Here is a 57,671-nt window from a genome sequence, read left to right as displayed (position 1 = left end):
GAAGTTTTGGGTGAAATATCACTTTAAAACCGACCAGGGCATCGAGTTCCTGGCTCAGGAAGATGCAGATACGCTGGCCGGGCAGGATGGCGATTATCATACTCGCGATCTGTTTGAAGCGATTAAAGCAGGAAATTCACCGAGCTGGACGCTTCACATGCAGATCATGCCGTTTGCTGATGCTGAAACCTATCGTTATAACCCGTTTGATCTCACTAAAGTCTGGCCGCACGGTGATTATCCGCTGATCAAAGTGGGTAAACTGGTGCTGGACCGCAATCCAACCGACAACTTCGCGCAAATTGAGCAGGTGGCTTTCGAGCCAAATAACCTGGTGCCTGGCATTGGTTTAAGCCCGGATAAGATGTTGATGGGGCGCATCTTCGCCTATGCGGATGCTCACCGCGCGCGACTGGGTGTTAACTATAAGCAAATCCCGGTGAATGCGCCCAAGTCCCCGGTTAACAGCTATAGCAAAGACGGAGCGATGCGTATTGATCTTGCCTCTGATCCAGTCTATGCGCCTAACTCCAAAGGCGGGCCTGCAGCGGATGGAGAACGTTATCCAACCGATTCTACCTGGGGATCTCAGGGAAATCTGGTACGTTCGGCTTACACCCTGCGCGCAGATGATGATGACTACAGTCAGGCTAATGACCTGGTGAATAAAGTCATGGATGATGCCGCGCGCGACCGGCTGGTGAACAACGTCACCGGCCATCTGTTGAAGGGGGTGGAAGAGCCGGTTCTTTCACGTGCATTCGAATACTGGCGCAATATCGACAGGGCGACAGGCGATCGTATCGCTGCCAGGGTGTTGCAGGAAAGAGCAAAGCGGGGTCAATAACCTCAGAATAAAGCGCCTGCAAGGCGCTTTTTTTTGAGCATGCGGCACCCGGGCTAAAACGGCCTTTGTTGAGTGCTGAATGTGCGCTATTTAGTCTCTTTCCAGGCTTCTGTGTCATATGCCGACCAGGCGCCATAGGCAGAATTTGGCAGTACGAACCAGTCATCACCAAAATGTGCCGCGCTTTCACTGACCAGCTGGCGTTGCGAATAGGCACTTTTCTTCGGCTTAAACTGGGCGGCAAAGTCTGGCAGGCTGTCGCCGAACAGCATGATTATCTGATAATCCTGCATTATCTTCGCGCGGCGTTTTTCTTTGGATTCTGTATCCAGCAAGATATTCTGTTCTGAAACCTGAGGCAGCCCCAATTTCCTTAAGGTTGCCATGGTTTGCGCTTTATTTTTTTCAGTACGATCTGAAACGTAGAAAATACGGACTTTCTTATTGTTCACGTTGTCGAGAAAGGCTTTCGCGCCAGGGATTAACCTGGGGTTGCCGTGTTGTTCCCAGCTGTCCCAGGTATCCCATTGAGTGTAGTCATGGCATTGGTTGGCGTCCCGTACCAGCAATGCGCTGTTGTTGATGACGGTTTCGTCAAGGTCCAGCACAATTGCGGCTTTTTCTGCCGCTCTCAACTGGCCGAATTTTTGGTTAAAACGCTCCTGAGCGAAACGGTAAGTCTGTAACTGTAAAGCCATGACTTCAGCGGATTTTTGCTGATAGCGCAGTGCCAATTCATTATTCTGAGCCGGGCAACTTGATGACGTCGCTGCTGCTAAAACTGAAGCGCTGGTGAATGACAATGTCAGCAGTACCGCTTTTTTTAATAGGTGCATACGATCCCTTTCTAATAAGAAAAATCAAAAACCAACAGGTGCTACCTTGCCATTACGCCCTGGCGAGGTGATCATGTCTACCCTTAGCACCACGTTGAGTCAGCATTTCGGCTTTAATCCCGCTTATGCACCCTTCTCGCCCAACCGTTTACGCATGTGAAAATTGATAAAATGCTGGCCACGCACCGCCACGCTCTGCTGCTTCACCAGCTGATAGCCTCGTTGCGCAAAGAAGGGCCTGGCCGTTATGCTGGCTTGAGTATCAACCTGACTGAATCCTTTCGCAATGGCTGCCTGCTCGAGCGTATTCAACAGCAATGTCGCCACGCCGCAGCGCGGGTAGTCTGCATCGGTGAATAACAGGTCAAGATGGCCATGCGCCTGCAGATGAGTGAAACCAACCACCTTATTGTTGTGGCAGGCTACCCACACGTCACCGTTGTCCAAACGCCGCTTCCAGTCGGTGCGTTCAACCTGGCTCCAGGCGTCGGTTTGTTGCTGGCTGTAATCCCGTGCCGCAATCAGCCGGACTGCCCGTTGGAAAACGGCAATAACGGCTGCCAGGTCGCCGGGTTGGTATCTTCTGATGATGATTTCCATATGAAAGCCCGATCGCTGTAAAAAAGGGGGCAGCAGGATGGTATGTCAATCGCAGTGGTAAGTGAAGATGGGTGCCGTAGAGCAGATCAACTGTCTGCGGCACCGCCAGAATTAGCGGCTAACCTGGTGACCGACAACGCCGCCAATCGCCGCACCACCGAGGGTTCCCCAAGTGCTACCGCCCGTCAGTACGGCCCCACCCACTGCGCCAACACCAGCGCCGATAGCCGTGTTTCTCCCGCGATGAGACATGCCACAAGCCGACACGGCGAAGGTGATCAGCAGAACAATTGCAATAGTACCACTGCGTTTTAACAACATTTTTATCTCACCACACATTAGTTATGGAATGTCAGAGTCAGCATCTGACTCTTAGCCTTTTGTGCACAGCTAAACATCTGCCGTTACTAAGGCAGAATATAATGCTTGCGGAGTGAGATTCACAGGTAAAAACTCTGATATTGCACGCGACTGTTGCGCCCTGAATGTTAACGATGCTGAAGACCTTCGGCAGCTGCATGAGGTTCAACAGCAGAGGCTGTTGCAGACATCAGCATCTGCCTTGTGATGAAATCACTCCATCCGTACAGCATTAACAAAGACGGTATTTGCCATTTCGAACGCTGATTTTTATATTTCCGTTGATAGTGTAGTGTAAATCCGATTGACCCGGAACAATCTCAATATAGCTGTTTTTAAACTTAAGGAATTTTCGGCCATCGTTACTATATTGTATGCCCATCTTATCCGGCGTGGATAACTGGCTTGATTTTAAATCAGAGTACAGATCAGCAGTCAGTTTTTCTGCCAGGCCGGCTGAAATGAGATCGGATGTGGGACGCTCAAATATCCAGCGTTTTCCATCCCAGATTAACGGCCATGAAATACCTGAAACTGCATTATGAACATCATACTTCACGCCATGACCTTTAATGACCTCGAATTTCACCGGAACCAAAAGGCCATGCAATTCAACTACGCTAAACAGACTGTTTGAGTAAGGAGAAGCCCCCACTGCCCTCACTTCAACTATTTTTCCATCACCATAATATTCCGCATTGAGGTTATTAACTTCAGAAAACTTATAGCGGGTATGATCACAGGAAATAGCAAGCTCTTTAATGAATTCATTCATTGGATCAGGGAATAGCGGCGCGCCTCCGTCCACTGCCGGGTGCCAGCGATAACTTAACTTTTCCATATATACCGGCAAGCGTTGATAAATCGCTTTTTCATTAAACCAATCGACTTCAAACCGTTTCAGGTTGCTGTTATAAAATAACTCATGAGAGCGGCCTTCAATATCGATTATTTTCTTACCGAAACACACTTGATAAGGCAATTTATTGACAGGTTCCGCATTGAGATATGCTGAGCAACTCGCTTTGACCGGAAGCCGGTTAAGCAGAAAAGCAGCCAGTTCTTTATCTGCCAGGCGTGTGATATGGCGATAAAGTTTCAGGCGAGTATCGCTGCCTTTTGCCATCAGCCTGTTGTTGCCCTTGTCCGCTATGCCTGAATCATCTGATATCAATGCCATCACACAGAGTGCTTCCTTAAAATGCGCTGCGATCCCGTCAACGCGTTCGCCTGCCTTTTCCGCTATGCTGCTGTCTGCCATCTCTGACGGTAAAAGCCGGTTATTCAGCAAAGACAGTGCTTCACCAATGCTGCCGGGTACTGTTAATGCCTTGGCAATCGATCCCGACCCCTGACTGGCCGGGTTTAAAAAGGTTCTTGCAGCCTGACACCATTTTTCGTTGCGCTGTGCCTCATCAATAAAAAACAGGCTGTTGATATCAGAGTTGATCCGCTTAATATGATGGTCAAACAACCTGTCACCCAGAGCATTAATGCCGCTGCTTTGCGTGAATGAGAAGTCACTTTCGCTGACGGTTACCGGTTGCATCCTGCCGTTTAAAATAACCGTACGTCTGTTAGTGATGTGAAAGGCGATATCCCCGGCGTATTTTATTGCCGCATAGAACGGCATTTTTGCCCGGACAAAATCGCGAAATGCTTTAGTGTCCGGCGTGATGGGAACTCTTTGTCTGGTGGCCGTGCCGAGATCCAGGATAAAAGTTTCTGGCTTGTCCACGCTGAACAATATGGTTCTGGCACCGTCACAACAAGGTATGGCGAAAACGCCATTGAGATTTACGCCATGAAAAGTTAGCCCGTCAGCCAGGCGTTGTCCGGCAAGAAACGCCTCAACTGCTTTAGTCGCATCGGGCAGTTCAGGATGCCGTTGCAGAAATTGCACAGCGCGCAAGATAACCATTTTTTGATAGTATATTTTCAGTTTTGCAATACGGGATATGTCATTTTTATAATCAGATAACGCCTGGCTCATTTTATCAGCCAGCCTGTTACCATCAATTAAGCGGAATAACTCACCATATTCTCCGAGGTCAATTTCATACCCCATGCCGGATAAGTGGCGCGTCTCATAATGATATAAGCCGGTAACGATTTCAGCGATGGTAAACAGTTTTATTTCATTAGAGAAAACAGGGGTTGATATATTTCTATTTACCACATCCCTAAGACGAAATATTACCCTGACTTTGCTTTTTGGTGTTAAACCACTTAACGCGCCGATATTTTCTTCGTACTGCCGGATGGCAATAAGAATAATGCTGTTAATATATTCAAGCGGATCCAATACGGGGTGATAGGTTTTTTCAAGATGGCTGATGGTATTATCAGCGATGCGCTTAAACTCACCGGCAGAGTTTAGCCGGTGAACAGGATCCGCGATAACGTCGTCAGAAGGCTGTACGTTTACCCGCGTGGTTACGCCGGGGGCTGAAGTTGTGGCGCTGGCCATGCCCGCCATAGCGACCAGCGTAGTGGCTACACCTCCTTTAGCATGCAGCTGGCTGGTTAACAGTGTAGCCGCCGCCAGGGTAGCCATTCCCTGTAACCTGTTCACTTTCTTCTCGCCAGCTGTTAACTGAAAATCTGGTTTAGCTGAAATCCCTACGGGCCGCGGAGTGTGCACATTTGCAGCCCGGTTTGCCACGGCATCACATTGCATACGGAGATAGTTTCTGGTGATACGACGATCGTCCCATGCCTGGTGGGTTTCAGCTTTGGCATTAACGCAATTTATTAACGCGGTTAGCTTATTCTCACGCATCAGGTTTAGCGCTGCCAGCGCGATGGCTCTTTCAGCAAGGCTTTCATCCGGCCAGCTGCTCTGCAACGGACGTGATTTCTCTGCGGTCGCTGTGGTCAACGATGCGGGGAACAGCGTTGAATTGGCTGAAAAATGACTGATTACAGCACAGGCTGCAGGGCATAACCTCGCATCATGGCCGATATCCACACAGCCTTTCCACTTCGTTTCGACGTAACTGTCCATCACGAAAGCAGATTGTTGCTGTACGGCTTGTTGGGCGTTGAAGCCGCTACGGGCGATATTGCCGAGCGCCGCCCAGTAATAACTGATACGTACGAAGAAACCAGCCATAAAAGCCGGCACCCGCAGGAGACCGCGCTGCGGCGCACTGTCTCCCGCTATCCAGTAACGGGCTGCAACAGCCATCAGCGCCAGTGCGGTACACAGATCCCCCTGCAGGCCACCTTCTTCTTCACCCGGTAGCAGCCACAACAAAGAGGCATCCGTATTTCTGATGATGATTTCGCGCACATATGCTGCCAGCCCGGGAAGCAGATTGATCTTATCGGGAAGACAAACGGACGCCAGCCCCAGTGCATTTAATACGCCAATGTCGGTGTGCCTTCTCTCAACAATCGCGATATACAAACTATCGGCCGCTATCAGCAGACCGACGGGAAGCCCGGGAAGCAGCTTTGCGAGTAAGGCTGACAGCAGTTCCCTTTGTTTGAAATCCGCTGTTATCGCAATCAGCTGGCTGATACAGCGGCGAAAGTCTTCCCTGAGCGGCACAACTGGGGCATTTTCCAGCTCGATGTCTTGATACTCAAGGGCATCGAACCAGATATCCGCCTGGTGAGCGGCTGAAGCGTCAGGAGGGCTTGGGTTAGCGAAGTGGTAAGAATGATTCGCTGGTAAGATGTTTCCAGGCATAGTTTATTTCCTTAGTGACGGATAAACGGCTTCCCGTTTTACTAAACCCTGGCTACTGTTTCTTTCAATAAACACCAAAACACTGACATCTGGTTCAGTATTCTGCTCGTTGCCGCCGCTGATCCTGAGACCTTAATCAATCGGTTTTGCTCTGTTCTTTTTCTCTTCATCTCACTTACCCCAGCAGAGTTACAATCTGTAAAAGAGCTATCAATCATTCCGCGAGGAGCCGTCTTATAAACTTGATAAGTTAGAAGAAACTTGTCGGATGTTTCGTCGCTTATACAACAGGTTCGAATTGCATTTTATTATCATGACCCGCTTAGTTTTTATATAAGCGATAAATATAACGGGATTGAAAAATAAAACCCCCTAACGGTTAATTATTCATTGACCGGCAATAAATTAAATTTATAAACTCAATTCTCACTTGCACTATCTAATAAAAAGAGGCGTTACAATGTATAATAAAGGAACCTTCACGAATCCGAAAAGATGGGCGGATTCAGGCGTAAAAGGTGATATCTACTATAATCCCGCCAATTCTCTCTTCTATGTTTTCAAAAAAGAAGGTAACCCATATAAAAACAAATGGCATTATCCACCAGGAGCCGAAGATAATAAAAACTTCCTTTTTGGCGGTAAGCAAACCGGAACGCGTGAACAGCCAAAGACGTGGTCGGAATATGGAACATCAGGCTGCATCTATCACGGCACTGAATATGGGTATATGCGGCTAAAAATGAATGGGGATCCATCCAGAAACAAGTGGTATTTTCCATTTAATGGTGAATCGAATAGCTACTGGGACTTTATGGGCTGGAAAGCCGGAACTTTCATGGATGCTAAATCATATGGTGATGATGGCGTAGAAGGAGATATTTATTATATTCCTGAAAGGAACTATTTCTACTCTTTAAAACACCGAGCGAATCCATCAGTTGATAAGTTGCCTTTGCCTGCTCATCGTGAAGAGACCAGACACTGGAAGTTTAGAGGATATTTGTCCACAAAAAACTGGCTTAGTTTTATCAACGACAGCCATCCAATCAACCAACTGTCTGTACCGGGAACACATAACGCTGCTACCTACACCATCGGAAAAAATGCAGTGATCGGTGCCTGGGCTAAAACCCAGTATGAATCGGTTGGGGAACAGCTTCTTGATGGCGTCAGGTTCATTGACGCGCGCTGCCGCCATATTTCAAATTCGTTTACCATGCATCATGATAAGTTCTACTTACATGTTAATTTTGGCACAATCCTCAGTGACTGCTACAAATTCCTAGAGGAAAACCCCAGTGAGTTTATATTTATGTCCATAAAAAGTGAACATACAGAAGAGCGCTGTTCACGTAGCTTTGCTGAAACCTTTGAAGAAAAGTATTATAATCCAGAAAAATGGTTTGTAGAAAGTCGCTTCCCTAAACTGGCAGAAGTCAGAGGAAAGATAGTTTTGTTAAAACGGTTTAAGGGCGGCGCAGTTGGACAAAGTATTTATTGGGTCAACAATTCAACATTCAATACCGTAACGGGATCGATTAAGTTACATGTACAGGACAAATACAATGAGCGCAATGAATCAGCAAAATGGTGTGCTATCAAAGATGCATGGGATTTTTCAGAATATAAATCCAGAGAAGGTTGGATGACAATCAATTTTACCAGTATTGCTGCAGATGATTTTACATCGACGAAATCATATGCGCGTGATAAAAATCCTGAGCTGGCAAATTACATCAGGAAACGGAAGAGTTTTGGGGGGGTGGTTGCTTCGGACTTTTATCAGATTGGAGATCTGGCAAAGCGCGTCATTGAGACTAATTTCAAAAGCGCCACTGACATGTAAAAGAGGTGTTCTTAACTGCTCAGGATAATGTCAGTATCAGGCGGCTTTAGTCCGCCTGTATTCCGGCGTCGGAAGGAGGTTATTTCATTTCAGACAATAACTCATCGGCACCCTTATCAATGCCTGCCTTGGCGGCGCCGATCGAACCTATGCTGGCGCTAACGTTCATTGCATTGGGATATTGTTTGGTGATATAGGCTTTTAACAATCGATTATTATCAGCCTGATATATTTCCACCGCATAGCTGACCCAGCCATTCATTAATCCTTCCCGTCCGCGCACCGCCTGCACGATGTTATATGGACCCCCGCCAGGTCAAATTTGGTAAAAGTACCAATGACGGGGGTGGTCGTTTCAGCTCCCGTCAACGTAAGCTTTATGCGTAACCCATTCGCGGACGGTGGCTGTGCGAAGTCGAAGCGCGTTTTCAGCACCTCTGCGTTGCGCTGGTACAGGTAGTCGGCCAGTTCATTTCGTTCTGACTGACTGAGATCGCCGAACTGATTATCTGCTCCGCTGTAAATAATCACCGGGTCTAAAGTAACCTCGCGGTACTTATTCCATTCAATCGGGCTGCTGGTGCGCCATGGTTGGCGATAAGCATCATCGCCAAGATTTGGCTGCAGCTGTTCAGCGGAAGATAATCCTGCATAGCGAGGTAGTTGCGTTCCTGCACATCCGGCTAAAGCCAGCGACAGCAGAATAATGCTTACGCGAAAAGGTCCGATCTGGTTCAACATAGTAAAATCCCATAAATGTACCGTACTGTACGGTTTATTTATGCCCTGGCGGGATTTTTCTGTCAATAGAATGTACACTCAGTTTTATTTTTCTTGAGAAAGCCGATGAAAGTTCGCACTGAAGAGCGCCGTGAGGCGATTATCGAAGCTGCCGCACAGCTGTTTCAGGAGATGGGTTACGAACGTGCCTCAATGAACGAGCTGGCAAAACGCCTTGGCGGTTCCAAGGGCACGTTATATAACTATTTTCCTTCGAAGGAGGAGCTGTTCAGCGCGGTGATCCGTACCTACGCTACCCGGCATCTGACCGACGCCGCCAGCGCGCTGGATATACCGTTAAGCAAAAATGTGAATCTTGCGGAGAAGCTGCAACACTTTGGTGAGCAAATGCTCAATGTTATGACCACCGATAATACCGCTCTGGCGGTCTACCGTATGGTGGTTGCCGAAGCCGGACATTCTGAAATGGGCATGCTGTTTTATGAATCTGGTCCGCGCGAGAGCGTGGAAAAGCTGGCGCGACTGTTTTCGTCTGCAATGGATAACGGCGTACTGCGTTTCGGCGATTCGCGCATCCGCGCACTGCAATTTCTGGCTTTATTGACGGCAGAAATCGAAGAACGCATTTATCAGCGAATGGCACCGCCGCTGAGCGTGAAACGCGTACAGGAAATGACCGCCTGTGCGGTAAGAATGTTTATGGCTGGCGCAGCTAACCCGTCTCTCCCTGTGAGGTAATGCATTAATGTCTTTCTGGCCCCCACTCAGGCATCTCTACCAGGCGCGCCCTCGCCTGCTGGTTGCCTTTTTGCTGTCTGTGGTCAGTTTTTTCCTTATTCCTGCCAGCCAGTCGTTGGCCCAGCGGCTGTTAATAGGCTGGAATGTGCTGGCCTGGCTATATCTGCTGTCACTTTGGTGGCTGATGCTCCGTACGCCGGCAAAAGATATTGCCCGTATTGCTCGTGTACAGGATGAAAGCGCCGGAACAGTGCTGGCTTTAGTCTGTGTTGCCTGTCTGGTCAGTATTCTGGCAATCCTGTTTGAACTTGGCGAAGTGAAACATCTTAAAGATGCGGCCCAGGTACGGCATATTGTACTCACCGTTACAACGTTGGTGGTATCCTGGTCGTTACTCCCCACGGCATTTGCCATGCATTATGCGCATATGTTTTATCTGAGCAAGACTGAGTCACATAAGGCCTTACTGTTCCCCGATAAACTGCACGATCCAGGCTATTGGGACTTTATTTATTACTCATTTACCCTTGCGGTAGCGTCACAGACAGCCGATGTGGCTACCGGAAATACCACCATCAGGCGAGTTACTACCCTGCAGGCGGTGCTGTCGTTTATTTTTAATCTGGCCATTCTCGGCCTGTCGATTAACGTTGGTGCTGGCTTGTTAAACTGACAGGCGTAAGACGCTGCCGGGTGTTGCAAACAGTTATTTTCCCCTGTGAGGTTAACATATTGACTACTCTGCCATTAGTTACCATACATTATTGCTCCCAGTGTAACTGGATGCTGCGCGCCAGCTGGTTGGCCCAGGAGTTACTGCACACATTCAGCACTGACCTCGGCGCGGTTACGCTCATTCCCACTACGGGTGGGGTTTACAAAATCAGCGTCAACCAGCAGGTCATCTGGGACCGTAAAAATGATAATGGCTTCCCGGATGCTGCCGAGATCAAGCGCCGCGTGCGCGCCGTCTGTTTCCCGCAGCGCGACCTGGGGCACATCGATCGTCACGCGGATTGATCGGCATAAAAAAAGCCGCGCATTGCGCGGCCTGGTAAAAAGGCGATTTCAGGCGTCAGAATTCAACATTCACGCCCAGCTGGAAGTTACGCCCCGGCATAACGGCTAAGGCGCGGTCATTCATATTGCGCGCTGTCTGCCCGCTAAGAGTGCGGCTGCTCAGGTAATCCCAGTATTTGCGATCGGTCAGGTTATAGATCCCGCCATTCAACTTAACCTGCTTGCTGACTTTCATCCAGGCACTGAGATCCACCACCCCGTAGCCCGGCACGCGCGTATATTCGCTGACGGAATCGGTCAGTTCGCTGCCGTTATTCAGCCAGGCTTCACGGTTGGTGGTTTCTGCCTGTTTACCTTTGACAAAGGTCGCGGTTAGCGCAGCCCCGTAACGCTGTGCCGGGTCATCCCAACCCATTGCGAGAATGGCTTTCATCGGCGCAACACTGTCAAGGCCCACATATTTGTCGCCACTGTAACTGGACTTAGATTTACCCTGACTGTAGCCAAGTGCAAAGGTGCTGTTCAGACCACTCAACTCATCTGACCAGATACCGTAGTGAATTTTAGTGCTGATTTCCCCGCCCCGGATATACGCATTATCTCGATTTTCCGCCTGATAAATCGTCGCAATATTTGAAGGGACATTGACAAACTTGTCCGGATGGCTGACCCGGCCATAACGGGTGTAAGCAATAAAGTTTTTGTAGGTGTTGTAAAACAGTGAGGCGTTGATAGTTACCGCTTCATTTACCTGTCCTTTTATCCCCCACTCCATGTTATTGCTGGTTTCAGTACTCAGGCCGGTATTACCGATTAACGCATATTGCGCTCCCGGAATATAGTTACTGCCCAGGTTCCAGGAACCATAAAGTTGGCTGGCATTGGGGAACTGCGCCCCACGCCTGTATTGCAGGTATGTCATCAATCCGGGAGTTAGATCGTAATTGAAACTGAGGGATGGCAGCAGCTGGCTGTCACTGCTGGCTTTTCCGTACAGCTTTTGCGCATCATCGGGCGTCAGGACGTCGGTACCGGTAGCCATATTCGCCAGGTTTTGCGGCTTTGTTTCCTGATGCGCCACGCGTATTCCCGGCACCACGGCCAAACCGTGGCCAGCAACGTCATACTGTATACTGTCCTGTAAAAAAGCCCCCAGCGTCAGGGTACGGCTGTCGGCCTGCGGTTTCGTTACCGTCTGCATGGGCGACTGGCTGAACGGCCGTTCACTGTCCGAAAGCTGGGCGTTGACTCCCGCCAAAATCGCATGGCGGCCCTCTGTTTTCACCAGCTGAGCTTTATAGCCCCAGGTTTTGACGTTGTAGTCGGAATAGGTGCGCGAATAGCCCGTTGACGGCAATTCCTGCGGAGTTAACGTATTATCATGCGCTTCGGTTTGCTGGAAATAGATTTTGTTGTTCAGACTGTCGATCCAGTCATTGTCTGGCATCCATTCATCCTTCAGGCTTATTCCCCAGCGCCGCGTATTGCTTTGCTGGTGAGCTTCACCCAGCGGCTCTTTGAATCGGTCAGTCCAGCTTGCATAGCGGCTATGATTCACTTTGCTGTAGACATCGACGGTAGCGGCCAGCTTATGCTGTTCATCAGGCTGCCAGATCGCTGAAGTGAGCACGGCATCCGAATGCCAGTTAGCGGGATAGGCATCCAGCACGGCGCTGTTATTACGCGTTTGTTGCCCATCGCGGCGGCTGTATGCAATCAGGCCGCGCACATCCCCGTCCCCGGCGGCTGCGGTGATGCCATTATGCCAACTACGGTTAGCAGAGTCGTAGTCGCTCTGATAGCCAAAGTAGCTTTGTTTATCCTGCAGCAGATAATCGTCTGCCGATTTTGGCAGGAAGGAGACCGAACCGCCCATCGCGGTATTAGCGCGTGATGTCGCCGTCGCTCCGGCTTCAATATCTACCCGGCCATAAAGATACGGGTCGATATAATCGCGCCCGATGCCAACGGTATTCACTCCTGAACGGCTGCCATAGCCCCGGCCAGTGGCATCCGGCTGTGGGATGCCATCAACGCTAAGTGCCACACGGTTACTTTCCAGGCCACGGATGTTGTAACCGGCGTAGCCCGCGCGGTCAAAACCGCTTTTTCCGCTACCTGAACCACTGCTGCTGCCCACCGCACCGATCAGCGGCTGATAGCGCATGATGGAACCAAAGTCATTAGCACCGCGTTGCTGCATATCCGCGGCGTTAATACTGACCTTGCTTCCGGCCCCTTTTTAACCGGGGGGGAAAGCACGGTCATTAGCGCATCATCCTCTGGCGTGGCTGACAATTTCTGTTGCTGGCCGGAGCGGTTTTCCGCCAGCATATCGCTCTGTGGTGCAGCGGTGCTGGTGGTGGTAATGGCGGCGCTAAACAGCGCCCCCATCATCAGTGTGCTGTGAAAAATACCCTGAGGGTATAAAAAAAAATTGAACATGGTAAACACCTGAATGGTTTATGAGTATAGGCTCAGGCATAGCTTCCATAACGGCATTAGACGGTCCCCTCATCATTTCGCGGGACAAATAATCGACTGGCGTGCGCTATCATATACAAATGATAATCATTATCAACAAAGACCTGCATAAATTTACACTCAGAGAAGTATTCATTCAACATGGATGCCTGGCGAACTGTTCCCCAGCCCGATATGCCGCGTGACCGCCGTCAGCGACGGGAAGAGCGCCAGGGGTTCGAAGCAGTTAAGAAAATCAGGCAGTGACCCTCCGGGCGGTCTTCTGCCTGACCATGTGAAGGCATTATCCTCACCTGTGTAAGACCAGTTAAAACAGGCCCGAAAGGCTATTTCGATAATCTGTCTTTGATTATTTGATAATGATCGGCTGTTAACTTCTCATAGTTCCAGATGAATAATCCGCCCAAAGCAAAATCCAGCACCTGGTCGATAAAATAATTTAAGCTCCAGTCAGTCAGTCCCCGGCTGGTTAAAGCAAGTATGCACTGCTTATTTCCAGCACCGTGTGACATCGTTCTGTCTAATGCGGGAATGACATTAGCGATGATATCTTGCTTGCTCCACATGGCAGCAGCATAGCAGTAATGTATTAAACGATCGCATTGTCCTGACTGCACCAGGCTCTTAATTTTGTTATTTAAAACAGCACCTGAATTTGTTTGAGGATGATTGTAGGAATAACCAGAAATAAAACCAAAGCTGGTCTCTTTCTGGCATTTTTTAAGTTGTGCCATAGCTTCTATAACCAGGTTGATGTTCATGTTGCATTCATCGTCAAAATCCACACCATCCCAGGCCATATTCAATGTGGCTTCAACTATCCTCGAAACTTCCTCCATATTTGCAGGTTTGCCTGCCGGCGAACATCCGCCTCCACCATATACCCAAAGAGTTTTTCCGTTGAAGTCGGGGCTGCCAGCCGGTTTATGACTCTTTTCCGGGCTCCAGCCGGGGTTAGTGGACGAACCCGTTGTTAACCCCTGCAGGTTAGTGACCATGCCATACATCATTATATCAAATCCCCGAAGGGGTTCATGAGCCAGCGACTGACTCCAGCCACCAATAATAAATTTACTCATAGCAGACTCCTGTTATTTAAAATTTTGGGTATGTGTCATTTATATTCATCGGCCAGCGCTTAAACATACGCAGCCGTTTACAACTTCATCTCCGCGTTCACAGGAACAAAATACAGTGCAAGGTTTCAAGAAAAAAAATGAAAATTCATCGCAATGCTTTGCGACTGGTATGTGATAACCACGCCGTTTCATCCTCGCAATAATGGCATACTACAATGATGAGAGGCAGAAAATTGACTTGTTCTATCGAACTCACAACAGAATCAATCATCAGTTGATGGTGCCGAATGGCTATTTAAAATCAGCTCGTAAACAATAATCATCACAGCCGCCAGGCAGAGAAAATGACTCACCTGTAAAGCAATGCTATACAATGTGTTGAGCTAATGAATATGTTAGTCACGGGTTATCGCGTAGATTAGGAATCAGGATCCGCGAGATCGCTTCACGTACACCCAGCCATTATATATCAGACAGGGCTGTTGGGCTGTTGGTCATTTTTTTAGTCTGCTTCGCATATAAAAAAGGGGCAGCCAACGGCCGCCCCTGCATATTTGGCAGAAAATTACATCTGCACCAGATTTTTGATTTTCACATCCGGATCCACATCCGCTTCATAGTCCACGCCTTCCAGACCGAAGCCAAACAGATGCATAAACTCGGTTTTATAACCAACAAAGTCGGTCAGCTGATTCAGGTTCTCATTGCTCACGGTCGGCCACAATGCAGACACTTCTTCCTGAACTTCTGGCTGTAATTCTTTGTAGTCCGCACGCAGGCGACCGGTTTCATCAATAATCGGCGCGGCGTTGTACAGGCTGTCTTTGAACAAACCGTACACCTGCTCAATACAGCCCTCGTGGGTACCTTTCTCTTTCATTACCTTGAACAAAAGGGAAAGATAGAGTGGCATTACCGGGATCGCCGAGCTTGCCTGAGTGACGACCGCTTTCAGCACCGAAACGCGGGCGTCGCCGTTGCCGTGTGCGGCCAGGGTGTTTCGAATGGCCAGAACGCGCTTATCCAGATCCTTTTTCGCTTCACCGATTGAGCCGTTCCAGTATATATCGTGCGTTATCTTCTCACCCAGATAGGTGAAAGCGGTGGTCTTGGCCCCTTCTGCCAGCACGCCGGCTTCCAGTAATGCGTCAATCCACATCTGCCAGTCTTCACCGCCCATTACCGCTACGGTGCCGTCGATCTCTTCCTGTGAAGCGGGTTCCAGCGAGACGTCAGTAATGGTTTCTTTATCAGTATTCAGACCGCGCGTGGTCAGCGACTTGCCAATCGGCTTCAGCGCGGAGTTGAACACCTCTCCGGTTTTCGGATGGGTGCGGCGCGGGGCAGCCAGGCTGTAAACGACCAGGTCAACCTGGCCGAGATCCTGTTTGATCAGTTCAATAGTCTTCTGCTTAACCGCATCGGAATAAGCGTCGCCGTTGATACTTTTCGCATACAGCCCTTTCGCCGTTGCCAGCTCTTCAAATGCAGCAGAATTATACCAGCCAGCGGTGGCCGGCTTGTTCGCTTCGCCCGGGCGCTCGAAGAACACGCCCAGCGTATCTGAAGCGCAACCAAATGCGGCAGAGATACGGGCAGCCAGTCCGTAACCCGTAGAGGCACCAATCACCAGCACTTTTTTCGGGCCGGAGGTAATCGCGCCCTGAGCGGTGACGTAGTCAATCTGTTTTTCTACGTTAGCTTTACAACCCGCCGGATGGGCAGTAACACAGATGAAGCCACGGATGCGTGGTTTAATAATCATGTCGACCTCAATGATGAAACTTTTTTCATGAACTTAGTGACTCAATACGGCCGCTAGAATACCGCTTATGCCGGTTCAGGCAAAGTACGGAAATGCGCTAATCGCTTTCCAGCCACTTTTTTCGGCATCCAGTGGAAAATAATGCTTAACGTTACAACGGATCTGGCTTTGGCCATTCTTCCTGATTAAGTAGTGCGATGCCGTTCAGTGTCGGCAGTCAGGCGCCTGGCTGTAAAGTATGATCGGATTCAAATTTCAGGAAATTATAAGACACAGCAACTTATGCAATATTACTGCATAATTATCCACCAGGCATCCTTCTGTTTACCCTATATCCACTATAAAAACCGTTTGTTATGCAGTTGATCGTGCTGACAACCTCTTAAAATCTAAGATTTTCACAATCATTTAAAAAGATGGAAACTTTTTTTTGATGTTAAATTAGCTGCAACTCAGTGAAATGCGCTGAGCCATCGACGGCAAAACAGTATTTATAACTAAGCGCCACCCGTCAGGCCACCTCTCGCCAACGGACAGGCGCTAACTGAATAAAGGTTTGTAATGGAAAAGCTTTCTTACGTTTCTGATGGCAGCAAAACGGCTTGGTCAACCTATCTGCAACAGATCGATCGCGTTGCACCACATCTTGGAGATTTATCACGTTGGATTGATACCCTGCGTCATCCTAAACGTGCGCTCATTGTTGATATCCCACTGCAAATGGACGATGGCTCCATTCGTCACTTTGAAGGTTTCCGTGTTCAGCACAATTTGTCGCGAGGCCCGGGAAAAGGAGGTGTTCGCTACCACCCCAACGTCGATCTCAATGAAGTGATGGCGCTTTCTGCGTGGATGACGATCAAATGTGCGGCAGTTAATCTGCCCTACGGCGGAGCGAAAGGCGGTATTCGCGTCGACCCTTTCAGCCTGTCTGAAGGTGAACTTGAGCGCCTGACGCGCCGCTATACCAGCGAAATTGGCCTGATTATCGGCCCGCAAAAAGATATCCCTGCACCGGACGTTGGTACCAATGCCAAAGTGATGGCATGGATGATGGATACCTACTCGATGAACCACGGCACCACTGTCACCGGCGTGGTTACCGGCAAGCCGATACACCTCGGCGGTTCATTGGGGCGTGAAAAGGCGACCGGGCGCGGCGTATTCATTACCGGCCGGGAAGTGGCACGCCGCAACGGGATTGAGATTGAAGGCGCGACGGTCGCGGTACAAGGCTTCGGTAACGTCGGCAGCGAAGCGGCTCGCCTGTTTTGTGCTGCCGGAGCGCGGGTGATTGCCATTCAGGATCACAGCGCCACGCTGTTCAACCCTAACGGCATCGATCTGGTTGCATTGGGTGAATGGCAGAGCGCCCATAAGAAGATTGCTGGTTTCAGCGGCGCGCGTGAGATTGATCACCAGGCGTTCTGGGCTGTAGAAATGGACATTCTGATCCCGGCGGCGCTGGAAGGCCAGATTACTCCGCAGCGCGCGGAAAAGCTGCACTGCCGTCTGGTGTTGGAAGGGGCTAACGGCCCTACCTTCCCTGAAGCTGACGACGTGCTCACCTCACGCGGCGTCATTGTCGTCCCCGACGTGATCTGTAATGCGGGTGGCGTCACCGTTAGCTACTTCGAATGGGTACAGGATATGGCCAGCTTCTTCTGGAGCGAAGACGAGATTAACGAGCGCATGGATAAAATAATGACCGAGGCGATGATTCACGTCTGGGATAAGGCGCGCGAGAAAAGCTGCAGTCTGCGCACTGCCGCCTATATCGTGGCCTGCGAACGCATTCTGATGGCCCGCCAGGATCGTGGGATATACCCGGGTTGACAGCACAAGGGACGGTTTGCTCCGTCCCATTTTCTGGCGTGAGAGGGCTTATGCCGCTATCTGTTGCGCTACGCCCCTGTGCTTTCCGCTTCGGCTTGCGCCTGCTGATAACGCTGCTTAAAGGCATCGTTTTTCTCAACCAGTCCCAGCGCAGCCTCGATCAGCTCATTCTGTACCAGTGTGGTTGCCCCACCGCTGGTCTTCCAGTGGATGTACATCACGCACAGCGCAGCGACCTGAAGCTGCTCACCTTCCTGCTGCGTGCCGTCAAATTGATACTCTGACGCTGACCAGTGGTAAATTGCCCCGACAAACGGCATCTCCCCGCTTTCATCAAGTTCCGGCAGCGTTGCGAACAGCGCCTGCATCTCTGGCGTGGCAACATAGTTCTGGCGGCCGATGGCATCCAGTTGACGCCCGTGGGCGCGGGCTTTATTAACCTGCTTCGCTTTCGCTTTGGCGCGTTTTTGACGTTTATCCTGTTTGCTGCTCACACGGTTTCTCAGTTACTGGTATATCAGGGGGACAGATTACCATAGTTCGCTAGCCTTTCCCGAGCATCAGTGATAGCAGGCCGGCAGCGATCAGCGGGCCTACCGGTACGCCCCTGAACAGCGACACGCCGATAATCGTACCAATCAGCAGACCACCCACTACCGTTGGCTGGCTGCTCATCAACGTGATTCCGCGCCCGCCGAGCCAGGAAACAAACATCCCCACGGCTATCGCCAGCAGCGATTTCCAGTGCAGGAAAGAGTGCATTAACGTCGATGATGGCAGTGTTCCACTGGCAATGGGAGCCATGACGCCAACGGTGAGGATGATGATCCCTACCGTTACGCCCTGCTTTTCAATCCAGGGGAAGGTGTGCTGTAACGGCGTCATGCGGATAACGACCAGCACCAACAGAGCGATGGTGACCGTGACGTTGTGGCTGAAATAGCTTAAAGCGGCAAGGAACAACAGAATGGCCAGCGTTAAATCAAACATTTCGCACCCCGAATACAAACAGATAACTTCTTTATAGAACAGGCATAACCATTTTTGCCACTCAATCTGCTTATTTCCACCCCGACAGAATTATCGAAGCGCTTCAATCGCGGCGCGAAGGCTGACCTGTGGGCCGCTCAGAACCGCCAGCGTGCTGTTGATGCATTTCTCCGCTCCGCTCATCGATGCCTGTGCCAGCACAATGCAGCCCAGCATGCCCTCGGGGCGCTGCAGAATATAGCGGGCTATCTCACGGTGATAGCCCGCTATATCGCCCCGGTTAAACCATGCCCAGGCGCGGGGGATTAACTCAACGTACAGCCGTTCACCGGGAATAAAGGCACGAAACAGCCGGCTGGTGGATTCGAGCGTTGACCGGGCGGTACAAAGTACCAGGATATTGCCGTGATAACGTGCGGCAACCCTGGCCAGCGTTGTATCAATACGCAGTACCGGTTTATTGAATTCAGCCTGCCATACGGCGATCCCTAAAGTGGTACAGGTAACAATCACCGCATCCGCCTGCTGGCACAGCGCCTCTATTGCCTGGCGCGTGGCGGCGACGATCGCCGGCGTTACCGCGCTTTCCGTCTGCGTCTGCGCAAACAGATCGCTCTCTACACGGTGCAATAACTGGATATCGTCTTCATCCAGCGCCCGGAGCGACTGCTCGTAGAGGTCAATGTTGCTTTCGGCTGCATGCAGGCAGGCAATAACGGTCATAATTGATTCTCCTGATGGGTACAGCTTAACTGTGGCAAAAATACCCATTTATGTCAGTCTGATTTTTTTGCCGCGATCAAAAGTTTCATCTTCAATGCGCCAAAACGAGGCAAATCCCTGATATGGTGCCCCCTTTGACGAAATTTTCGTTTCGTTGCCCTTCTCCGGCCGCCAGCAGCGGGACTTTTCGCTAACCACTAAGTGGTATGAAAATTGCTTCTCTCACCCTGGGTCGTACAGGAGAAGCAGATGAAAGCAATGATTATCGGTGCCGGCATCGGCGGAATGTGCACGGCGATTGCCCTGCGTCGTTGTGGCATAGAGAGCGAGGTATTTGAGGCGGTTAAAGAGATCAAACCGGTGGGTGCCGCCATCTCCATCTGGCCAAACGGGGTTAAATGCCTTAATTATCTTGGAATGAAAGAGGCGCTGCGCGCTATTGGCGGCCCGATGGACTACATGGCCTACAAAGATTTCCGCAGTGCAGACTCTCTGACGCAATTCAGTCTCGATCCTTTAGTGCAGCGTTCTGGCGAGCGCCCCTACCCGGTGGCACGAGCCGAACTGCAGGCAATGCTGCTGGACACCTTTGGCCGTCATCGAGTGCAGTTCGGCAAGCGGGTCAGCCGCGTGGAGCAAAACAGTGACGGTGTAACGGCTTTCTTCACTGATGGCAGTCAGGCTCACGGCGATCTGCTGATCGCCTGTGACGGCACGCACTCGGTGGTACGCACAGCGGTGCTGGGCTTTTCTCCTGAACGCCGCTATGCCGGCTACGTCAACTGGAACGGACTGATTGAGATCGACCCGTTGCTGGCTCCGGCTAATCAATGGACAACCTTCGTTGGCGAAGGAAAACGCGTGTCGCTGATGCCGGTGTCCGGTAATCGCTTCTATTTCTTCTTTGACGTTCCGCTGCCGAAAGGCCTGGCAGAAGATCGCAGCTCGATCCGTGCCGATTTAAGCCGCTACTTTGCTGGCTGGGCCACCCCGGTGCAACGGCTGATTGCGCAGCTGGATCCGAACATCACCAACCGCGTGGAAATTCACGATATTGAGCCTTTTTCCACGCTGGTAAAGGGCCGCATAGCATTACTGGGCGATGCCGCCCACAGTACCACGCCGGATATTGGCCAGGGCGGCTGCGCGGCAATGGAGGATGCGATAGTGCTGGCGATGGCGTTGCAAAGCAATTCGCTGGGCATTGAGGATGCTCTACGGCGTTATCAGTCTGCACGCGCCGGCCGGGTTAAGGAACTGGTGCTGAAAGCACGCAAACGCTGTGATGTTACCCATGCTAAAAATGCGGCGCTGACCGCCGAATGGTACGCCGGGCTGAAGCAGGAAAGTGGAGATCGCATTATCGGCGGGATGTGTGAAACCATTCAGGGCGGCCCGCTGCCCTGAATGGTTACAGCCCCTTCTCAGGGGCTGTAACTTAGCCTGGCACCATCAGGCTTACTCAAGTCCCCGGTCAGACAACATGGAATCGATCTCCGCGTCGCGACCGCGCCAGTCGCGATAAAGCTGTTTGAGATCTTCGCTGTTACCGCGTGACAGCACTTTGTCACGGAAAAGCTGACCGTTCTCACGCGTCAAGCCCCCATGCTCATCAAACCAGGCAAAACCGTCATCGGCGAGCATCTGCGTCCACAGATAAGCGTAATAACTGGCAGCATAGCCGCTGCCCCAGATATGCTGGAAGTAGCTGGTTCGATAGCGCGGCGGTACCGCTGGCAGACTGATCTTCTCCTGCTGCAACGCAGCCTGTTCGAAGTTATCGACCTGTGGTAAAGGCTGCCCGGCACTGAGGGCATGCCAGTGCTGATCGAGCAATGCGGCGGCCAGCAGTTCGCTCATCTCGTAACCTTTGTTGAATTTGCTGGCGCGCAACATTTTGTCCCGCAGCGCAGTGGGCATCTGCTCTCCAGTCTGATAATGACGGGCAAAGTGGCTGAACACTTGCGGGTCACTGGCCCAGTGCTCGTTAAACTGTGACGGGAATTCAACAAAGTCACGCGGGGTGGCAGTACCGGACAGCCTCGGGTAGCGCTGGTCGGCGAACATCCCGTTCAGCGCATGACCGAACTCGTGGAACATTGTGATGACATCATCCCAGGACAGCAGTGCAGGCTGGCCGGCCGCGGGTTTGCTGAAGTTGGCGACGTTATAAATGACCGGCTTAGTGTTCAGCAGCGCAGACTGGTCAACGAAGTTGCCCATCCACGCCCCGCCGCCTTTGTTGTCGCGCTTAAACCAGTCAGCGTAGAACAGCGCCAGCGGAGTGCCGTCTTTATCAAACACCTCATAGACCTTGACGTCCGGCTGATATACCGGCAGATCGGGCCGCGGTTTAAAGGTGATGCCGTACAGCCGCGTCGCGGCATAAAAAACGCCGTTCTCCAGCACGCTGTTCAACTCGAAATAGGGTTTAATCTCTGATTCATCGAGATTATATTGCGCACGCCGTACCTGTTCGGCATAAAACTGCCAGTCCCACGGGGCAACGGCAAAACCGCCTTTCTGCCGATCAATCACCGCCTGGATATCGGCCCCTTCACGCTGAGCGCGTGCTGTGGCAGCCGGAACAATTTTGCGCATAAATTCCAGCGCCGCCTGTGGCGTTTTTGCCATCTGATCCTGCAGTTTCCAGGCCGCATAGCTGTCAAAGCCCAGCAATTTGGCCTGCTGCGACCGCACCTGCGCGAGGCGCAAAATCACCTCACGCGTATCGTTGCCGTCTGATTTCTCTGCGCGCGTCCAGCTGGCGTCATACAGCTTCTTGCGCGCTGCGCGATCGCTTAACGCCTGCAAATCGGGCTGTTGCGTGGTGTTCTGCAACGTCAGCAACCACTGGTTTTTCAGTCCCCTGGCCTGGGCCGCGTCTGCGGCTGCGGCCAGTTCCTCCTGACTTAGCCCGGCCAGCTGCTGCGGGTTGTTGAACAGCGCGCCGCCGGCTTTGGTCGCCGCCAGTAAGCGATTGCTGAAGCGGGTGCTCAGCGTTGCGGACTCCTGGTTGAGCGCTTTCAGTTGTTTCTTATCTGCGTCATTGAGTCGCGCGCCGGCCAGCCCGAACGCTTGCCAGGTGACCTCTACCAGACGCAGCGACTCGGCGTCCAGTTTTAGCTGCTGACGTTGCTGATAGACTGCATCCAGCCGGGCAAAGAGTTTGCCGTTGAGCATCATATCGTCATCCAGCGCCGCCAGTATCGGCGACATCTCTTCGTCCAGCGCCTGCAGCTCATCGCTGGTGTTACTGGCCGTCATCGCGCTGAAAACATTGCTCACACGCTGTAGCTTCTGACCGCTTTGCTCCAGTGCCTGGTAAGTGTTGGCGAAGTCCGGCGGGGCCGGATTATTGGCTATACGTTCAATTTCAGCGCGTTTATCAGCGATGGCCGCGACAAGCGCCGGGCGGTAATCGGCGTTTTTTATCTTGTCGAATGGCGGAGCCTGGAACGGCAGTGAACTGGCCTGACTGAAGGGATTCAACTGCATCTGGCGGCTCTCCTGTTTTGATTCTGCCGCCTGTGCGACTTGAACGCTGGTGGTCAGTGCCATACCGATGGCCAGGACTAACGGTGTTATCCTCATTTTTACTCTGCTCTCCTTTCATCTGGTTACAAATATTTCAGCATAAGTGTTAAAGAGGGTAAAATCATTAACAATATTGATATGTTAGGTAAATGTCTTCTGATACCACTTGCACCGAGGCCATAAGCTTGCTTTTCCGCCCGGCAGATTTGTCGGTAGCGCATTAAGCTTAACGGTTGACCATGCTTAGCGAGCTGGAATAAGTGACAGGGTAACGATTAGTCATACGGGTTATGCAGCCGCGAGGTGAAAACGCGATTATGCCGCGCGCTGCCACACGCAGCGGCCATTCACCCAGGTAGCGGCGATGTTACGGTCGTCGCCCAGCGTCATCAGCACAAACAGTTTTTCCCAAATATCGCGGCTGTTGGCGAAACGCATCTGCTGTAATGCGCTGACTTGCGGATCCAACACCACGAAATCCGCCTCTTTGCCACGGGTAAAATTGCCTATGTAGCGGTCGAGATCTAACGCCCGCGCGCCGCCAAGCGTTGCGTGATAGAAAGCTTCACAGGCGGCCAGCTTATACCCGCGCAGCTGGCCAACTTTGTAGGCTTCCCCCATGGTTTGCAACATGCTAAAGCTGGTGCCGGCACCGACATCAGTCCCCAGTCCCAGCTTTACCCCCGCTGCCAGCAGCGCTGAAGATCAAATAAACCGCTGCCGAGGAACAGGTTTGATGTCGGGCAAAAGGCGACCGCCGACGCGGTATCGTGCAGGCACTGCCATTCTCTGTCTTGCAGATGCAGGCAATGGGCAAACAGGCTGCGTTTGCCGGTGAGCTGATAATCATGGTAGACGGCCAGATAGCCGTCATGCTGCGGGAAAAGCGCTTTAACCCATTCAATCTCCTGAGGATTTTCACTCAGATGGGTATGCAGCCAGACATCGGGGTACTCACTGCGCAACTGCTGCACTTTTTCCAGCAGCTGTGGCGAAGAGGTTGGCGCAAAGCGTGGCGTCAGCGCATAGTTCAGCCGCCCTTTATGATGCCAGCGTTCTATCAGATCCCGCGTTTGCTGGTAACTCTGCTCCGGGGTTTCAGTCAGTTCTTCCGGTGCATTGCGATCCATCATCACCTTGCCGGCAATCAGCCGCATCTCCAGTTTTGCTGCCGCAGCAAACAGTGCGTCAACCGACTGCGGATGTACGGTGCCAAATACCAGCGCGGTAGTGGTGCCGTTGCTGAGCAGCTGTTCCAGGAAGAATGCGGACATTTTTGCCGAATGCTGTGCACAGCGGTACTTCTCCTCCACCGGGAAGGTATATCGGTTAAGCCATTCCAGGAGTTGCTCGCCGAAAGCAGCAATCATCTCGGTTTGCGGATAGTGAATATGGCAGTCAATAAAGCCGGGGACAATTAGCCGGCCGCGAAAATCGAGGATGTTCTCGCCCGGCCGTAACAGCTGCCTGCCCTGATCCCATTCTGAGAGCGAGACAATGTGCCCCTCATCCAGCAGCAGCAGCCCGTCTTCGAGGTAGCGCGCTGCTTCAGGCAACTTTAGCGGGTTATCAACCGTATGGGTGATATCAAAGAAACTGGCACGGATGGCGCACGTATAGCTCACTGACATAACAATTCCTTTACTACAGCCCCGGCAGCCAGGGAAGTGGGATAAATGAGGGATGACTTTGCAATTGTTATGCCAGCAGATATTTCCACACTGAACTGTTTAAATACAGCAGGTTAAATGTGTTACTTCCCGTTCAGCGTCTCAGGTGAGAATTTGAGTGCGCAACCGGTTGCTGGCCAGATAAACTGTTGCAACGCCGTAATGTTCAACCCCGGAGCATATTTTAATTTTGTTATGCACGGTGTTAACGCAATCGTAAAAGCGGCCGCACGCTGGCGGTGCAGTTATTTCGTCTTAACTTAATCATTCGCTTATTATCAGCCGGGCCGATCGAATGGTAAGGTGTTCACATCACAAAATGCATTGAGGAGCACTGAAATGATCGTATTTGTTACCGGCGCGACCGCCGGTTTTGGTCAAAGTATCACCCGCCGTTTTGTCGCCATGGGCCATCAGGTTATTGCCACCGGTCGCCGTCAGGAACGGCTGGACGCCCTGCAGCAGGAGCTGGGCGCCAGCCTGTACCCCCTGGTGCTGGATGTGCGCGATCGCAGCAGCATCGAGGCTGCTCTGACCAGCCTGCCGGCGGAGTGGCGCAACATCGACGTACTGGTGAATAACGCCGGACTGGCTTTGGGGATTGAACCCGCGCAGCACGCCAGCCTGCAAGACTGGGAAGAGATGATCGACACCAACAATAAAGGCCTGGTGTATATGACGCGCGCTATCCTGCCGGGCATGATAGCGCGTAATGTCGGGCACATTATTAATATGGGTTCCATCGCCGGTAGCTGGCCCTATCCGGGTGGTAATGTCTATGGCGCAACCAAAGCATTTGTCCGTCAGTTCAGTTTTAACCTGCGTACTGACCTGCACGGCACCGCGCTGCGCGTCACCGATATCGAACCGGGACTGGCTGGCGGCACCGAGTTTTCCAATATTCGCTTCAAGGGCGACGATGCGCGTGCTGACCATGTCTATCAAGGCGTAAAGCCTTTGACGGCGGAAGATGTTACCGAAGCCGTCTGGTGGGTAGCTACTCTGCCTGAGCACGTCAATATCAATGTCATCGAGATGATGCCGGTCGGACAGAGCCAGGCTGGCCTGCGCGTGCACAAAATTGATTAACAGCATGAGCTGAAATCATGTCATTACGCCAGTCAACCTGATTTCAAATCTCGATTAAGCCTCAACGACGCGGTTGGCTGACTGGTTAGCGCCCTGAAGCTGGTGATATACTCGCCTGCAAGATCCGCGCAGTCATTACGGCTGGCAGCCTACAGAAGGGAACCAAAAAATGAAGACAATGCAACAACGGCTGGCTCAGGCCACGCTACCGCTGGTGGTGCTGGCCGCGCTATTTACCGTGACGCACGGCGCACATGCACAAACCGACCGACTGATCATTGAAAATGGTGATAACTCGTTAAGCAAAGAACAGGCCCGCGAGCAAAAAGAACAGTGGGATGCTACCCATCGCCTGCGTGGCAAGGTCAATAACCGCGTTGAGAAGCAGTTTGATAAAGTTGACCGCGCTTTCGATACCCAGGACAGCTGCGAGAAAAGCCTGAACCTCAACGCGTACTGGGAGCCCAACACACTGCGTTGCCTCGATCGTCGTACCGGCCGTCCCGTCACCCCGTAATTTAATTTACTGCTATAGTGACAGCTCGGTCAGATGCAAAAGGATGAGATGATGAAAGGTTTGAAAGGGGTTTTATCTGTACTGCTGGCTGTCGGTCCACTTGCAGCAACGGCATCGTGCGAGTCAGTGAAAGCTGATATTAACCAGAAAATCATCAGCAATGGCGTACCGGCTTCGGGGTTTAGCCTGGAAATCGTACCGAATGACCAGGTGGATCAGGCGGGCGGTCAGGTCGTAGGCCATTGTGAAAGTGATACTCACAAAATCGTGTATAAGCGCGTGTACGGTGAAACTGACGGTGATGCGTCAGTCGTCACGGGCAATTCACCGGACGGCTCACAATAGCCTTAGCGATAAGGCGCCCCGCAACGGGTCGCATTATCTGCATTTAATTTGCCTGGCGGGCCGGGATCAACCGCGATACCGTCAGGCTCAACAAAGCAATAACCGTCGAGACAACAAAAACCCAATGCAGCGAATGCGCAATTTCATTCAGTATGATCTCCAGACTGGCGGGTGCTATCTGTTGCCGCTCGCTGTGCGACATCACCTGCTGTACCGGATCCTGATACTGCGGCAGGCGTAACAGCAGATTGTAGTTGAGCACGGCTCCCATCAGCGCTGTGCCAAGCGCTGAACCCAACATGCGGCTGAACATTATCGATGCCGTACTGATGCCGCGAATGGCAAAATCTGCCGTATTTTGCACTGCAATCAGGAAGGTCGTGCTGGTCATGCCCATTCCGCAACCAATCACAAACGCAAAAACGCCGGCATGCCAAACAGGGCTTTCACGCTGAAGGGTCAACAGCAGCCCTGTGCCCACGACCAGCAGCAGAGAACCAAGCAACGCGGTGAAACGATATGAGGTGCGCTGCATCAGACGCCCGCTAACGGTACTGGCCAACGGCCAGCCTATTGACATCATTGCCAGAGCGCTGCCCGCCTGTAACGGCGTACCGCCGTTTATTCCCTGAATCCAGGTCGGCAGAAAAGCGCTGATGCCCATCATCGCTGCGCCGATCAGCAGGTTGCCCGCATTACCGGCCAACAGCATGCGGCTGCGCCAGATAGCCAGCGGAAAGAGCGGCGCGCCGGATTGGCGTTCATGCCGAACCAGCACCGCGCCGGTCAACAGTGCCAGCATCAGCAGTCCAGCCACCGCTAACCCGCCAAGCGTTTCCGCCTGCAGCAGCGCCACCAGTAATGCGCTGACGCTCAGCATCAGCAATCCGCTGCCGGTCAGATTAAGTCGATGCGTACCGCCGGATCTTGATTCGGGAAAATAACGCGCTAAAAGCAACATGGAAATTAGCCCTACCGGAACGTTGACCCAGAAGATCAGCGCCCAGTTGAAATGCTGCACCAGCCAGGCCCCGGTCAACGGGCCGACAATCGCCGCAACGCCCCAGACGCTTGACAGCCAGCCCTGGATCCCTGCCCGCTCTTTTGGCGGGTAAACATCGGCGATGATGGTTGAGGTCAGCGGCATAATCGCTCCCGCGCCCAGTCCCTGAATGGCGCGAAAAAGGATCAGCCAACCCATATTAGTGGCAAATCCGCACAGCGCTGAACCGACAAGAAACAACCCGGTGCCGATAAAAAACACCCGCTTTCTACCCCACAAATCAGCCAGCCTGCCATAAATTGGCACGCTGATGGTCTGAGTTAACAGGTAGATGGAAAATACCCAACCGAACTGTGAAAACCCACCCAGTTGCGCAATGATGGTGGGCATCGCCGTTGCCACAATGGTGACTTCGATCGCGGCCATAAACATCGCCAGCATTGAGGCGACCAATACCCAATGGCGATGCGTGACCTGATTATTCATATTTTCCAACTCTTCCAACATTTGTCTCTTTCCGGCGGTGCATCTCGTCAGGATGCATGAAACAGTCCATAGCAATGTTTAGATTGTGCTAAGGGTATTAGTGACAATGTCACAGAAGTATTCTCCGCAAATCCATTGCGGGCTATCGCTGGTTTGCGCGCGTTGCCGACAGTTTAGCCTGGACGTGATTATTTAATGAAGTCATTTAGCACCGGGCTTGTCGTATGAATTACAGCCAGCCGGATGATTGAGACAGGCGAACGGCAGATAAGGAGCAACGCTCGCGCACCGGCCGTAAGCAGAAAAGCTGCATGTGACAACGTCACAGAAGCCATAACGCAATATGATGTTGCTGATTGCCCGCAGCAGCAGGCAACCGGAGAGTTCCCGTTAAGTCCGGCGCGCTCGGCCTTGGCTGCCGCCGTTATGCCAGAGGTGACAGGTCAAGATATTGCGCCAGGTCACGTGTTTCCGGGCGCGGCAGATAAGGCACCTCCCCCAGCAGCGGTGCCGGGATTTTTCCGCGCAGTACGTCAATGATTTCTGCATAGTGCGCCAGGCCCGGGTTAATGCGGTTAGCCACCCAGCCCAACAGCGGCAGGCCATCATTTATCACCGCCTGGGCGGTCAACAGAGCGTGGCTGATACAGCCTGTCTTAATGCCCACAACCAGTACCACCGGCAGCTGCTCCTGCACTGCCCAATCTGATAACGGGCGCAGATCGCTCATCAGACTACGCCATCCTCCCGTGCCTTCAACGATGATACAGTCGGCGTGGTCGTCCAGCGCTTTCAGCCCACCGCTCAATGACTCAAAACTGACCGGCGTCGGGCTGGTGATGAACGCGTCATCCAGCCGCGTTAACGGGTTTATCGCCTGCCAGGGCAAGGTAACGGAAGAAGAGGCCTGCAACACCAACGCATCCTGATTACACGCCCCCCGGCCGTATTCTTGCTGCTTTTAGCCACCGGTTTATAACCGACACTGCGTTGACCTTCAGCGGCCAGCTTTTGCAATAAAGCGCGCGATACCACCGTTTTCCCGACTTCTGTATCTGTTCCAGTGACAAATAATCGTGTTGACATAGAAATGACTCCGGCAGGCCCGGTTTGGGCCGATGGATGTTTTGATGCTCAGTTTGAGGAAAAAGTGTAGGACACTACCGGTGACCGTAGATTGCGCTAGCGCAATGTTTGGTCATCTGTCAGCCTTGCAGCAGTCTGATTAGCAGCGACCCGTTATAGAGCGCATCCTTAACCAGCGCTGCGCCGGACAGGGTGCCGGACTGAACCCATCTTGTGGGTTCTACGCTAAGTTCAGCGCTCAGGGTTGGTAGGGCCTGCTGGCGAATACAGCCAACAATAGCCGGGAACAGAACCGACCGGGCGCGGTTGAGCGGTGAACCGATGAGAATTTTCTGTGGATGGAAGAGATTGACCATGATGGCCAGGATCCGTCCCAGACTGCTGCCCACCCCGACGATAATGTCGCAGGCCAGACGATCTCCGTGCAGTGCCGCATCACACAAATTGTCGATCGTCAGTGGCTGATTATGCAGGACAGAACCCGTCGACGCCGACAGTCGCTGCGCGGCCAGCTTCAATATGTTGTCGATGCCCGCAACCGTCTCAAGGCAACCCCGGTTACCGCAGTAGCAGCGCTGACCACAAGGATCGACCTGAATATGTCCAATCTCGGCCATTGTGTTGCCGCCGCCGTGGAGCAGCTGACCTGTCGTCATCACTGCGGCACCGACATTCTGACCAATCACTACCTGAATGATATCGCTGGCATCGCGCGAGGCACCAAACAGCGATTCTGCCCTGGTCCAGGCACAGATATCATTTTGAATGAAAACAGGAAGCCCGCTGCGTTTCTCCATTTCCGGACCCAGTGGCAGGTTATCTGCCTGATAGAACGGTAAGTGCTGAACAATGCCGGTACGGCTGTTGATGCTGCCCGACAGGGTAAAAGCGATCGCGGTAAGACGTTCGAGTCGATGCTGGTGTAGGATGAAAAACCGCTCAATATGTTGCAGAATGCGCGCCAGCAAAGGTTCTTCTGCCACTGCCGGCAAGGGAAGTTGCTGTTCGGCAACCAATTGGGTGCTCAGATCGCGAAGCGCAATGTCGATCTCGCCATGGCCGATTCGTACCGAAAGGAAGTGCCAGGCCTGACTGTCAAGAACCAGTCCAGTCGCCGGCCGTCCCCGGCTTCCCGCCTCGTGGAATTCGGTTTCCTTCACCAGATGGGCCTGCAGCAGCTCTCGTACGATTTTGGTGATACTGGCCGGGGACAGACTCGCTTTTTTGGACAGATCAATACGCGATACCGGGCCATAGCGGTCGATTAACCGATAGACGATCCCGGCATTCATTTGCTTAATATGATCAATATGTCCGGGCAGGCTATCCGTAATCACATCTGCTCCTTGTTATCACCTTTTGCTGCAAGGTCATTGAAATCTGCCAATATTGGCGGTGACGTTATCGCTATCGGTTCATGGTGAAACACTTCGCAGATGGCGTCAACTGCCTGAATCGGAATGTGATTTACAGCACATAACTTACTTGAAGTGGTCATCTTTTTTACGAATTTGTGCCAGACGGCAGTAATAATTCCTTCATGGCAGCAGCTACCGCAGGCATTTCTCGTTGCCTGGACCACACCAGCCAAACTTCTGAACGCGCATCCTGCTCTTTCAGGGGGATCCACACAACATCATTCAGCCGCACCCGGTGAAATGACGCTGGGAGAATCGAAACGCCCAGCCCGCCTGAAACTAAACCAATAATGGTCATCGCCTCCCCCACTTCCTGGGCAATATCAGGCTGGATATCATACCGTTGCAGCAGCCGGATGATTTCGTCGTAAAGGGCGGTGCCTACGCCCGGGTCGAAGAACACGAATGGCTCCAGCGTCAGTTCACTTAACGCGATCTGCTGTCGGTTTGCCAGGCGGTGCGCACGGTGCACCAGTGCATACATTGGCTCCTGTAGCAGTACCTGATGATGAAAAGTTTCAGGCAGCACGGTGTTGCGCATGACGCCTAAATCAAGTCGCCCATCACTGAGCGGAGCCAGCTGTTGACGCGTGTTTATCTCCTGCATTTCGACATGAACCGCCGGGTAACGCTGACGGAAGGTAAACAGGGCATTTGACACCGCGTTAATCAGCGGAGCGGATGAGGTAAATCCGATACGCAACTCCCCTTCATCCCCGCGATGCAGTCTCGCCGCTTTGTCAGCCGCCTGGCCAACCTGCTGCAGGATGAGGCTGGCATCCTTGTAAAATTGCTCACCGGCCGCAGTTAGCCGCACGCTACGATTGGTGCGGGCGAATAATCGCGCACCTATTTCCTGCTCAAGCAGTTGGATCTGCTGACTAAGCGGCGGTTGTGAGATATTAAGCCGAAGTGCAGCACGACCAAAATGCAGTTCTTCCGCTACGGCGATAAAATAGCGCAGATGACGCAATTCCATATTCATATCTCTTAATTCATATCTCTGAAGTATCATTTCAGATTATTAATATATTAGACATCATAAATCATCTTTCTTACCCTTTACAGGCTGATAACTCTCAATAACCTCAAGGATCCAAAGTGAACCGCTCCTCTCAGGCCGTCACGCTGCCCAATCGTGCTGAACGGTCAGCGTCCATCCCTGTATCGACTACTGCAAGCAACAAAAATGTGTATATCAAACGCGGCACGCCGCAGTTTATGCGAGTGACGTTGGCGCTGTTCTCGGCCGGGCTGGCGACCTTTGTTCAGCTCTATTGCGTACAGCCTGTTCTGCCGGTTCTGTCGCATGAATTCGGCGTATCCCCTGCCGCCAGCAGCGTTTCGTTGTCTATCGCCACCGGAATGATGGCGCTTGGCCTGCTGGTTACAGGGCCATTATCCGATGCCATCGGTCGCAAATCGGTGATGGTTACGGCGCTGCTGCTTGCCGCCATTTGCACCCTGTTTTCCGCTGCCATGACCAGCTGGCATGGTATTTTATTGATGCGTGCGCTGACCGGCCTGGCGTTAAGCGGCGTGGCGGCAGTGGGGATGTCTTATCTTAGCGAAGAGATCCACCCCGGCGTACTGGCCTTTTCAATGGGGCTTTACATCGGCGGTAACTCTATAGGCGGTATGAGCGGCCGCCTGATCAGCGGGGTTATCACTGAATTCAGCAGCTGGCGCATCGCATTGATGGTTATAGGCTGCTTATCTCTGGCAGCAGCGATAATGTTCTGGAAAATCTTGCCGCCGTCGCGCAATTTCCAGCCGACATCGCTTAAACCTCGTCACCTGCTGCTGAATTTTCGCCTGCACTGGCGCGATAGCGGGTTGCCTTTGCTGTTTGCCGAAGGATTTCTGTTGATGGGGTCATTTGTTACTCTGTTCAACTATATTGCCTATCGTTTGTTGTCGGCTCCCTTTTCGCTCAACCAGGCGGTGGTGGGTCTGCTGTCGGTCGTCTACCTGACCGGTTCATGGAGTTCACCGAAAGCGGGAGTGATGACGGCAAAATATGGTCGTGCCCCGGTGCTGATCTTCTCAACGGCCATTATGCTGACCGGACTATTTATGACTCTGTCAAGTAACATCTGGTCGATCTTCTTGGGCATGATGCTGTTTGCCGCCGGTTTCTTTGCCGCGCATTCAGTCGCCAGCGGCTGGGTTGGCGTACGCGCCCGTCGCGCGCGCGGTCAGGCTTCTTCACTGTATCTTTTTTTTTACTACCTTGGTTCCAGCGTAGCAGGTACGTCAGGCGGCGTGTTCTGGCATTATTTTGGCTGGTACGGCATTAGCGCTTTTATTACCGTTCTGCTGCTGCTGGCGCTGTGGGTGGGTGCAAGATTGCACGCCAGAAAACTGTAATTGTTGTTTGCACCTGCGCCGGGCTTCACCGGCGTAGCTGTCGCCAACCTTCGCAATCCGCCTTCTCTGCACGCTGTTTTGTTGCTAAGCCTGTTCGTTTTCCTTATCCGCGCCGCATGCCGCGGTGCGGATAAGGGAATGATTACGATGCAATTATTTGGCGCGTAGAACAATGAAGCCTGGCTTTGTTGACATATATTCCACAAAGGGCGAATCAACTACCTTCATGTTATGCGATAGCGAAGAAGCATTTCTGAACCACACATTTCCATCACGCTTGATCACTATTCCCGTATGTGAAACATCCAGCCCCGCCTGTGTAGAATAGACGCCCACGTAATCGCCAGTTCTCAGATTATCCAGCACCACGGCATCGATTTTATCGCCGGGAATGAAATTTATTTCTCTGGGCCTGACGCCGAGGCCGGATATATATTCGCCGCCGTCAGCCTTTACGTTAAGGTTCTTGTACATGCTGACATAGTCAGGACTGATATCACCAGTGACATCGGCAGCGTTCTGCGGGGCGATTGCAAACCAGTCAGTGAAAAAATGCTTCCTGCTGTAATAGTCAACATGTTCCTGTGCATACCTTGTCGCGACAAGGTTGTTAAGAAAATCTCGCTGATTACCAGCACGTGTCAGTGCTTCAACGTAGTCAATCAGGGTGAAACAATCGACTCCATTGAAATCCGCCACCAGCACTTCTTTCATATCCGCCGATCCGATTAAGGTGTTGCCTTTGTATGGGGTATTCAGGAAGGCCGACGATACGGAACCCACCCATTCACCGTGTTCTTCGCTACCGTTTGCAATGACCTTATCGCGGAGGATTTGATTCACTTTTTCTGAGGTGAACTGATCTATCTTCGTTTGATATTCACTGCCGTTGGTTTTTGTGCAGGAAACCAAACCGAAAGAAATCAGTAAAAGAAGAGCTGTTTTTGTCATAAGTATTTTCCCTAATAAATTATCCCGGCGGAAATTTAATAACATTTACCTCTTACGACAAACGGTAATCATGCTTCATTTATCGTTTGTTGATCATCTGGCGTAAACGGCATAATCCCCCAACCGGAAATCGTTTCAGGTAATACCTCTCTTCCCTTGACTGAATTTTTTTATTCAGAGGCTGATGCTCATCTCCTGTTTTGGTGCTAGACTCTTTAGTATGTTGTAACTAAAGAATAAGGAACTGATGAGCCGGTATGATGTTGTCGAACAGCTTCACCTCTGTATGGCGCAGCTGGAGCAAGAACTGGATGAGTTGCAGCAGCAGATGCTAAATTTACGGCTGCTGGCCGCCCGTGTTTTTGAATTACCCGCGATTGAGAAAGGGAAAGAGCACGATCCGCTGACGCAAATCGCGGTTACTCAGTTAACGGGTCAGCAGGCGCTTCAGCGTGCGTTTTCACATTACGGCCGTCTGTTTATGCAACACCAGTCGGAAAAGCTCAGTACCAAAGCCGCCGTACGCCTGCCGGGCGCAATCTGCCTTGAGGCCGATAACGCGCAGTCTGCCCTGCTGCGCCAGCAAACTGGCCACATTAATCAGCTGAAGCTACGACTGGAACAGTTAATTACCATAGAATCGGGCTTGCCCAGTGAGGAGCGCTTTGAATTCGTCCACGCCCACTTGCGCGGGCTGATCACCCTCAATGCTTACCGGAGCATCGTGCTGATTGAAGATGCGGACTCGGTACGTTTCGGTTGGGCAAATAAGCACGTTATTAAAAAGGTCAGCATCGAAAATATGCTGGAGAAGTTGCAGAAAAGCCAGCAGTCGGGGCGCGCCGTTGCCCCCTGGACGCGTGAACAGTGGGCTGAACGCGTGGCCGGGGAGATAGAAACGCTGAAGTCGCTACCTCCGGGCGCAGCGTTAAAAATAAAACGCCCGGTCAAAGTGCAGCCGATAGCCCGCATCTGGCAAGCACAGCAGCAAAAACAAGTTCAGCTGGCATGCCCTTCTCCATTGCTGGTGATCTGCCCGGATGCCAACAGCGTGCCAGCGCTGGGGAATTACGTCACTATGATGCAGGTAAGGTAACGCACCGATTCAAGCCCGATGCGCAGCCTCTGCATCTGATTATTCCCCGCCTGCATCTGTACAGCGACCGGCTTGCGTAAGGCGTCCAGTTTTGCCTCAGGGCTGCCTGTCCGCCAATTATCCCACGTTGAAACGTCAGGTTTACAGCTTCATGCTGCCAACCATTTCTTCCGGTCGCACCCATGCATCAAACTGCTCTTCCGTCAGGTAGCCAAGTTGCAGCGCGGCGGCTTTTAATGTCAGCCCCTCTTTATGTGCCTTTTTAGCAATGTCCGCCGCCTTATCGTAGCCGATATGGGTGTTCAGCGCGGTTACCAGCATCAGTGATTCATTCAGCAACTGACTAATACGATCGCGATTCGGCGCAATGCCCTGCGCACAGTGGTGATGGAAGCAGTGCATGCCGTCAGCCAGCAGGCGCACGGATTGCAGGAAATTATGGCTAACCATGGGGCGGAAAACGTTCAGCTCGAAATTACCCGATGCGCCCCCCATGTTCACCGCCACATCATTACCCATTACCTGGCAGCACAACATGGTCATCGCTTCACACTGGGTGGGGTTGACCTTGCCAGGCATGATGGAACTGCCCGGCTCGTTTTCCGGGATGGCGAGTTCGCCAATGCCGCAGCGCGGGCCGGAGGAAAGCCAGCGCACATCGTTAGCGATTTTCATCAGCGAAGCCGCCAGCCCTTTCAGCGCGCCATGGGCATGAACCAGCGCGTCGCATGTCGCCAGCGCTTCAAACTTGTTTGGCGCAGTAATGAATGGCAGTCCGGTCAGAGAGGCCAGCTCGTCAGCAACACGTACCGCATATTCCGGGTGGGTATTAAGACCGGTACCTACCGCGGTGCCACCCAGCGCTAACTCTGCCAGATGGGGAATGCTGTGCTCAACATGCTGCAGACTGTGGTTGAGCATGGCCACCCAGCCTGATATCTCCTGCCCCAGGGTCAGTGGCGTGGCATCCTGCAGATGGGTACGGCCAATTTTAACAATGTCTTTAAAGGCTTCCGCCTTTTTATGCAGCGTTTTGTGCAACATTTGCAGCTCAGGAATAAGATGCTTGCGTAGTGCCACCACCGCCGCAACATGCATCGCGGTAGGGAAAACATCGTTGGAGCTTTGGCTTTTGTTCACGTCATCGTTGGGATGCACCAGACGAGTCATACCGCGTTCGCCACCGAGGATCTCACTGGCACGATTGGCCAATACTTCGTTCATATTCATATTGGTTTGCGTGCCGGATCCGGTCTGCCAGATCGCCAGCGGAAATTCGCTAAGGTGCTTATTGGCTAATACTTCGTCGGCCGCCTGAACAATCGCCCCGCAGCGATCGGCGGGGAGCAACCCCAGGTCGCCATTGACTTTGGCAGCTGCACGCTTAGTCAGCGCCAGCGCGTATACCAGCTCGGTTGGCATTTTTTCCGAGGAGATGCGGAAGTGTTCCAGCGATCGCTGTGTTTGTGCGCCCCAGAGTTTATCGGCGGGGACTTCTATCGGTCCCATAGAGTCTTTTTCAACGCGATTTGCAGCCATTGTTTTCTCCTTTGTGATGACTAAGTGAGTTATTGGGTACTTGCCAAACTATAGGGTCAAAAGTGCGGCAATAGTCTGACATATCCGGGTTTGAGATTATGCGACTCATTCGCGTTTATTGCATCCCGGACGCCCTGTCCAGGTTCTGATTGTTAGCGCTGATGCGCCATATTGCCAGTTTGATCCGCATTGTCGCTCGACTGCCGGCAGCGCACCGGAGGATGTCTTTATTAAGGTTTTTAAGGATTTGCTGAATTACGGCTGACGGCAGCAGGTAGAATTGCTAATATTAATAAGATATTAACCAACACGCCGCGCAGACGCTTTCGTCGCCAGAAGATTGCCTGCTGATTCAGACGGATGAACCGGCGTACCTCAACTGAAATAAGGACGACAATACAGATGAAAAAAACAAAGATTGCCGTGGGTGTGATTGTCGCTCTGGGCGTAGTCTGGACTGCAGGTGCCTGGTTTACCGGTAAGCAGCTGGAAAAGAAAATGGATCAGATGGTGCAGCAGGCGAATGAGCAAATACAGGAAGTCGCCCCTGAAAGCCGTCTCAAAGTCAGCTACCAGGATTATCAGCGCGGCGTGTTCAGCAGTAGTGCCCGGTTCATCCTCCAAAGCAGTTCGCAAACTGAAGATAATTCCGTGCTCAAACCCGGTCAGACGGTGGAATTTAAAGAGGTTATCGATCACGGTCCTTTGCCACTGGCCCAGTTGAAAAAGGTCAACCTGATCCCGAGCATGGCTTCAGTTCATACCGAGCTGCTAAATACCGACGCGGTCAAGAAGCTGTTCGAAGTGACCAAAGGCAAATCGATCGTGCAGGGTGAAACCCGGATTGGCTATGGCGGCAGTACGCATTCCGATATTCATCTGCTGCCGACCGATTACAGCAATGCGCAAAGCGGAGAACGTTTTGCGTTTGATGGCGGTACGCTGAAAATTGATGTGGATGATAAAGGGGATCAAATCACCTTTAACGCTGACGTTGGCAATGTGCAGCTGACCGGTAAAAACCAGCTGGATGCGGTCGTCACCTTTGATCTCAGTGGTTTGCGCCTTGATGCCAATACGCACCTCAGTCCCGAAGGGATGCGCATCGGCGACCAGACTGTTGCGCTGCAAAAATTGATTGCTTCGGTAAACGGCAAGGAAGCATTAACCGCGGAAGGTTTGAACGGTAAATCGACCTTCGATTCAAAAGAAAACCGCGTCAGCGGGCAGATTGATTACACCCTTAACGGGCTGAAAATAGATGGGCAGAATTTCGGTAAAGGCAAGCTGTCAATGAAGCTGGCGGACTTCGACGGCAAAGCGATGAAAGCGTTTTCCGAGAATTATAACCGCCAGCTGCAAACCTTGAGCGCCGATACCGCGCTGCAGGCCAATCCTGAATTGTACCAGCAGCGCGCCAGCGAAATTCTGACCGCCAATCTGCCCCTGCTGTTGAAAGGCGATCCTTCCATTACCATCGCGCCTTTTAGCTGGACTAATGATAAAGGCGAAAGCACTTTTACCCTGTCGGCACAGTTTAAAGACCCGGCAAACGCTGCGGCGACGGCACAAAGCCCGTCTCAACAGCTGGACAGCGTGCTGAAATCGCTGGATACCAAACTGGCCATTTCCATGGACATGGCGACCGATACCATGACCCATGTCGCGCTGGCTGAAGGGTATTCCAGGGAGGATGCCGCACGGCTCGCTGACCAGCAGGTCAAAGGTCTGGCAGCGATGGGTCAGATGTTTAAAGTGACCACACAGCAGGACAATAATATCGTTACCAGTCTGCAATACGCTGCCGGTCAGGTGACCATGAACGGTGAGAAGATGCCGCTCGAACAGTTTCTTACGCGTTATATGATGGGTGACGCCATACCCGCCATGCCACAGTAATTTCCGCACAGAGCGCCCTTCCGGCGCTCTTTTATTCCTGCCGCCCGTGCCAGATAATACAGCAAATAACGTGCCCTTTACGCAATTTGCTGGCGTTGTTGCGCTAACTGTTTTTATAATGTTCTGCACTTTTACTGATAACCATCGAGAGTGCCGAAATGATCGATCCCCAGCTGCCCCTTACCGATATACATCGCCATCTTGATGGCAATATTCGCGCGCAAACCATTCTTGATCTCGGCCGTGAGTTTAACCTCACCCTGCCTGCCACTACCCTTGCTGCCCTGCGCCCGCATGTACAGGTGATTGAGGCCGAGCCGGATCTGGTCAGTTTCCTCAACAAGCTGGACTGGGGAGTGAAAGTACTGGGTTCGCTGGATGCCTGCCGTCGTGTGGCGCTGGAAAACGTTGAGGATGCAGCCCGTGCCGGCATCCACTATGCCGAACTGCGTTTCTCACCGGGTTATATGGCAATGACTCACGGACTGCCGGTGGCGGGCGTGGTGGAAGCGGTTATCGACGGTATTGAATCCGGCTGTGCCGCCCATGATATTGACGTGCGTTTGATTGGCATTATGAGCCGCACCTTCGGTGAAGAAGCCTGCCTGAAAGAGCTGAACGGCCTTCTTGCCCATCGTGACAAGATAACTGCTCTTGACCTGGCGGGCGATGAGCTGGGCTTTCCCGGCCAGCGGTTCATCAGTCACTTTAACCGCGCACGCGATGCCGGGCTGCGCATTACCGTACACGCCGGAGAAGCCGCTGGCCCGGAGAGTATCTGGCAGGCAATTCGTGAACTGGGCGCGGAGCGCATCGGCCACGGTGTTAAAGCGGTGCAGGATCCGGCGCTAATGGATTTCCTGGCAAACAAGGGTATCGGCATTGAATCCTGCCTGACGTCAAATATTCAAACCAGTACCGTTGCTTCGCTGGCCCAGCATCCGCTAAAAAAATTCCTCGAACACGGTATTCTGGCTACTATCAATACCGACGACCCGGCCGTACAGGGAATCGAAATAGATCATGAATACAAGGTGGCTGCACCCGCGGCGGGTCTGAGCGCGCAGCAACTGCGCGTGGCTCAGGAGAATGGTCTCAACATTGCTTTCCTGAGCGATGCAGAAAAAGCCGTGGTTCGCGCCCGGGCGGCTTAACGCCACATGCTGCCGGTGCTGTATGCCATGGCCTACAGCACTGGCACAACGGGCGGGTTTTATTTCAGTGATACCGTCTGGCGCTTCTCGGCAGACAGCAGGCCCAGCTCGATTATCTCCATCACCTGAATCGCCTCTGCGACTTTCACCGGGTTTTCACCCGTGCCGTTCACCGCATCACGGATCCCCGCATAGTAAGCAGGATAATTGCCAGGGAGGGTGAGCAAGGTCTTTTCCACCTGCGTTTCGCCATCCGCTACCGTCAGCACGCCGTCGCGCATATCGTAACCCCACTCCTCCTGCGGCGGGCGCGCACCTGATTTCAGGCTCTGCTCCTGTGGGTCGAGGCCATATTTAATAAAGCTGCCGTGGGTGCCGTGCACCTGGTAACGCGCTGAATCGGCGGCCACCAGCATGCTGGCATGCAGGATCACCCGGCGCTGCGGGTAAATGAGCGTGGCGTGGAAATAATCGGTGGTCACTGCTCCCGGACGGATATTGGCAATATCAAGGTTGATTGCCACCGGCGAACCAAACAGCTGTAAAGCCTGATCGATCAGATGCGGCCCCAGATCGTACCAGATGCCGCTGCCAGCACCTTGCTGCTCGCGCCAGCGTTGGCGAACTCCAGGACGGAAACGGTCGAAGTGAGATGCAAAGTAGCGCACTTCACCCAGCACACCTTCCGCCAGCAGCGCTTTCAGCGTCAGGAAATCACTGTCCCAGCGCCGGTTATGAAAGACCGACAGCAGCAGCCCTTTCGCGTGCGCCAACGCCTCCAGCTCATGGGCCTGTGACAGGGTAACGGTAAAGGGTTTATCCACCACCACGTGTTTACCGGCGTTCAGGGCCGCTTTAGCCAGCGGGAAGTGGGTATCATTGGGGTGGGGATCACCACCAGTTGCAGCGACGGATCGCTAAACAGCGTCTGCGGATCGGTTACTACCTGTACTGACGGCCATTCAGCGTGAACTTTGTTCGCATCACTGCTGGAGATGGCGGCCAGTTCCATGCCGGACGTGCCGGCAATTAAAGGCGCATGGAAGGTTTTACTGGCGAAGCCATATCCCACCAGGCCAACGCGGATCTTGTCACTCATTTTTTTCCCTCACATAGTCGCTCATTGATTTAAGACCATCGACCGTGTCAGGACAAGCGGGATACGGCTGAAATATTGTTTCACGTCACGTCGGGTTAACTTCCCGCTTCCCTGCCCGGCTGCACATCTGCCGCCTCCATGCTGCGGCGGCGAAAATCACTGGGGCTGACTCCCGCCCGTTTACGGAATACGCGTGAGAAATAGAGCTGATCGTCGTAGCCGACTTCGCGGCCAACGCTGGCTATCGGCTGCCGCGTGCTTTGTAACAGCAGCCTGGCACGCTGAACACGCTGATCTTCACGCCAGCGCAGCAAATTAACCCCCATCTGCTGGCGAAAAAGGTGCGCCAGCCGCGAGGGTGACAAACAGACGTGTCTGGCGACCTGATCAATTTTCACCTCTGCCGCCAGATGCTGCATAACGTACTGGCAAGCTTCCACCACGCGGGCATCGCGCACCTGCTGCTGACTGCGCGGATCTTCCTGAATGGCACGTAGCAGCAGACGTTCCAGCAGGTTCATCGCCAGCTCTTCGGCATAACGCCGCCCGGCATTATGCGTCTCTTCGATAGTGACGAACAGGCGCTCAAACTCGTCGTGCAATAACGGCGACAGGCGCAGACGACCGACTCCCCGTTTCTGATCCTGCCATGACAGCCAGTCGCTCCAGTACGCACGCGGACGAAAATAGATCCAGCGGTGATACCAGCAGTCGCTGTCCGGCGAGCGACCGTAGTAGTGCGCTGTCTCAGGCTGAAAAAGCAGCACATCGCCGGGTTCACAGTCAAAGGCTTCTTGCCCGTTGGCCACCCGTCCACGGCCTTTTATCGTCAGGTTAAGAATAAAACCCTGCATGCCCTGTGGCCGGTCGATATAAAAATCAAGCGGTCCCGCCGCATCGATTGGCGTCAGCCCGGCCACCAGCCAGGCGCTGAACAGGTAACCCGGCAACAGCGGGTTAGATTGCGCCACCGGCGCCAGACGATGAAACATACACCCTCCCGTCAGAACGCTTTCGCTTTCTGCTTATAGCGGTCAAAAATGACTGCCGCTAACAATATCAGTCCACGTACCACGTACTGTGAGAAAGGCGAGATATTGAGGAGATTCATGGCATTCTCAACCGTGCCAAGTATCAGCACCCCGGCCACCACGTAGGAGATTTTTCCGATCCCCCCTTGAGCGAGACGCCACCCAGTACGCAAGCGGAAATCACAATCAGCTCGTAGCCTAGCGAGGTCATCGGCTGACCGCTGGTCATACGGGAAGCGAGAATGATGCCCGCCGCCGCCGAGACTAAGCCGTAAAGGATGAACAGGATTATGCGCGTGCGCGCCACCGGTACACCCGCCAATCGCGCCGCCTCTTCGTTACCGCCGATCGCCAGCGTATTGCGGCCAAAGGTGGTTTTGTTCAGCAGAAAACCAAATATCAGCAGGGTAATGATGGTCAGCCACACCGGTGCCGGAACACCCAGCCAGCTGGCATAGCCAAGGGCAAAGAAGCGTTCATCTTCAATGCCCACCGCTTTACCGTCGGCGAAGATATAGGCCAGGCCGCGCACAATCTGCATGGTGGCCAGCGTGGTAATCAATGCGTTAATCTTCAGTCTGGCAATGACAAAGCCGTTGATAAACCCACTGGTCACGCCAAGCAGCAATCCTGCCGCCACCCCGATCCACAGGCTTTCGGTGAGGTTAATCACCACCGCACAAACCACCCCGGCACAGGCAATCACCGAGGCAACCGACAGGTCAAAGTCACCGGAAGCGAGGCAGAACAGCATGCCACAGGCCACCATGCCAGACATCGACATCGCCAGCCCAAGCCCTTTCATGTTGATTAATGAGCCAAAGTTGGGGATGAACAGCGTGCAGGTGATAAACAGCACGGCGAACACCACCAGCATACCGAAATTATCCCAAATGCGGCCTGGGCGAAAACGTGACAGCGTCACTGGTTTAACTGTTGAAGTATCAGACATCATTTGCTCCCGTCTATTCAGGCCAGCGGAGTGGCGGTTTTGGGCATCGCCAGACTTAAGGTCAACGCCTCCGTTGCATCGTTATGGTCCAGCTCTCCCGCTATTTCTCCTTCACGCATCACCAGAATACGGTCTGCCAACCCCATGACTTCCGGCAGATCGCTGGAAGCAAACAGAATGGCAATCCCCTGCTGTGCCAACGCGTAGATCAGCTGGTAGATTTCGTTTTTCGCCCCAACGTCAATACCGCGCGTCGGCTCGTCCAGCAGTAGCACTTTCATCTGCTCCGACAGCCAGCGGCCCAGAATCGCTTTCTGCTGATTGCCGCCGGACAGATTCACCATCAGCTGGCTGGCTGACGGCGTTTTGATATTCAGCGAGCGAATGTGCGTCTCGGCGTTTGATGTTTCCCAACTGCGGTCGATCAAACAGCCGGCGGTCAGGTGATGACGTCTGGCGCTGATATTGATATTGTCGCGCACCGAATGCACCGCGATGATGCCATCGGCCTTGCGATCCTCCGGGCACAGCATAATGCCGGCACGGATAGCATCGCCCGGTTCGCGCAGATTCAGCGTTTTACCATCCAGCCGCAGCTCGCCGCCGGCAAGGCGAGTCGCCGCGAAGATACCTTTCAGCAGCTCGCTACGCCCTGCACCCACCAGGCCGAACAAACCGACGATCTCCCCGGCGCGCACGCTAAGCGATATCGGGCTGCGCACCCCTTGAGCCTGCACCTTATCCAACCGCAGTCGCACCTCTCCCTGCTGGCGCGGACGGTAGCCATAAATGTCACCCATTTCGCGCCCAACCATCGCTGCCACCAGCCGTTCGTGGCGGGTGCTCGCCATGTCTTTGAAGGTTTGCACAAAGCGACCGTCTTTAAACACGGTAATCGCATCACTGAGAGCGAATATCTCCGCCATCCGGTGCGACACATACAGCACCACCTTGCCATCGGCGCGCAGCTGGCGAATAACGCGGAACAGCTGCTCAATTTCCCGCGCCGATAACGAACTTGTCGGCTCATCAAAAGCGATGATGCTGGCATTGCGCGCCAGCGCTTTGGCGATCTCAATCATCTGCCACTGGCCCAGCGAGAGGTATTTCAGCGGCAGCTCAGGATCGATATCCAGCCCAAGTGAGTTCAGCTGGCGGGCCGCTTGCGATCGCAGTCTGGCCCGATTGAGCAGTCCGGCGCGCTGCGGTAGCTGCCCCAGAAAGATATTTTCTGCCACCGACATTTCCGGCACCAGATGCAGTTCCTGATAGATGATCGCCACCCCGGCGTGAAGTGCATCGGTTGTGTTGGCGAATTTCGCCGGCTGGCCGCGCAGACGGATCTCTCCGGCGTCCGGCTGATAATTGCCGCTAAGAATTTTCAGCAGGGTCGATTTGCCCGCGCCGTTTTCGCCCATCAGGGCGTGGACTTCTCCGGCGTGGCACTCGAAGCTGATATCCTGTAACGCCCTGACGCCGGGAAAGGTTTTACCGATGCCGTGGAAGCTGAGCGAAGCTTGCGAAGTCATCATTCCTCCTGTTATGTCGTAGCCCACTGATCGGCTGGTCAGAACCGGTCCGCTGCGCTGAACGGATACCGCGCTGATCACATCAGCCCTTTTTTCGCCAGCTCGGTTTTGAAGTTGTCACGCGTGATCAGCACCACGTCGGTGACTTCGGTAAATCTGGCCGGTTCTGTGCCGCTTGTGACCCAGTCATGCAGCATTTTGATGCTGCGATAGCCGTGCACATCCGGGCTTGGCAGCAGCGAACCGTAGAATCCGGTCGCCTTACCTTTTGACAGTTCGCTCACTGCATCCACGCCGTTAATGCCAATACCGATCACATTGGCGGCGTTGAAACCTTGCCCTTCACTGGCGCGCACGCCTCCCAGCACGGTGTTATCATTCATGCCGACGATCAGCCAGTGTTTAACTTCGGCATGCTGCACCAGCAACGAGTTCCCGGCATCGAATGCGCCGGGAATATCATTGGATTTAGTCGGCACCTGGTAGATCTGTTTTTCCGGGAAGCCGGCGGCTTTTAACGCCGCAATCGCACCGGCGGTGCGGCGACGCGCGGTATCCAGTTCGCTGGCGGTGATCGCCATCACCGCCGTCTCTTTGACCTCCCAACGGCGTTTCTGCATCTCCTGGTACAGCTCACTGCCCTGACGTTCGCCAATTTTGCTCGCGGCCATCATCACCAGCGGCACGCTGTCCACTGGTTGACCTTTTGCCGTAACAAACTGGTCATCGACGGCAATCACCTTCAGGTCATAGCTGCGCGCTTTCGCCATGATCGCCGCGCCGAGTTTGGGGTCCGGGGTGCAGATAACAAAACCCCTGGCGCCGCTGGCCGCCAGGCTGTCGATGGCATTCAGGGTTTTTTCCCCGTCAGGCACGGCGATCTTAATCACCTCAAAACCCAGTTCCTTACCCGCTTTGTCGGCAAATTTCCATTCGGTCTGAAACCACGGCTCCTCCGGTTGTTTAACCAGAAAACCGAGTTTCATCGTTTCCGCATAAGCGAATTGTGACATAACGGCGGCAAAACCTATCGTCGCCAGGGATTTAATCAATTTGTGCATGATGCCCTCCGCTTCAGCGCCCGTATCAGGCAGTGGGTGTAATCGGTAACAAAATGTCGACCTGTCCATTAACTGCTTTTGAAACAAATACTAACTGAGAACAGACGTCCTCACAGTGACGGTTACAGCTTAGTTTTACCCGTAAGCGAGCAAAAATAGGTAGAGCGCTATCACAGCCTGACATTACAGCTGATTTATCCATAACTTCAGCAAATTTAACCTTTATGCAACATATGAAGGCCATCACATAAGCAGCGGTGACGACAGAAAAATACATATTTATAGCCTGCTCAACCTAACCACCGCTTCGCCAAATCCCCAGGATAGAAGCAACTGATGCATAAAGCCTGGAGGATCACTATGTATAAGGGCGCTATTACCCTCGGTGTGGATTTCGGCAGCGACTCGGTGCGCGTGCTGGCGGTGGAGTGCACCAGCGGGCGCGAATTGCATAAGCAGGTGGTGGCCTATCCGCGCTGGCAAGCCGGCCGTTACTGTGTGCCGGCGCGCAACCAGTTTCGACATCATCCACAGGATTATATTGACGCGCTGGAGCAGGCGATCCATGACGTTGTCACGCAACTCACCCCGCAGCAGCGTCTTGAGGTTGTCGGTATCGGCGTTGATTCGACCGGCTCCACCCCCGCCCCCATCGACCGCGAAGGTCGGGTACTGGCGCTGCGCCCCGAATTTACCGACAACCCCAATGCGATGTTTGTGCTGTGGAAAGATCACACCGCCATTGAAGAGGCGGAAGCCATTACGCGTCTTTGTCACAGCGGTGAGTTTAAAGACTATTCACGCTTTATCGGCGGCGTTTATTCGTCGGAATGGTTCTGGGCCAAGATCCTGCATATCAGTCGCGTTGACGCCGCCGTGCGTGACGCGGCGGTCTCCTGGGTCGAATTGTGTGACTGGGTTCCGGCATTATTAAGCGGCACCACCGCGCCCGACGCGTTGCATCGTGGCCGCTGCGCTGCCGGACATAAATCGCTCTGGCATCCTTCGTGGCAAGGGTTGCCGGCAGCTCGCTTCCTTAATGCCCTCGATCCCGCGTTGACGCATAACCTCGATTATCCCCTGTTTACTGAGACCCGGACTGCCGATCTCCCGGTCGGCCAGTTGAGTGCCGAATGGGCAGCGCGACTCGGCCTGCCGGGCAAAGTGGTGATTTCGGGCGGCGCATTTGACTGCCATATGGGCGCAGTTGGCGCTGGCGCCAGGCCCTGTACGCTGGTGAAGGTGATTGGCACCTCAACCTGCGACATTATGATTGCCGATGCGCAACGGGTCGCGGGCCGGGCGATCAACGGTATTTGCGGTCAGGTGGACGGTAGCGTACTACCGGGAATGATCGGGCTGGAGGCCGGGCAATCGGCATTTGGCGATATGTACGCGTGGTTCAGCCGCCTGTTGAGCTGGCCGCTGGTACAGGCGGCACGGCGGCAGCCCGCGCTGCGCCACCAATTTGAGCACATCAGCCAGACGCTGTTGGAGGATCTGACCGCCGCATGGGTTGCCAGTCCGCAGCTTGACCATCTTCCGCTGGTGCTTGACTGGTTTAACGGCCGACGCACCCCTTTCGCTAACCAGCGTCTGAAAGGGGTGATTGCCGGGGTGGATCTCGGCACCGATGCCCCGGCATTGTTTGGCGGCTTTATTGCCGCCACCGCCTTTGGCGCGCGCGCCATTATGGAGTGTTTCGAACAGCAGGATCTCCCGGTGCAGCGGATACTGGCGCTGGGTGGCATTGCACGTAAATCGCCGACCATTATGCAGGTGTGCTGCGATGTGATGGATCGCCCGCTCGATATCGTCGCTTCCGACGAGTGCTGTGCACTGGGTGCAGCCATTTTTGCCGCCGTGGCCGCCGGGGTTTACCCGGATATTCCGGCCGCACAGACGCAGATGGCCAGCCCGCTGGCACAAACTCTGCAACCGGACCCGGAACGCGTCCTGCGTTTCCGCCCGCTTTATCAGCGTTACCTTGACTGGTGCCAAACGGCCGAACCGCTGTTTGCACCTGACCTGATATCAATTGATGAGGAATGAGTTATGACACAGAGAGATGAACGCAGCGTCTGGTTGGTCATCGGAACTCAACATCTGTATGGCGCAGAAACTTTGCGTCAGGTTGAACTTCATGGCCAGCAGGTCGTGGATGGCTTAAACCACTCAGATACGCTGCCCTACAGGCTGCAACTCAGACCGCTGGTCAAAAGCGCTGATGAAGCTCTGGCGCTGTGCCGGGAGGCAAATCACCACGATGATTGTCTTGGCGTCATCAGCTGGCTGCACACCTTTTCGCCGGCCAAAATGTGGATCGGTGGCCTGACAATCCTGCATAAACCGCTGTTGCAGTTTCATACCCAGTTTAACGCCGAAATTCCGTGGGACAGCATGGATATGGACTTTATGAATCTGAATCAGACTGCCCACGGCGGGCGCGAGTTTGGCTTTATCGGCGCACGCATGCGACTGTCGCACCAGGTGGTCACCGGGCACTGGCAAGATAAACACGCCCTGCTGCGCATCGCCCGGTGGATGCGCACGGCGGCGGCCCTGCAGGCCAGCCGGCAGCTCAAGGTGGCGCGCTTTGGCGACAATATGCGTGATGTGGCGGTGACCGAGGGGGATAAGGTGGCGGCACAGATCCAGTTTGGGTACGCGGTAAACGGCTGGGGGGTTGGCGATCTGGTTGAGGTCATTAACCAGGTCAGCGACGGCGATGTCAATACTCTGGTCGATGAGTACCAAAGCTGCTACAGGTTCAGCGCCGCTGCGGCGGTCAAACGCCAGAATGTACAGGATGCCGCCCGTATTGAGCTGGGCATTAAGCGTTTCCTTGATGATGAAGGCTGCAAGGCATTTACCACCAACTTTCAAACGCTGCACGGCATGACGCAGCTGCCCGGGCTGGCGGTACAACGTCTGATGCAGCAAGGTTATGGTTTTGCTGGTGAAGGCGACTGGAAAACCGCTGCCCTGCTGCATATCTGCAAGGTCATGGCCGGGGACAGGCCGGGTGGCACCTCGTTTATGGAGGATTACACCTATCACTTTGCGCCGGGCAGCGACATGGTGCTCGGTTCGCATATGCTGGAGGTGTGCCCAAGCATCGCCGGGGAAGCCTGGCCGCTACTCGACGTTCAGCCGCTGGGTATTGGCGGTAAGGCCGACCCGGCGCGGCTGATTTTCGCTGCCGCGCCGGGACGGGCGGTCAATGCCTGCCTGATTGATATGGGCGATCGTTTCCGTCTGTTAGTCAATGTGGTCGATGCCATTGAACCGCCGCAGCCGCTGCCCAAATTGCCGGTGGCGCGTGCGCTTTGGCGGGCGCAACCGTCGCTCGCCACCGCATCAGAAGCGTGGATCCTTGGCGGCGGAGCACATCATACGGTATTCAGTCAGGCGTTAACGGTAGACGATCTGCGGCTGTACGGCGAGATGCAGGGCATTGAGGTAGTGGTCATTGATGAGCAAACCACGCTGCACGGCTTGCGCGATGCGTTGCGCTGGAATGAGGCATATTACCGCCTGAATCAGCGTTAGGGTTGGCCTTCCGGGGGCGGGTCGCGTTCAGGACAGGGATATCTGGCCTGGCCGGCCAGCCCACCACTTATCGACATCGTCATTCAGGATATCTTTGATATCATGTCAGGCTGCTCGGATAACGCTTACAACCGCTAGTGATACTTATTTCGGCTTAATCTGCCTTATCAGGTGGCTTTTTCAGACAAATTCACTGGCCTTTGTTTATCATCGCCTTATACTGACAACCCTCTGTGCTGTCGCTGATGCGCCTGTGGCCACTTGAGGTCGCCGTTCTGCCGGTGCTAATCCTGCTAATGATCTGCACAGCGATATTACGTATAATCGTACTTATCCGGTATGTTGCCACTGTGCAACCTGCTTTTTGTTAGTCGCTGGCCGATCGGGCTGGCTGGATAAGGAACAGACGTGGCTGTAGATCATCAAACCCGCCTTGGCGGTTGGTTGCTGGTGCCGCTGGCCTGGTTGATACTGACGCTGCTGACCAGCGCGCTGGTGATGGCGATGTACCTTAGCGCCCTGTTCGACCCGGCCATGCGCAGCGCGTTGTTTAGCCATCCTCAGGCAGCTTTTTTACAGTGGTCCGCTTCGCTGCTGACCTCGCTGCTGGTTTGGGGCTACAGCGTCTGGGTAACATGGATGTTCTGCAAACGTTCCCGACGTTTGCCGCGTCATTACATTATCTGGCTGCTGTTGAGCGTGATACTGGCGTTAAAAACCTTCGTTTTCTCTCCGGTAAGCGATGGCGCAGCAATACGTAACCTGCTGTGTGCCCTGCTGGCAGCCAGCGTGCTGGTACCCTATTTCCGCCGTTCCCGGCGGGTAAAAGCGACGTTTATCGAACAGTAATGTTCAAAAAAGCATCAAAAATTTAATCCTGAGTGCGTTACCCTACCGCGCATTGCGTGCGGCGGTTGTGGTCGGTTCAGCAATGTCCGATAATAACGCGCTTTTATCTCTATTTTCAGGCGCAACAATGACCGAATACCTGCTACTTTTTATTGGCACAGTGCTGGTGAATAACTTTGTGTTAGTCAAGTTTCTCGGCCTTTGTCCCTTTATGGGCGTTTCCAAAAAACTGGAGACGGCGATTGGCATGGGGCTGGCCACCACATTCGTTATTACCCTGGCCTCAATCTGTGCCTGGCTGGTTAATCACCTGATCCTGCTGCCGCTGGATCTGGTTTACCTGCGTACCATGGCCTATATTCTGGTGATTGCCGTTGTCGTGCAGTTCACCGAGATGGTGGTGCGTAAAACCAGCCCCGATCTTTACCGGCTGTTGGGTATATTTCTGCCGCTTATCACCACCAACTGCGCCGTGCTTGGCGTACCGCTGTTAAGCGTTAATCTGAACCACACCTTTATGCAGGCCGCCATCTACGGCTTCAGCGCCTCAATTGGCTTCTCGCTGGTGATGGTGCTGTTCGCCGGTGTTCGTGAACGTCTGGTACTGGCCGACGTGCCGGCCCCGTTTAAAGGCTCGTCGATTGCGCTGGTGACCGCTGGCCTGATGGCGCTGGCGTTTATGGGCTTTGCCGGGCTGGTCAAATTCTGATGAGTGCTATCTGGATTGCGATTGCGGTATTAAGCGCACTGAGTCTGTTTTTTGGCGGTCTGCTTGGCTACGCTTCGCGCCGTTTCGCGGTGGAAGAAGACCCTATCGTTGAACAGATCGATGCCATTTTGCCGCAAAGCCAGTGCGGGCAGTGCGGCTATCCTGGCTGCCGCCCCTATGCGGATGCCGTGGGCAATCACGGTGAGATGATCAACAAGTGCGCGCCCGGCGGCGAACAGACGATGCTTAAGCTGGCGGCAATGCTTAACGTTGAACCGCAGCCGCTGGGCGATGAAGAAACTCGCCAGCCGGAGCGTAAAGTCGCCTGGATCGATGAAGCCAACTGCATCGGCTGCACCAAATGTATTCAGGCCTGCCCGGTAGATGCCATCGTTGGCGCAACGCGCGCCATGCACACGGTGCTAAGTGATATCTGTACCGGCTGCGATCTGTGCGTCGCCCCCTGCCCGACCGACTGTATTGAAATGCGTCCGGTCGCCACCACCACTGCCAACTGGAAGTGGGATTTGCAAACTATCCCGGTCCGGGTCATTACTGTAGAACGTCATGCTTAACCTGCTTAGTTTATTCAAAAAAGAACGGCTATGGGACTTCGAAGGCGGGATCCATCCCCCGGAGATGAAAACCCAGTCTAACGGTACGCCGCTGCGTCAGTTACCCCTGCCAGCACAGTTTGTTTTGCCGTTGAAGCAGCACATCGGTCATGAAGGTGAAATTGGCGTGCGTCCCGGCGATAAGGTGCTGCGCGGCCAGCCGCTCACCTTTGGCAATGGCCGCATGTTGCCCATTCATGCCCCGACTTCCGGCAGCGTAAGCAAAATTGCGCCGCACATGACGGCCCACCCCTCCGCGCTGGCAGAAATGTGCCTGTTTATCACCCCGGACGGCGAAGACCGCTGGTGCGAGAAACAGCCATTGAGCGACTACCGCAGTCTGGAACGCAGTGAACTGGTGACGCGCATCCATCAGGCCGGCGTGGCGGGTCTTGGCGGAGCAGGCTTCCCGACCGCAACCAAGCTGAAGGGCGGGCTGCGTGGGGTCAATACGTTGATTATCAACGCCGCCGAATGCGAACCCTATATCACCGCTGATGACCGGCTGATGCAGGACTGTGCTGCAGAGGTACTGGAAGGCAGCCGCATCATGGCGTGGATTTTACAGGCCGATCGGGTACTGATCGGCATTGAAGATAACAAACCTCAGGCCATCACCGCGCTGAGGAAAGCACTGGGGGACGCTACCGACCTGCACATTCGCGTTATCCCGACCAAATATCCGTCCGGCGGCGCCAGGCAGCTGACTAAAATCCTTACCGGCAAGGAAGTCCCTCAGGGTGGCCGTTCTGGCGATATCGGCGTGCTGATGCAGAATGTCGGCACCGCTTTCGCCGTGAAACGGGCGATTATTGACGGCGAACCGCTGACCGAACGCGTCGTGACGCTGACCGGTAAGTCTGTGTCTCAACCCGGTAACGTCTGGGCACGGCTGGGGACTCCGGTTAGCCATTTGCTGCAACACGCCGGGTTTACCCCCGCCGCCGAACAAATGGTGGTGATGGGTGGCCCGCTGATGGGCTTTACGCTGCCGACGCTGGATGTCCCGGTGGTCAAAATCACTAACTGCATTCTGGCGCCTGCTGTCAGTGAGATGGGGCAAAATGCAGCGGAAAAGAACTGTATTCGCTGCAGCGCCTGTGCCGACGCCTGCCCGGCCGCCCTGCTACCGCAGCAGCTTTACTGGTTCAGCCGCGGCGGCGACCATGATAAGGCGCGAGCGCACAATATCGCCGACTGTATTGAGTGTGGTGCCTGTGCTTATGTCTGCCCCAGTAATATTCCGCTGGTACAATATTACCGCCAGGAGAAGGCAGAAATTCAGGCCATCGATCTGGAAGCCGAGCGTGCTGCGCTGGCAAAAAACCGCTTTGAAGCGCGCCAGCAGCGGCTGGAACGTGAGAAAGCTGCGCGGAGTGCGAAACATCAGCAGGCAAAACGTAGCGTAGCCAGCAGCGATAACGGGTCGATAACTGCCGCCCGTGCGCGCGTGGCAGCGCAGCAGGCAGAGGGCGCTCCCGCGGATAGCAGCGCAGAAAATGCGCTTGACGCGACAACCCAGGCGCAGCAACAGGCGCACCACGCTGAAGCCCGCGCTCGCCAGGCTGAATGGCAGACGAGCAGCGAACCGGTTACCCGCCAAACAGGCGATCCGCGTAAGGCCGCCGTCGAAGCCGCCATTGCCCGTGCCAAGGCAAAGAAAGCGGCACAGGCCGCCCCTGCTGCTGCCGATAAAGCCGCACCGGTGCAGCAGCCCGCAGCGGAACAGGATCCGCGCAAGGCCGCCGTTGCCGCCGCCGTTGCCCGTGCCAAAGCAAAGAAAGCGGCACAGGCCGCCCCTGCTGCTGCCGATAAAGCCGCACCGGTGCAGCAGCCCGCAGCGGAACAGGATCCGCGCAAGGCCGCCGTCGAAGCCGCTATTGCCCGCGCCAAGGCAAAGAAAGCGGCACAGGACGCCCCTGCTGCTGCCGATAAAGCCGCACCGGTGCAGCAGCCCGCAGCGGAACAGGATCCGCGTAAGGCCGCCGTCGAAGCCGCCGTTGCCCGTGCCAAAGCGAAGAAAGCGGCACAGTCCGCCCCTGCTGCTGCCGATAAAGCGGCACAGCGCCAGACGACTGAAACACAACAGCTGAATCAAGTTGAAGCGCCAGCCGCTTCAGATGATGCACGCCAGGCAGCGGTGGCAGACGCCATTGCGCGCGTGAAAGCGCGTAAAACCCAGCAGCCTTCGATGCAAGAGGATTAAATGGCTTTTCGTATTGCAAGTTCCCCCTATACTCATAATCACCGTAGCACCAGCCGCATTATGCTGCTGGTACTGATCGCCGCAATCCCCGGCGTTGCCGCGCAATGGTACTACTTTGGCTGGGGTAATCTCATTCAGATATTGCTGGCTTCGGTGGCTGCCATCGTTGCAGAAGCGGCAATCCTGCACCTGCGTAAACAGCCGCTGGCTGAAACGCTGAAAGACAACTCCGCGCTGCTTACCGCCCTGCTGCTGGGCGTCAGTATTCCCTCGCTGGCTCCCTGGTGGATGGTGACCATCGGGACGGTGTTCGCGATTATCGTCTCCAAGCAGCTGTATGGCGGGCTCGGGCAGAACCCGTTTAACCCGGCGATGGTCGGATACGTGATGTTGGTGATCTCTTTTCCGGTACAGATGACCAGCTGGCTACCACCCGCCGGTTTGCAGGGTATCACGCCCGGTTTTGCCGACACGCTAAGCATGATTTTCCATCTCCATACGCTTGACGGCCATAGCATGCAGCAGCTACAGGTGGGCATTGACGGCATCAGCCAGGCCACGCCGCTGGATAACTTCAAGACCGGACTTCGTGCCGGTCACAGCGCTGAGCAGCTGCTGGCGCAGCCTCTTTACAGCGGCGTGGTGGCCGGACTGGGCTGGCAGTGGGTGAATGTCGGCTTCCTGCTGGGCGGCGTTTTCCTGCTGTTAACGCGCTCCATCCGCTGGCATATTCCGCTGAGTTTTATCGCTTCACTGACAGTCTGTGCCACGCTGGGCTGGCTGTTTTCCCCACAAAGTCTGGTTCCACCGATGATCCATCTGTTTTCAGGGGCCACCATGCTGGGCGCATTCTTTATCGCCACCGACCCGGTTACCGCCTCTACCACTAACAGAGGCCGACTGGTTTATGGCGTCTTGGTTGGCCTGCTAACGTGGTTAATCCGCAGTTATGGCGGTTATCCCGATGGGCTGGCTTTCGCGGTGCTGCTGGCCAATATTTGCGTGCCTTTGATTGATTACTATACGCAGCCACGCGTATACGGACACCGTAAGGGGAAGTGATGCTGGATGCTATTCGCAAAAACGGCGTAACGCTGGCAGTATTCGCCGCGATCACCACCGGCCTGACGGCGGTGATCAACGCGGTAACCAAACCCACGATTGAGCATCAGACCGCGCGACAACAAAAAATTCTGTTGGATCAGGTTGTGCCGCCTGAACTGTATAATAATCGCATTCAGGAAGAGTGCTACTCGGTCACTGACCCGGCGCTGGGCAACAGCAATCCGCATCATCTTTATCTGGCGCGTAAGGATGATAAACCGGTTGCCGTGGCGCTGGAAACCACGGCGCCCGACGGTTATTCCGGCAACATACAGATGATTGTTGGTGCCAGCTTTAACGGTATCATCTACGGGACGCGTGTGGTCGAGCATCATGAAACCCCCGGGCTGGGTGATAAAATTGAGCTGCGTATTTCCGACTGGATCAACAGCTTCAACGGTAAGCAGTTGAGCGGGCCCGGCGACAGCCATTTTGCAGTGAAAAAAGACGGGGGAGATTTTGATCAGTTTACCGGTGCGACCATTACTCCCGAGCGGTGGTGAATGCGGTTAAACGCACAACGCTGTATATTGAAACCTTACCAGGGCAGCTCTCTTCGCTGCCAACCTGTGGAGATGCCAATGAGTGAAGCGAAAACCCTGCTGGTCGGTGGGCTGTGGAAGAATAACTCCGCGCTGGTTCAGCTGCTGGGCCTGTGCCCGCTGCTGGCCGTGACCTCAACCGCTACTAATGCCCTTGGCCTCGGCCTGGCGACTACGCTGGTACTCACCTGCACCAACAGCGCCATCTCGCTGTCGCGCCGCTGGGTACCTGCTGAAATTCGTATTCCGATTTACGTGATGATTATCGCGGCAGTGGTGAGCTGCGTGGAGATGCTGATTAACGCCTACGCTTACGGGCTTTATCAGTCGCTGGGCATTTTTATCCCGCTGATCGTCACCAACTGCATCGTGGTCGGCCGGGCTGAAGCGGTCGCTTCAAAAAGCAGCGTGCCGCTGTCGGCGCTGGACGGCATGGCCATCGGCCTGGGCGCTACCAGCGTGATGGTGGTATTAGGTTCAATACGTGAGATTATCGGCAACGGTACCATTTTCAACGGTGCCGATCAGCTGCTGGGGCCATGGGCGAAAGTGATGCGCATCCAGGTGGTACAATTTGACTCGCCGATGCTGCTGGCGATGTTGCCGCCGGGCGCGTTTATTGGTCTGGGGATGCTGCTGGCGGTGAAATATCTGATCGACAACAAGATGAAACAACGTGCTGCTGTCAAGGCTGGATCACAGGCGCAGACGCTGCCGGCGGGGAAAACAGGCGTACTGTGAACAGGGAAAAGCGTTACAACATTCTGCAGCGGCTGCGCGATAACAATCCGCATCCCACCACAGAACTCAATTTTAACTCCCCTTTCGAACTGCTGATCGCGGTGCTGCTCTCTGCGCAAGCCACTGACGTCAGCGTCAATAAGGCCACCGCCAGATTATACCCGGTCGCTAATACCCCGGCCGCCATTCTGGCGCTGGGCGTTGACGGGGTGAAAGAGTACATCAAAACAATTGGCCTGTTTAACAGTAAGGCTGAAAATGTGATTAAAACCTGTCGCATACTGCTGGAACAGCACGATGGTGAGGTGCCGCAGAGCCGGGAAGCGCTGGAAGCCTTACCGGGCGTAGGGCGTAAAACCGCCAACGTGGTGCTGAACACCGCATTTGGCTGGCCAACCATCGCCGTTGACACCCATATTTTCCGCGTCTGTAACCGGACCCGCTTTGCACCGGGTAAGAACGTAGAGGAGGTGGAAGAGCGGCTGCTGAAGTTTGTGCCCGGGGAGTTTAAGGTCGATTGCCATCACTGGTTTATCCTGCATGGCCGCTATACCTGCGTGGCGCGTAAGCCGCGTTGCGGCTCCTGCCTGATTGAAGATCTGTGCGAATTCAAAGAGAAGGTTGAGATCTGACTGAAACATGCCGGGGGGCAATCGCCTCCCCCCCGACAGGAACCCGGTTAAAGCGCGTCGTGCGACAGCTGGCTGACGCCGGGGAACCGATTAGAGTTTGTAATATTCAGCCGTCGATAGCGGCAGCGGTGCCTTGCCACGGATAGCATCGGAAATTTTCTCGGCAATCATCACCGTCGGCGCATTCAGGTTACCGGTGGTGATCTGTGGCATGATCGAGGCATCAACCACGCGCAGCCGCTGCATACCATGTACCCGCCCTTCTGCATCAACGACCGCCATTTCGTCGTTACCCATTGCGCAGCTGCCGCAAGGATGATAGGCGGTCTCTGCATGTTCGCGGATAAAGGCATCGATCTCTTCATCGCTCTGCACATGGCTGCCCGGCTGTAACTCTTCTCCGCAGTATTCCGCCAGCGCTGGCTGGCGCATAATTTCACGCGTCAGGCGCACCGCATTACGGAATTCTACCCAGTCGCGCTCCTCTGACATGTAGTTGAAGAAGATCGACGGCGCAGCATAAGGATGTTTCGAAGTCAGCTTAATGCGTCCACGGCTCATTGAGCGCATTGGACCCACGTGCGCCTGGAAGCCATGCTGTTTCACCGGGCTGGTGCCGTTGTAGTTAATGGCTACCGGCAGGAAGTGATACTGCAAGTCTGGCCAGTCCGGCTGGTCATCGCTGCGGATAAAGCCACCTGCTTCAAACTGGTTGCTGGCGCCGATGCCGGTGCCTTTCAGCATCCATTCAGCTCCGATTGCAGGCTGGTTCCACCACTGCAACGCCGGATAGAGACTGACCGGCTTTTTACAGCCGTATTGCATATAGACTTCAAGGTGATCCTGTAAATTGCGCCCCACCCCCGGTAACCCGTGCACCACGTCAATATCCAGCTCGCGTAGCCACTCCTCCGGCCCGACGCCCGAACGTTGCAGGATCTGTGGCGAATTGATCGCACCTGCGCACAGCAGCACTTCCCGCGCGGCTTCAGCCTGTTCCTGTTTGCCGTTACGCAGCCAGGTCACGCCGGTGGCGGTTTTACCGTCAAACAGAATGCGGTCAGTCTGCGCATGGGTAATAACGGTCAGATTAGGGCGTTGTTTAGCAACATCAAGGTAACCGCGCGCGGTGCTGGAGCGACGGCCCTGAGCGGTAACCGTACGGTCCATGGGGCCAAATCCATCCTGGCGGTAGCCGTTCAGATCATCGGTTTCATGATGCCCGGCCTGCTTCGCGGCATCGATGAAAGCGCGGTAAAGGGGATTATTGCCTGGTTTCGGTGTGGTGACGCTGAGATAGCCTTCGCCGCCGTGCCAGTCATTTT

At 53.8% G+C, this 57,671-nt stretch carries 41 protein-coding genes and 8 pseudogenes (2 of these 49 running past the window's edge); 24 read left to right on the top strand and 25 right to left on the bottom strand.

The features are described from left to right. On the top strand, positions 1 to 847 hold the 3' portion of the coding sequence (locus JGC47_RS08565; protein WP_004157542.1) for a catalase. The gene continues 626 nt to the left of window position 1, outside the view; the window shows 847 of its 1,473 coding nt (coding positions 627-1,473); its start codon lies off the left edge, out of view; the stop codon is at positions 845 to 847. An 86-nt stretch (positions 848 to 933) separates the two neighbouring features. Here JGC47_RS08565 and JGC47_RS08560 read toward each other — a convergent pair whose 3' ends face one another. The 4 genes from JGC47_RS08560 to JGC47_RS08545 all read right to left on the bottom strand — a co-directional run bounded on the left by JGC47_RS08560 (position 934) and on the right by JGC47_RS08545 (position 6,340). Beyond that, complete coding sequence (locus tag JGC47_RS08560; protein WP_004157541.1) at positions 934 to 1,683, bottom strand: 5'-nucleotidase, lipoprotein e(P4) family; 750 nt, start codon at positions 1,681 to 1,683, stop codon at positions 934 to 936. Between the two features lie 123 nt (positions 1,684 to 1,806). Further along, positions 1,807 to 2,283, bottom strand: coding sequence for a GNAT family N-acetyltransferase (locus JGC47_RS08555; protein ID WP_004157540.1), 477 nt, complete (start codon positions 2,281 to 2,283; stop codon positions 1,807 to 1,809). 111 nt (positions 2,284 to 2,394) lie between these two features. Next, positions 2,395 to 2,604 carry a glycine zipper 2TM domain-containing protein gene (locus JGC47_RS08550; RefSeq protein ID WP_004157539.1) on the bottom strand — a complete coding sequence of 70 codons (210 nt, stop codon included), beginning with the start codon at positions 2,602 to 2,604 and terminating at the stop codon, positions 2,395 to 2,397. A 271-nt stretch (positions 2,605 to 2,875) separates the two neighbouring features. Beyond that, positions 2,876 to 6,340, bottom strand: a complete 3,465-nt coding sequence (locus JGC47_RS08545) for a hypothetical protein (RefSeq protein ID WP_004157538.1) — start codon at positions 6,338 to 6,340, stop codon at positions 2,876 to 2,878. A gap of 460 nt (positions 6,341 to 6,800) precedes the next feature. On the opposite strand from JGC47_RS08545, the gene JGC47_RS08540 reads away from it, so the two are divergent. Further along, positions 6,801 to 8,189, top strand: a complete 1,389-nt coding sequence (locus JGC47_RS08540; RefSeq protein WP_004157537.1) for a phosphatidylinositol-specific phospholipase C — start codon at positions 6,801 to 6,803, stop codon at positions 8,187 to 8,189. Between the two features lie 79 nt (positions 8,190 to 8,268). On the opposite strand, the pseudogene JGC47_RS08535 reads toward JGC47_RS08540, so the two are convergent. After that, a pseudogene (locus tag JGC47_RS08535) lies at positions 8,269 to 8,930 on the bottom strand (DUF3313 domain-containing protein). A gap of 105 nt (positions 8,931 to 9,035) precedes the next feature. Between JGC47_RS08535 and JGC47_RS08530 the strand changes: the two are divergent. The 3 genes from JGC47_RS08530 to JGC47_RS08520 are packed head-to-tail and all read left to right on the top strand — an operon-like array spanning position 9,036 to position 10,688. Beyond that, positions 9,036 to 9,668 (top strand): TetR/AcrR family transcriptional regulator, encoded by a 633-nt coding sequence (locus JGC47_RS08530; RefSeq protein WP_004157535.1) that lies wholly within the window; start codon positions 9,036 to 9,038, stop codon positions 9,666 to 9,668. Between the two features lie 7 nt (positions 9,669 to 9,675). Beyond that, entirely contained in the window at positions 9,676 to 10,341 is a 666-nt protein-coding gene (locus JGC47_RS08525; protein WP_004157534.1) for a DUF1345 domain-containing protein, read from the top strand. Between the two features lie 59 nt (positions 10,342 to 10,400). Beyond that, on the top strand, positions 10,401 to 10,688 hold the full coding sequence (locus JGC47_RS08520) for an Rdx family protein (RefSeq protein ID WP_004157533.1): 288 nt from the start codon (positions 10,401 to 10,403) through the stop codon (positions 10,686 to 10,688). A gap of 55 nt (positions 10,689 to 10,743) precedes the next feature. On the opposite strand, the pseudogene JGC47_RS08515 reads toward JGC47_RS08520, so the two are convergent. The 3 genes and pseudogenes from JGC47_RS08515 to fabV all read right to left on the bottom strand — a co-directional run bounded on the left by JGC47_RS08515 (position 10,744) and on the right by fabV (position 16,016). After that, positions 10,744 to 13,133, bottom strand: a pseudogene (locus JGC47_RS08515) (TonB-dependent receptor domain-containing protein). Between the two features lie 365 nt (positions 13,134 to 13,498). Continuing rightward, complete coding sequence (locus JGC47_RS08505) at positions 13,499 to 14,251, bottom strand: hypothetical protein (RefSeq protein ID WP_004157530.1); 753 nt, start codon at positions 14,249 to 14,251, stop codon at positions 13,499 to 13,501. A 565-nt stretch (positions 14,252 to 14,816) separates the two neighbouring features. After that, positions 14,817 to 16,016, bottom strand: a complete 1,200-nt coding sequence (gene fabV, locus JGC47_RS08500; protein WP_004157528.1) for an enoyl-ACP reductase FabV — start codon at positions 16,014 to 16,016, stop codon at positions 14,817 to 14,819. A 561-nt stretch (positions 16,017 to 16,577) separates the two neighbouring features. On the opposite strand from fabV, the gene JGC47_RS08495 reads away from it, so the two are divergent. Further along, a complete protein-coding gene (locus JGC47_RS08495) occupies positions 16,578 to 17,852 on the top strand; it encodes a Glu/Leu/Phe/Val family dehydrogenase (protein ID WP_004157525.1) in 1,275 nt (424 codons plus the stop codon). A 68-nt stretch (positions 17,853 to 17,920) separates the two neighbouring features. Here JGC47_RS08495 and JGC47_RS08490 read toward each other — a convergent pair whose 3' ends face one another. From JGC47_RS08490 to JGC47_RS08480, 3 genes are all read right to left on the bottom strand, one after another. Then, positions 17,921 to 18,346 carry a hypothetical protein gene (locus tag JGC47_RS08490; protein ID WP_004157524.1) on the bottom strand — a complete coding sequence of 142 codons (426 nt, stop codon included), beginning with the start codon at positions 18,344 to 18,346 and terminating at the stop codon, positions 17,921 to 17,923. Positions 18,347 to 18,395: 49 nt separating this feature from the next. After that, positions 18,396 to 18,842 (bottom strand): DUF441 domain-containing protein, encoded by a 447-nt coding sequence (locus JGC47_RS08485; protein WP_004157523.1) that lies wholly within the window; start codon positions 18,840 to 18,842, stop codon positions 18,396 to 18,398. A gap of 90 nt (positions 18,843 to 18,932) precedes the next feature. Further along, positions 18,933 to 19,565, bottom strand: coding sequence for an aspartate/glutamate racemase family protein (locus JGC47_RS08480; RefSeq protein ID WP_004157522.1), 633 nt, complete (start codon positions 19,563 to 19,565; stop codon positions 18,933 to 18,935). 249 nt (positions 19,566 to 19,814) lie between these two features. Between JGC47_RS08480 and hpxO the strand changes: the two genes are divergently transcribed. Then, the gene (hpxO, locus tag JGC47_RS08475) at positions 19,815 to 20,972 is read left to right on the top strand and encodes an FAD-dependent urate hydroxylase HpxO (RefSeq protein WP_004157519.1); all 1,158 of its coding nucleotides are present in this window, start codon (positions 19,815 to 19,817) and stop codon (positions 20,970 to 20,972) included. Positions 20,973 to 21,023: 51 nt separating this feature from the next. On the opposite strand, the gene dcp is transcribed toward hpxO, so the two are convergent. Together dcp and guaD are read right to left on the bottom strand one after the other, a co-directional pair. Beyond that, the gene (gene dcp / locus JGC47_RS08470) at positions 21,024 to 23,159 is read right to left on the bottom strand and encodes a peptidyl-dipeptidase Dcp (RefSeq protein WP_004157517.1); all 2,136 of its coding nucleotides are present in this window, start codon (positions 23,157 to 23,159) and stop codon (positions 21,024 to 21,026) included. Positions 23,160 to 23,417: 258 nt separating this feature from the next. Then, positions 23,418 to 24,733: pseudogene (gene guaD / locus JGC47_RS08465) on the bottom strand (guanine deaminase). A gap of 378 nt (positions 24,734 to 25,111) precedes the next feature. Between guaD and ydfG the strand changes: the two are divergent. The 3 genes from ydfG to JGC47_RS08450 all read left to right on the top strand — a co-directional run bounded on the left by ydfG (position 25,112) and on the right by JGC47_RS08450 (position 26,723). After that, positions 25,112 to 25,861, top strand: coding sequence for a bifunctional NADP-dependent 3-hydroxy acid dehydrogenase/3-hydroxypropionate dehydrogenase YdfG (gene ydfG / locus JGC47_RS08460; RefSeq protein ID WP_004157515.1), 750 nt, complete (start codon positions 25,112 to 25,114; stop codon positions 25,859 to 25,861). Between the two features lie 169 nt (positions 25,862 to 26,030). After that, complete coding sequence (locus JGC47_RS08455) at positions 26,031 to 26,378, top strand: DUF1283 family protein (RefSeq protein ID WP_004157514.1); 348 nt, start codon at positions 26,031 to 26,033, stop codon at positions 26,376 to 26,378. Between the two features lie 48 nt (positions 26,379 to 26,426). After that, positions 26,427 to 26,723, top strand: a complete 297-nt coding sequence (locus JGC47_RS08450; RefSeq protein ID WP_004157513.1) for a DUF1161 domain-containing protein — start codon at positions 26,427 to 26,429, stop codon at positions 26,721 to 26,723. Between the two features lie 43 nt (positions 26,724 to 26,766). Here the strand turns inward: JGC47_RS08450 and JGC47_RS08445 are convergent, their stop codons facing one another. The 4 genes and pseudogenes from JGC47_RS08445 to JGC47_RS08430 all read right to left on the bottom strand — a co-directional run bounded on the left by JGC47_RS08445 (position 26,767) and on the right by JGC47_RS08430 (position 31,701). Next, positions 26,767 to 28,233: an MDR family MFS transporter gene (locus JGC47_RS08445; RefSeq protein WP_004157512.1), complete on the bottom strand. Its 1,467-nt coding sequence runs from the start codon at positions 28,231 to 28,233 to the stop codon at positions 26,767 to 26,769. Between the two features lie 403 nt (positions 28,234 to 28,636). Further along, positions 28,637 to 29,298: pseudogene (bioD, locus tag JGC47_RS08440) on the bottom strand (dethiobiotin synthase). Between the two features lie 119 nt (positions 29,299 to 29,417). Beyond that, complete coding sequence (mlc, locus tag JGC47_RS08435) at positions 29,418 to 30,635, bottom strand: sugar metabolism global transcriptional regulator Mlc (protein WP_004162288.1); 1,218 nt, start codon at positions 30,633 to 30,635, stop codon at positions 29,418 to 29,420. 166 nt (positions 30,636 to 30,801) lie between these two features. Next, positions 30,802 to 31,701 carry a LysR family transcriptional regulator gene (locus JGC47_RS08430; RefSeq protein ID WP_013036030.1) on the bottom strand — a complete coding sequence of 300 codons (900 nt, stop codon included), beginning with the start codon at positions 31,699 to 31,701 and terminating at the stop codon, positions 30,802 to 30,804. A gap of 116 nt (positions 31,702 to 31,817) precedes the next feature. On the opposite strand from JGC47_RS08430, the gene JGC47_RS08425 reads away from it, so the two are divergent. After that, positions 31,818 to 33,086, top strand: a complete 1,269-nt coding sequence (locus JGC47_RS08425) for an MFS transporter (protein ID WP_004157500.1) — start codon at positions 31,818 to 31,820, stop codon at positions 33,084 to 33,086. A 153-nt stretch (positions 33,087 to 33,239) separates the two neighbouring features. Here JGC47_RS08425 and JGC47_RS08420 read toward each other — a convergent pair whose 3' ends face one another. Further along, positions 33,240 to 34,037, bottom strand: coding sequence for a DUF1460 domain-containing protein (locus JGC47_RS08420; protein ID WP_004157499.1), 798 nt, complete (start codon positions 34,035 to 34,037; stop codon positions 33,240 to 33,242). 247 nt (positions 34,038 to 34,284) lie between these two features. Between JGC47_RS08420 and tus the strand changes: the two are divergent. After that, a pseudogene (tus, locus tag JGC47_RS08415) lies at positions 34,285 to 35,213 on the top strand (DNA replication terminus site-binding protein). Positions 35,214 to 35,274: 61 nt separating this feature from the next. Here the strand turns inward: tus and fumC are convergent. Continuing rightward, positions 35,275 to 36,672, bottom strand: coding sequence for a class II fumarate hydratase (gene fumC / locus JGC47_RS08410; RefSeq protein WP_004157497.1), 1,398 nt, complete (start codon positions 36,670 to 36,672; stop codon positions 35,275 to 35,277). Positions 36,673 to 37,074: 402 nt separating this feature from the next. Between fumC and JGC47_RS08405 the strand changes: the two genes are divergently transcribed. Both JGC47_RS08405 and add read left to right on the top strand, forming a co-directional pair. Further along, entirely contained in the window at positions 37,075 to 38,571 is a 1,497-nt protein-coding gene (locus JGC47_RS08405; RefSeq protein WP_004162286.1) for a YdgA family protein, read from the top strand. Positions 38,572 to 38,729: 158 nt separating this feature from the next. Continuing rightward, complete coding sequence (gene add, locus JGC47_RS08400) at positions 38,730 to 39,725, top strand: adenosine deaminase (RefSeq protein WP_004157490.1); 996 nt, start codon at positions 38,730 to 38,732, stop codon at positions 39,723 to 39,725. Between the two features lie 59 nt (positions 39,726 to 39,784). Here the strand turns inward: add and JGC47_RS08395 are convergent. The 5 genes and pseudogenes from JGC47_RS08395 to JGC47_RS08375 form a co-directional block, all read right to left on the bottom strand. After that, positions 39,785 to 40,824 (bottom strand): annotated as a pseudogene (locus JGC47_RS08395) (oxidoreductase). A 95-nt stretch (positions 40,825 to 40,919) separates the two neighbouring features. Further along, complete coding sequence (gene araC, locus JGC47_RS08390) at positions 40,920 to 41,816, bottom strand: arabinose operon transcriptional regulator AraC (protein WP_004157487.1); 897 nt, start codon at positions 41,814 to 41,816, stop codon at positions 40,920 to 40,922. Between the two features lie 11 nt (positions 41,817 to 41,827). Beyond that, a pseudogene (gene araH / locus JGC47_RS08385) lies at positions 41,828 to 42,807 on the bottom strand (L-arabinose ABC transporter permease AraH). Positions 42,808 to 42,824: 17 nt separating this feature from the next. Continuing rightward, positions 42,825 to 44,339, bottom strand: coding sequence for an L-arabinose ABC transporter ATP-binding protein AraG (gene araG, locus JGC47_RS08380; protein WP_013036028.1), 1,515 nt, complete (start codon positions 44,337 to 44,339; stop codon positions 42,825 to 42,827). 74 nt (positions 44,340 to 44,413) lie between these two features. After that, entirely contained in the window at positions 44,414 to 45,397 is a 984-nt protein-coding gene (locus JGC47_RS08375; protein ID WP_004157480.1) for an arabinose ABC transporter substrate-binding protein, read from the bottom strand. Between the two features lie 360 nt (positions 45,398 to 45,757). Here JGC47_RS08375 and JGC47_RS08370 point away from each other — a divergent pair, with 360 nt between their 5' ends. The 10 genes and pseudogenes from JGC47_RS08370 (at position 45,758) to nth (ending at position 56,346) form a co-directional block, all read left to right on the top strand. Next, on the top strand, positions 45,758 to 47,449 hold the full coding sequence (locus JGC47_RS08370; RefSeq protein ID WP_013036027.1) for a ribulokinase: 1,692 nt from the start codon (positions 45,758 to 45,760) through the stop codon (positions 47,447 to 47,449). A gap of 3 nt (positions 47,450 to 47,452) precedes the next feature. Next, on the top strand, positions 47,453 to 48,949 hold the full coding sequence (gene araA / locus JGC47_RS08365) for an L-arabinose isomerase (RefSeq protein WP_004157478.1): 1,497 nt from the start codon (positions 47,453 to 47,455) through the stop codon (positions 48,947 to 48,949). A 408-nt stretch (positions 48,950 to 49,357) separates the two neighbouring features. Next, entirely contained in the window at positions 49,358 to 49,798 is a 441-nt protein-coding gene (locus tag JGC47_RS08360) for a DUF2569 domain-containing protein (RefSeq protein ID WP_004157476.1), read from the top strand. Between the two features lie 127 nt (positions 49,799 to 49,925). After that, positions 49,926 to 50,507: an electron transport complex subunit RsxA gene (gene rsxA / locus JGC47_RS08355; protein WP_012441509.1), complete on the top strand. Its 582-nt coding sequence runs from the start codon at positions 49,926 to 49,928 to the stop codon at positions 50,505 to 50,507. Then, complete coding sequence (gene rsxB, locus JGC47_RS08350; RefSeq protein ID WP_004157473.1) at positions 50,507 to 51,082, top strand: electron transport complex subunit RsxB; 576 nt, start codon at positions 50,507 to 50,509, stop codon at positions 51,080 to 51,082. Before rsxA ends, rsxB begins: the two co-directional genes overlap by 1 nt. Further along, complete coding sequence (gene rsxC / locus JGC47_RS08345) at positions 51,075 to 53,327, top strand: electron transport complex subunit RsxC (protein ID WP_004157471.1); 2,253 nt, start codon at positions 51,075 to 51,077, stop codon at positions 53,325 to 53,327. Before rsxB ends, rsxC begins: the two co-directional genes overlap by 8 nt. Continuing rightward, positions 53,328 to 54,389: an electron transport complex subunit RsxD gene (gene rsxD, locus JGC47_RS08340; RefSeq protein ID WP_004157469.1), complete on the top strand. Its 1,062-nt coding sequence runs from the start codon at positions 53,328 to 53,330 to the stop codon at positions 54,387 to 54,389. Continuing rightward, positions 54,389 to 55,020: pseudogene (gene rsxG, locus JGC47_RS08335) on the top strand (electron transport complex subunit RsxG). The gene rsxD and the pseudogene rsxG overlap by 1 nt, the downstream one beginning before the upstream one ends. Then, positions 55,013 to 55,714 (top strand): electron transport complex subunit E, encoded by a 702-nt coding sequence (locus JGC47_RS08330; protein ID WP_004157464.1) that lies wholly within the window; start codon positions 55,013 to 55,015, stop codon positions 55,712 to 55,714. The pseudogene rsxG and the gene JGC47_RS08330 overlap by 8 nt, the downstream one beginning before the upstream one ends. Next, positions 55,711 to 56,346 carry an endonuclease III gene (gene nth, locus JGC47_RS08325; RefSeq protein ID WP_004157463.1) on the top strand — a complete coding sequence of 212 codons (636 nt, stop codon included), beginning with the start codon at positions 55,711 to 55,713 and terminating at the stop codon, positions 56,344 to 56,346. Before JGC47_RS08330 ends, nth begins: the two co-directional genes overlap by 4 nt. Positions 56,347 to 56,436: 90 nt before the next feature. Here the strand turns inward: nth and betA are convergent, their stop codons facing one another. Continuing rightward, positions 56,437 to 57,671: the 3' portion of a choline dehydrogenase gene (betA, locus tag JGC47_RS08320; protein WP_004157459.1), read on the bottom strand. Its footprint extends 406 nt past the window's final position; only the last 1,235 of its 1,641 coding nucleotides appear in the window; its start codon lies beyond the right edge, outside the window — the gene reads right to left on this strand; it ends in the stop codon at positions 56,437 to 56,439.

This window comes from Erwinia amylovora, from assembly GCF_017161565.1.
Taxonomy (GTDB): domain Bacteria; phylum Pseudomonadota; class Gammaproteobacteria; order Enterobacterales; family Enterobacteriaceae; genus Erwinia; species Erwinia amylovora.
The sequence above is the reverse complement of the archived record's forward strand: the minus strand, read 5'-3'. Positions and strand labels throughout refer to the sequence as shown.

Bases quoted from the DNA above. Each gene is read 5' to 3' on its own strand.
- fumC (WP_004157497.1), bottom strand. From the start codon at position 36,672: ATGGCTGCAAATCGCGTTGAAAAAGACTCTATGGGACCGATAGAAGTC.
- JGC47_RS08530 (WP_004157535.1), top strand. From the start codon at position 9,036: ATGAAAGTTCGCACTGAAGAGCGCCGTGAGGCGATTATCGAAGCTGCC.
- rsxA (WP_012441509.1), top strand. From the start codon at position 49,926: ATGACCGAATACCTGCTACTTTTTATTGGCACAGTGCTGGTGAATAAC.
- JGC47_RS08450 (WP_004157513.1), top strand. From the start codon at position 26,427: ATGATGAAAGGTTTGAAAGGGGTTTTATCTGTACTGCTGGCTGTCGGT.
- JGC47_RS08480 (WP_004157522.1), bottom strand. From the start codon at position 19,565: ATGACCGTTATTGCCTGCCTGCATGCAGCCGAAAGCAACATTGACCTC.
- add (WP_004157490.1), top strand. From the start codon at position 38,730: ATGATCGATCCCCAGCTGCCCCTTACCGATATACATCGCCATCTTGAT.
- rsxC (WP_004157471.1), top strand. From the start codon at position 51,075: ATGCTTAACCTGCTTAGTTTATTCAAAAAAGAACGGCTATGGGACTTC.
- JGC47_RS08545 (WP_004157538.1), bottom strand. From the start codon at position 6,340: ATGCCTGGAAACATCTTACCAGCGAATCATTCTTACCACTTCGCTAAC.
- rsxD (WP_004157469.1), top strand. From the start codon at position 53,328: ATGGCTTTTCGTATTGCAAGTTCCCCCTATACTCATAATCACCGTAGC.
- JGC47_RS08550 (WP_004157539.1), bottom strand. From the start codon at position 2,604: ATGTTGTTAAAACGCAGTGGTACTATTGCAATTGTTCTGCTGATCACC.
- JGC47_RS08455 (WP_004157514.1), top strand. From the start codon at position 26,031: ATGAAGACAATGCAACAACGGCTGGCTCAGGCCACGCTACCGCTGGTG.
- araG (WP_013036028.1), bottom strand. From the start codon at position 44,339: ATGATGACTTCGCAAGCTTCGCTCAGCTTCCACGGCATCGGTAAAACC.
- araA (WP_004157478.1), top strand. From the start codon at position 47,453: ATGACACAGAGAGATGAACGCAGCGTCTGGTTGGTCATCGGAACTCAA.
- JGC47_RS08420 (WP_004157499.1), bottom strand. From the start codon at position 34,037: ATGACAAAAACAGCTCTTCTTTTACTGATTTCTTTCGGTTTGGTTTCC.
- JGC47_RS08495 (WP_004157525.1), top strand. From the start codon at position 16,578: ATGGAAAAGCTTTCTTACGTTTCTGATGGCAGCAAAACGGCTTGGTCA.
- araC (WP_004157487.1), bottom strand. From the start codon at position 41,816: ATGTTTCATCGTCTGGCGCCGGTGGCGCAATCTAACCCGCTGTTGCCG.
- JGC47_RS08555 (WP_004157540.1), bottom strand. From the start codon at position 2,283: ATGGAAATCATCATCAGAAGATACCAACCCGGCGACCTGGCAGCCGTT.
- dcp (WP_004157517.1), bottom strand. From the start codon at position 23,159: ATGAGGATAACACCGTTAGTCCTGGCCATCGGTATGGCACTGACCACC.
- ydfG (WP_004157515.1), top strand. From the start codon at position 25,112: ATGATCGTATTTGTTACCGGCGCGACCGCCGGTTTTGGTCAAAGTATC.
- JGC47_RS08370 (WP_013036027.1), top strand. From the start codon at position 45,758: ATGTATAAGGGCGCTATTACCCTCGGTGTGGATTTCGGCAGCGACTCG.
- JGC47_RS08485 (WP_004157523.1), bottom strand. From the start codon at position 18,842: ATGTTTGATTTAACGCTGGCCATTCTGTTGTTCCTTGCCGCTTTAAGC.
- JGC47_RS08375 (WP_004157480.1), bottom strand. From the start codon at position 45,397: ATGCACAAATTGATTAAATCCCTGGCGACGATAGGTTTTGCCGCCGTT.
- fabV (WP_004157528.1), bottom strand. From the start codon at position 16,016: ATGATTATTAAACCACGCATCCGTGGCTTCATCTGTGTTACTGCCCAT.
- JGC47_RS08540 (WP_004157537.1), top strand. From the start codon at position 6,801: ATGTATAATAAAGGAACCTTCACGAATCCGAAAAGATGGGCGGATTCA.
- JGC47_RS08445 (WP_004157512.1), bottom strand. From the start codon at position 28,233: ATGTTGGAAGAGTTGGAAAATATGAATAATCAGGTCACGCATCGCCAT.
- JGC47_RS08430 (WP_013036030.1), bottom strand. From the start codon at position 31,701: ATGAATATGGAATTGCGTCATCTGCGCTATTTTATCGCCGTAGCGGAA.
- rsxB (WP_004157473.1), top strand. From the start codon at position 50,507: ATGAGTGCTATCTGGATTGCGATTGCGGTATTAAGCGCACTGAGTCTG.
- JGC47_RS08560 (WP_004157541.1), bottom strand. From the start codon at position 1,683: ATGCACCTATTAAAAAAAGCGGTACTGCTGACATTGTCATTCACCAGC.
- JGC47_RS08505 (WP_004157530.1), bottom strand. From the start codon at position 14,251: ATGAGTAAATTTATTATTGGTGGCTGGAGTCAGTCGCTGGCTCATGAA.
- JGC47_RS08405 (WP_004162286.1), top strand. From the start codon at position 37,075: ATGAAAAAAACAAAGATTGCCGTGGGTGTGATTGTCGCTCTGGGCGTA.
- JGC47_RS08330 (WP_004157464.1), top strand. From the start codon at position 55,013: ATGAGTGAAGCGAAAACCCTGCTGGTCGGTGGGCTGTGGAAGAATAAC.
- JGC47_RS08525 (WP_004157534.1), top strand. From the start codon at position 9,676: ATGTCTTTCTGGCCCCCACTCAGGCATCTCTACCAGGCGCGCCCTCGC.
- hpxO (WP_004157519.1), top strand. From the start codon at position 19,815: ATGAAAGCAATGATTATCGGTGCCGGCATCGGCGGAATGTGCACGGCG.